This is a genomic window from Bacillus vallismortis (genome assembly GCF_004116955.1).
GTDB classification, from domain to species: Bacteria; Bacillota; Bacilli; order Bacillales; family Bacillaceae; genus Bacillus; species Bacillus vallismortis.
Genome location: NZ_CP026362.1, coordinates 287,203 through 344,873 on the forward strand (window position 1 = coordinate 287,203; position 57,671 = coordinate 344,873).

The window sequence follows — 57,671 nt, forward strand, 5'->3', positions numbered from 1 at the left end:
ATTGTTGTGCATAAACAGGCTGTTGCCAGCTTTAATCAGGAGGGGCACACGTGGGCTCTCTCCCATTTTGCAAACAGCATCGGAGCGCAAGTGGCAGAGTAAGGAAGGGGAAAAACAGTGTTAGAGTATGGATTTAAAGATGACAGCCTGTCATTACATACAGACCTTTATCAAATCAATATGGCCGAAACCTACTGGAGGGACGGCATTCATGAAAAGAAAGCGATTTTTGAGCTTTTTTTCAGAAGGCTTCCGTTTGAAAATGGCTATGCGGTATTTGCGGGCTTAGAAAAAGCTATCGAATACCTGGAAAATTTCAAGTTTACGGATAGCGACCTGAATTATTTACAGGAAGAACTCGGGTATCGTGAAGATTTTATTGAATATTTGCGCGGTTTAACGTTTACAGGTTCACTTTATTCCATGAAAGAAGGAGAGCTCGTATTCAACAATGAGCCGATTATGAGGGTGGAAGCCCCCCTTGTAGAAGCGCAGCTGATTGAAACGGCTTTGCTCAACATTGTGAACTACCAAACATTAATTGCAACAAAGGCTGCCCGGATTAAAGGCGTCATCGGCGATGAAGTCGCGCTTGAATTTGGAACAAGACGGGCGCATGAAATGGATGCGGCCATGTGGGGAGCGAGAGCAGCCTTAATCGGCGGCTTCAGCGCGACGAGCAATGTAAGAGCCGGAAAGCGCTTTAATATCCCGGTCTCCGGCACTCATGCGCATGCGCTTGTTCAGGCCTATCGCGATGAATATACAGCTTTCAAAAAATACGCGGAAACGCATAAGGATTGCGTCTTCTTAGTTGACACGTATGATACGCTTCGTTCAGGCATGCCGAATGCGATTAAGGTTGCCAAGGAATTCGGTGACCGCATCAACTTCATTGGCATCCGCCTGGACAGCGGCGATTTGGCGTACCTGTCAAAAAAAGCCCGGAAAATGCTTGATGAAGCAGGGTTTACAGACGCGAAAGTCATTGCGTCAAGTGACTTGGATGAGCATACCATTATGAATTTAAAGGCTCAAGGAGCGCGCATTGATGTCTGGGGTGTCGGCACGAAGCTGATCACTGCCTATGACCAGCCGGCTCTCGGCGCAGTTTACAAGCTTGTAGCCATTGAAGAAGACGGGAAAATGGTCGACACAATCAAAATTTCGTCCAATCCTGAAAAAGTGACGACGCCGGGCAGAAAGAAAGTGTATCGCATTATCAATCAGTCCAATCATCATTCAGAAGGCGACTATATTGCCCTTTATGATGAGCAAGTGAATGATCAGAAGCGGCTCAGAATGTTCCACCCGGTTCATACATTCATCAGCAAATTTGTCACGAATTTTTATGCGAAAGATCTTCATGAGCTGATTTTTGAAAAGGGTATTCTTTGCTACCAAAACCCTGAGATATCAGACATCCAGCAGTATGTACAGGATAACCTCAGCCTGCTCTGGGAGGAATATAAGAGAATCAGCAAGCCGGAAGAATATCCGGTTGATTTAAGTGAGGACTGCTGGAGCAACAAAATGCAGCGGATTCACGAAGTCAAAAGCCAACTTGATGAAAAGTTTGAGGAAGAATAAAGAAAACTGGCCTTTCGTTCGCGAGGAGGCCAGTTTTCTTTATGAATATTATTTTCATGATTAGACAATTTTCGTCAAATTATTTGATATACTTAGAGTGAATGCCGCGCGTATTGTAAGGAGGATAAATCAATGAGGGTGTTTGTTGCAAGACAGCCTATTTTTAATAGAAAAGAACAGGTTGTTGCTTATGAATTGCTGTATAGAGATAGCGAAGAGAATGTATATAACGCTAAAGACGGCGATCAGGCAACAGCTGATTTGGTAATCAACAGCTTTTTAAACATCGGAATTGAGAAGCTGACGGAAGGAAAACGCTGCTTTGTTAATTTTACGGAAAGCCTGATGTTTTCGAATCTTCCCACCTCCTTTAATCCGAAGCAGCTTGTCATTGAAATCCTTGAAGATATACCGATCACGCCGGCCCTCATCTCAAGATGCAAAGAGCTGAAAAACATGGGGTATATGCTGGCGCTTGATGATTTTTACGCAATAAATTCGCTAAGTGAAGACTTACTGGAAGAGCTCATGAGCTATATTGATATATTGAAAATTGATTTTCTCAAAACAACGCGAATGGAACGAAGAAAAATTTTGCAAACCTACGGCTGCAGAGGTTTGATTTTTTTAGCGGAAAAAGTAGAGACCAGAAAAGAATATAAACAGGCGGCCCAAGACGGCTTTCAATTATTCCAGGGGTACTTTTTCAGCGAACCTCGCATCATCAGTGGGCATGATCTGTCGACGCATTTCTATTCTTACTATGAACTGCTGAGTGAATTGAGCAAAGAGCAGCCAAACATCAAGCGTGTGACAGAATACATAGAGCGGGATTTATCACTGTCCTATCAAATTCTAAAGTTTTTAAACTCATCACACAGCCGTTTGAGCCAGAAGATTGAAAGCATTCAACAGGCCATCATGCTGCTGGGGTTTAATGAAATCAAACGGTGGATATACATTCTTTCCTTTAAGGATTTAAGCAGAAAAGGACATTCCAGCAAGCACGAAATCATTAAGATTTCTTTAATGAGAGCAAAGCTTTGTGAACTGCTGGCGAGAAAAACTGCCCGGCCGCAGCCCGCTTCTTATATGCTGATCGGAATGTTTTCTCTTATAGACACCCTGCTGCATAGAGAAATAGAGGAAATTATTCAAGAATTGCCTTTAAAAGATGAAGTCGGGCAAGCGTTATTAGGCGAACAAAACGACTACTACCACATGCTCGAGCTTGTGAAATGTATTGAAGGCAACAACTGGGACACTCGTTCAGAATTAGGCAAAGAGCTGGATAAAGAAGAAGCGTATGAGTGTTATTTAGAGGCGCTGGAGTGGTGCCATCATCTGATGGACGCAAAATGATTGCGGTCTTCTGACCACCGCAAAGCAAGGATCATTCGGCTTTGCGTCCCGATCAGGCTGATGTAAATGCCGTCGGGATTAAAGATCGCATCCACATCATGCCGGACGCCCATTTGTTTAATCATGCGCTTTACGGATTGTTTATCTGACTGCTCGGCTGCGGTCATGATGCGGCGCGAGAGCTCCCGCGAGCCCGCAATGCGGCTGAGAACGAGCTGGGCATCCGCAAACATTCCCGCGGCCTGCGTCGCTGACCGAACAAAGGTATCTGTATTGCCGGCAGGAGCGGGAGGACGGCGCATCTCATACGGATAGGCGTAAAACCAAGGGCAACGATATCTCATGGGAGCACCTCACAAAAAAGGATGTTTCTATATGTATAGATCTCTGACTGCCGAATATGACAAAGCGAAAAGGCCACAACTTTAGCGTTGCGGTCTTTTCGGTGTTTGTCGGTCAGGATACGCCAAGAATCGCATATTCAATTTTGAAAATGCGGTGCAAAGGACTATAGTCTTGGTTAGTAAAAAGGCGAAACACGTTCAAATCAAGGAAAGTAAGAATCTTTCTCAATTTCAGCGGAAATAAACGCTTTGATACATAGAAAGATAGTCCCGTTCTCATTGCGATTCCTTTGAGTATAAGGGCCTATTGATATTTGCGGTGTCACGCAGGACTTTTTTGCATACTTTTCGGTGAAAAATAACCTGAAAGCAGATACACTATTAGTAACAGATCAAATACCTAGGACTCGTTCACCATACACAATTCATTGATCTTTCAAAAAAAGGAGTGTGGAAACGATGGAACAGAAACTTGAAGAAGTAAAACAATTGTTATTCCGACTCGAACTTGATATTAAAGAAACGACAGATTCATTACGAAACATTAACAAAAGCATTGATCAGCTCGATAAATACAATTATGCTATGAAAATTTCGTGAAAAAGACTTGGAGACAAGTCTTTTTTTTCGTTCTTCATATACAATAAAAGGATAAAGTATTATATGATTGTTAAAAAACGAAAAACCTGCTGTCCTTTAAATGGCCTATTTAGTAAAATAGAATGGGAGGGTGAAGAACATTAGTAAGGAAATGTGTTTAGATGAAAATTCGATTAAAAAAAAGATGCAGGAGATTGTACACGAAAAAATTCGAAATTCGGATTTGAAAAAGTATTTAATCAACTTTATCGATGAAAAAAATCATTTTTCTTTTGGTTCTCTTGCTTTTAAGCATTACGTAGCATTAAGCGGTAATCAGTATTCGCATATTTTAATGTTAGCTGGAGGAATTGAGCTTTTAATCTTAGCTTTCGATATTTTTGATGATTTAGAGGATGAGGACAACATTGAAAAAGAATGGATGGCAATAGATCCTTCTCTATCTCTGAATGCTGCAACTACCATTTATACTTTAGGGTTAGAAACCATTTGTTCTATTAGTGATAGTTCTGAATTTCATCAACTCACCTTAAAATATGCTTTAAATGCTATGCAGGGGCAACATGATGATTTAAGGAACTCTCCTGAGACGGAAGAAGAATGCATTCAAATGATGAAACAAAAGTCAGGTTCTCTTACAGCTATGTCTGCCGTTTTAGCTGCTATGCTTGCAAATGGACAGTTTAATCAAATTATTGAGGATTATGCTTATAAAATAGGAATAATAAAGCAATTGGAAAATGACTATTTTGGTTTAGTTAATGATCAACGTAGCGATATTAGAAAGAAAAGAAAGACGTTAATTTATTTATTTTTAAACCGCAAATTTAATGAGGCTTCTGTAAAGATATTAAGGCAAATGAATTCCCAAACAAGTTATCATAGACTTATTACTGATCGCTCTAAATTTGATGATTTATTATATGAAGCCGGGCTTAATCAATATGTATCTATGTTGATTAAGCTTTATGAGGAAGAAATCAAAGCAAGTATGAATCAATTAAACATAAATATAAAATTATAAAGAGGGGTATACCGATGAAACAAGACATGATTAATTACTTAATGAAAAATCCACAAGTTTTAACTAAATTAGAAAATGGAGAGGCAAGTTTAATAGGGATACCAGATAAACTTATTCCTTCACTTTTGGGTATTTTCAACAGAGAAATGACTCTCTCAAAGAAACAAAAAGGGATTTTCTGGGAGCAATAATTCAGAGAGAAGTGGTCTATTGAAAAACTTTAAAAGAAATTTTTCTATAGTGCTAATATTATTTAGTTTCTTATATTTTGCTTATATCGTTTATTTCACTCAGAATGGGATTTTAGTTGGTACTTATGTTTCTGAAACAGCCAATCATGAGCTGAAAGTTGAAAAGCTGACTAAATCCACATATGGAAAATATATGGGCTTGAAAGAAGGAGACTTAATACTCGAGATAAGTGGGAAGAAACCTACAAACGAAAATATAAAAAGAAATTACTTAGCGAAAGCTGAGCATTTAAAAGTAAAAAGGGATAACCATGAAATTCAATTACATAATATGGAGTATATCTCTTTAAATAATTCCTATAGCTTTTTCATTTATATTATCCCTTGTATATTTTTTGCATTGAGTCTGTTATGTGCATTTTATATTTATAGGGTCAATCGAGTGAAAAATACATACTCAGCTTATATTTTGATTAATTTTTTGCTGTTTATATCAATAGCCTATTTAAGTGCTGGAGGCGTAACTAGAGGATATGAAGTAAATAGATATATTAATCTTTTTACCTTTTTAAATGTACCTGTCTTGTATTTGCATTTTCTGTATCAATATTTTAAAGAATTAAGAATCAAGTTTTCATCACGTTATATCGTGAATATGTTATACATGTTGCCGATTATCAATGTATTATTAGTGTTCACTCAGAAATATCTCCCCTCAGGAATTATGACGAATATAAGCAATATAAATTTAGTAACATTCTTAGTAGAGATTTCGGTTGTTTATTTTTGCATTATTTATTATGGGATCATTTATAGAAAAAGGGATCATTACTATTTGTTGAAAGTATTATTGATTTCAAATACGGTAGCCTTCTTTCCTTTTACGGTCTTATATATCATGCCGGAAGTTTTATTTGGGCAATATATTTATTCAGCAATAGTAACTGCGCCGTTCTTAATAATTATCCCATTAGCATTGGTTTATCAATTCGTTGTAAATAAAATTTATGATATAGACTTTATTCTAGGCAGAATTAGATATTATAGTTTATTGTCCATCATTCCAACAATAGGCATAGTCTGGTTATCAATTATATTTGATAGCAAAAGAGCTGATTTTAATATCATTTTAATTACGTTATGTACGTTCATTATTTTTCTGTCGGTCTTTTATATTAAAGAGTTATTAGATTATAAATTTCGTTTAAAACGATTTTCAGAAAAATATAATTATCAAGACAGTATTTTTAAATATACGCAATTAATTAAAGGCGTATCAGCTTTGGATCAAGTATTTAAGAATTTAAAGACAACAATACTAGAAGTTCTACCCGTAAGTAAAGCCTACATCTTTGAAGTTGGTGCAGATAGAGAAATCATTTACTTTGACAAACAGAGTGTTGAACCCAACTGGAGGCTGTATAAAACCGAATTTGAAAAGGTTACTAAAGAAACAGGAAAGATTATTGAGGTTAATCAAGGCTTTTTGATTAAAGTAGGGGAAAAAGGTACAAGTTCTTATGTATTGCTTTGTTTATCTAGTATCAATACACCAAGATTGACAAGAGATGAAATTTCATGGCTGAAAACATTATCGTTTTATACTAGTGTATCCATGGAAAATGTTGTGCAAATTGAAGAACTTATGGATCACTTACAAGCTTTAAAAAGGGAGGATGCAAACCCCGTTTGGCTAAAAAAACTCATGTACACCATCGAAGAAAAACAACGCTCTGAACTCGCTCGTGATCTCCACGATTCCGTTCTTCAGGATTTGATTTCATTAAAGCGCCAGTGCGAGCTGTTTTTGGCTGATTTTAAGAAGGACGATAATCCGTGCCAGGAAGAGGTGCAGGACAAGCTTGTACAGATGAATGAGCAGATGTCTGATGTGATTTCGATGACGCGGGAGACGTGTCATGAATTGCGGCCGCAGCTTTTGTATGATCTTGGGCTGGTGAAGGCGCTGTCGAAGCTGGTGGCGCAGCAGCAGGAACGGGTTCCGTTTCATATCCGTTTAAATACCGGCAGATTTACGGCATCGCTTGATTTGGATTCGCAGTTGAATTTGTACCGGATCATTCAAGAGTTTCTGTCTAATGCGGTTAAGCACTCACAAGCGACGGATGTGCTGATTATGCTCATCAGTATTCAAAACAAGATCGTTCTTCATTACGAGGACAATGGCGTAGGATTTGATCAGGAAAAACATCATGAGCATTCCATGAGCATGGGGCTTTCTGGAATTAAAGAGAGAGTCAGGGCTTTAGATGGACGCCTTCGGATTGAAACATGTGAAGGAAAGGGCTTTAAGGCTGATATTGAAATCGAATTGTAATGGTTTTATAACGTAAACGACTTGGCACAAGCCAAGTCTTTTTTATAAAATGGAAATGAGTGAGTAAAAGGGAGGAAAACATGAAAAAGATACTAGTGATTGATGACCATCCGGCTGTCATGGAAGGCACCAAGACAATTTTGGAAACGGATTCGAATCTGTCTGTTGATTGTCTCAGTCCTGAACCGAGCGACAAGTTTATTAAGCAGCATGATTTCTCGTCATATGATCTCATCTTAATGGATTTGAATTTAGGCGGCGAGATCAATGGGATGGAGCTTTCTAAACAAATTTTACAAGAGAGTCCTCGTTGTAAGATTATTGTGTATACCGGTTATGAGGTCGAGGATTATTTTGAGGAAGCGATTCGTGCGGGTCTGCACGGTGCCATCAGCAAAACGGAATCTAAAGAAAAGATCACCCAATACATATACCACGTACTCAACGGAGAAATTTTAGTCGATTTTGCTTACTTTAAACAGCTGATGACTCAGCAAAAAACAAAGCCGGCTCCTTCCTCTCAAAAAGAACAAGATGTGCTCACACCTAGAGAATGCCTGATTCTTCAAGAAGTTGAAAAGGGATTTACAAACCAAGAAATCGCAGATGCGCTTCATTTGAGCAAGCGGTCCATTGAATACAGCTTGACATCGATTTTCAATAAGCTGAATGTCGGTTCCCGGACGGAAGCGGTTTTGATTGCGAAATCAGACGGTGTACTTTAAATAAGGGAGTTGGATAGGATGGACACGAAACACACATTGCTTGAAGCGCTTGGAATTAAGATCGTTGAAAACACAGCGGAGCGATGCGTTGCAGTCATGCCGGTGGATCATCGCACGGTGCAGCCGTTCGGCTATTTGCATGGAGGCGCTTCAGTGGCGCTTGCTGAAACCGCGGCGAGCGTGGGTGCGCAGAACCTGATTGCTCACACTGCACAAGCGTGTGTCGGCTTGGAGATCAATGCTAACCATTTAAAATCCGTAAAGAAAGGAACGGTAAAGGCTGTAGCCGAACCCGTTCATATAGGCAGAACGACGATTGTCTATCACATTCACATTTATGACGAGCAAGAGAGGCTGATCTGTATATCCAGATGCACGCTGGCTGTCATCAAGAAATAAAAAAACAGCCGGAACTCTGCCTGTCCGGCTGCTTATTTTTTATAGGTAAGAATCCTCTTTTCGTTTAATCACAAAGTTTCTGATCCCGTTATAGTCATCCTGTACACTTCTCTTATCAAGCTTGACGCCGGAGTTGTACGCTGCACGGCAGATCAAGTGCCCCCCGACAGGAGACGTAATAAAGATAAACAGAATCCCGAGCAGGATTTTAGCGGAAATGTTCCCCGTCACAAACCACAAATAGAAGAAGACACCGAGCAGAATCATATTGACGCCTAATGTGGAGCCTTTAGAAGCAGCATGAGAGCGAGTAAACACATCGGGAAGGCGCAATATCCCAAGTGACGCCACAAGGCATATAAGAGCGCCTAACAAAATGAATACCGCCACAACAACTTTAGCGATTTCGATCATTTTCGATTATCTCTCCTTTCTCCAGGAATTTTGAAAACGCAATCGTTCCAATAAATGCTAAAATGCCGAGCAGCAAAATAATATCCAGAAACGCGTTTGTATTCAGCAAAATGGAGACGAGCGCCGTGATCGCAATCAGGTTGATGCCGATTGCATCCAGAGCCACTACCCGGTCAGTCACAGTCGGCCCTTTAATGACACGAATAACATATAAAAAGGTAGACACTGCCATGATGCCGAGCGCGAGTTGCAGGATCAGCGTAAACATCAGCGGCTCACCTCCTGTATGGCTTTTTCAAATGACTCGCGGATATCAAAAATGGCTTTTTCCGCATCCTCAATATCTAACGCGTGAATATAAAGGATCGTCTTGTCATCCGAAATATCCATCACCAAAGTTCCTGGCGTTAATGTAATGAGCAGGGAAAGTAAGGTGATTTCCCAATCCTTCGTCAGTTCAGTTTTAAAAGCGAAAATGCCCGGTTTAATATTCAGTTTTGGAGATAAAACGGATTTCATCACACTGACATTGGCAAGATACAGTTCCTTTAAAAAAACCAAAAAGAGTCTGATGATGGTAAACATTTTCCATAGATAAAACTGGCGGGTAAAAAAGCGCCGGAAGAAAAAGAGAGAGACCATTCCGAGAATATAGCCTGTGATAAATCCTGCGGCGCTTGAACTATTGCTCAAGAACATCCAGCAAAAAGCGAGAAACACATTTAATAAAATTTGAAATGCCATGCGATCTACTCCTTCAAAACAGCTTCAATATATTTTTCCGGATTCAGCAGCGTCTCGGCCGCTTGATCAACGTAAGGTGACAGCCACTCTGTACCCAACCCGATGAGAAGAGACAGTAAGAGAAAAATAGCTGCCGGATAAAGAAGTCCTTTAGCTGTTCTAGGGTTTTGTTGTTTTGGTGTTTCTTTTTCTTCACCCCAAAACGCATGCATAAAGATCCTCAGCACAGAGTACAGTACAAGCAGGCTTGAAAGCAGGATCAGCATGGAAATCGCAAATTCACCTTCCGCGAAGCCGCCCTCCACAATCTTTAACTTGCCGACAAATCCGCTGAGGGGCGGGATGCCCGCGAGAGAAATCGCTGAAATGAAAAACATCCATCCAAGAAGCGGATACCGTTTGATCAGCCCGCCCATTTTGTGAAGGCTGGCTGTTCCAGTCAACGCAATCAGCGTGCCCGCCAGCATAAATAAAGCGCCTTTAATCAGCATATCGTGAATCAGATAATAAATCGCGCCTTGAATGGATGCGGGGGTATGGACTGCCACACCGAACAAAATGACGCCGACAGCTGTAATAATGTTGTAGATCACAATTTTCATGACGTCCGCATATGCGAGTGAACCGATGACACCGAATATCACAGTCAGCGCCGCCAGCCAAATCATCAGCTGATGGGTAAAGGCTGCATCGTGAATAAAAATCAATGTGAACACTCTAGTAATGGCATATAAACCGACTTTTGTCAGCAAAGCGCCGAACAACGCGGAGATTGCCGCCGGAGGCGCGTAATAAGAGCCCGGAAGCCAAAAGTAGAGGGGGAAGATTCCGCCCTTCATGCCAAATACCAACAGCAGCAGGACACCAATGACAGTCATCAGCCCGGTTTGTCCTGATTCGCTGATTTTTACACTTAAATCCGCCATGTTCAACGTACCGGTGACAGCGTATAAATAACCGACACCAATGACGAACAGGGCAGACGATACGATATTAAACACAATATATTTAAGGGACTCCCGCAGCTGGATTTTTGTGCCGCCCAATACGATCAGCATATAGGAGGCAATAAGCAGAAGCTCAAAAAATACGTACATGTTAAATAAATCGCCTGTTAAAAACGCTCCGCTCACACCAGCGAGCAAAAACTGAACGCCGGAGTAGTAAAAGGAACGCTCCCGTTTTTCACCGACAGAACGGAAGGAATAAAGGACAACCAATAAACCGACGACCGCTGTTGTGAGAACGAGCAGGCTCGCGAACTGGTCTGCGGCCAGCACAATGCCGTACGGCGCTTTCCAGCCGCCCAAACTGAGTGTCTGGATGCCATTTGTAAAGACAGTCTGTACGAGTATGCCACTGATCACAATCCCGATTGCCGATGCCGCAGTGCTGAAGATCCGCATGAGCATAAGATTCTTCGTCATGAAAATCAGCAGAATGGCTGACAGGAGCGGGATCAGGATTGGCAAAATAACAAAATTATTCATGTTGATCATTTCCCCTCATTTGATCCATATCGTCCGTTTTCAATTCCTGATAAGCGCGGAAGGCCATGACGAGAAGGAATGATGTAACGCCAAATGAAATGACAATAGCTGTCAAAATCAGGGCTTGCGGAAGCGGATCGACAAATGATTTGACATGCTTGCTTAAAATCGGAGCGGCGCCTTCCTTTAATCCTCCCATAGTCAAAAGCATCAAATGAACGCCATGGCTCAAAAGTGCTGTTCCGATAATCACGCGAAGCAGGCTTTTCGAAAGCAGTAAATACGTGGCAGCCATAAAGATAATACCGGCTAAAACAGACATCAAGATTTCCATTATTCTTCCTCTCCAATCGTTTGAATAATGGTCATCGTAATGCCTACGACAACAAGATAAACGCCTAAATCAAATATTGTCGCCGTGGCGAGCTCCGTATCTCCAAATATCGGCAGATGAAAGTGCCCGAATGTATGGCTTAAAAATGGAGCCCCGAATACAAAGGAACCAGCGCCGGTTAATACAGCGAGCAGAAGCCCGGCTCCCGCCACGTAAATGAAATTAACCGGCAAAATCGCACGGACGGTTTTTAAATCATACGCCAATAGCAGCAGAACGATGGAAGCGGACGTGATCAGCCCGCCGACAAAGCCGCCTCCAGGCGCGTTATGCCCTGAGAAAAATAAATAGAAAGAGAAAAGCAAAATGATAAAGGATACAAGCTTTGTCACGGTTTGAAGAATTAAGTCATTTGTTTTTTGTTCATTCACCGCTTCTCTCCTCCTCTTTTACTTTTGTTTTAATCATGCTGTATATGCCAAGAGCGGCAACGGCCAGCACCGTTATTTCAAACATTGTATCAAAGCCCCTGAAATCAACGAGGATGACATTGACAACATTATCCCCTCCGCCAAGATCGTGGCTGTTTTTTAAGAAGAAGGATGAAATACTGTCTTTTGTCCGCTGGCTTGACGATGCAATGCCAAGCAGGGTGACAATAATGCCGACTCCTAAAGCAATGATAAAGTTCGTCAATCGGAACGTTCTCGTTTTCGTTTTCATCCTCAACTTCGGCAGATGATAGAAACAAAGCAGGAACAATGCCACAGAAATGGTTTCAATGACAAGCTGAGTCAATGCCAAGTCCGGCGCTCTGAAAATCACAAAAAACAATGCGAGCGTATAACCGACAACACCGAGTGAGATAATCGCCGTCAACCTTGATCTGGCAAAAACAGTCGCCGCTGTGGCGCTGATCATGACAAGTGTCAGAATCATTTCGTATCCGCCGATATCAGCCATGCCTTCTGTTGTAAAGGAAAATCCGCCTTTGATCATCATAACTCCGCCCATCAGTATGATGAAACCAGCGAAGATATACAGCAAATAATCCCTTAAGAACCCGGTCATATATTGTTTTGTGACTCGATAAGAGCCTTTTTCCATGAGAGCCAGAAGCTTATCGTAGAACCGATTGAGTGCCAATTTCGAAGGAAACAGTTTATAGATTCCCTTCCATTTATTCATAGCCAAATATCCAAGAGTGCCGATAACAATGATACCCGCTGTCATCTTCAATTCTGTCGTCGGCCCATGCCATTGTGAAATGTGAACATGAAATTTCTCGTGGCCGTCCAGCAGCGTCGGATAGATAGAGTTCATCGCCGGCTCAATCAAGCTGTACGACAATATATTCGGGAAAAAGAAGAGACTGACAACCAAAGCGGCAAGAATGACAGGTGCTACGAGCATGCCCGCCGGCGCTTCGTGGGCCTGTTTTTTTAGCTGCTCAGGCTGGTAATTTCCTCTGAATGTTTTAAACACCAATTTCATGCTGTAGATAAATGTAAAGACGCTTCCGACCCAGGCGAGAACAGGGAATAGAATGCCCCATGTCTGCACGTTGAACAGATCGAAATGTGCCACGCGAAGCATGCTTGTAAAAAACATTTCTTTACTCAAAAATCCGTTAAACGGAGGAAGTCCGGCCATTGAAAATGTGCCGATTAAGGAAATGGTAAACGTAATCGGCATAATCGCCATCAACCCGCCGAGCTTCCGGATATCCCGTGTGCCTGTTTCGTGATCAATAATCCCGACTGCCATAAACAAGCTTCCTTTAAAGGTAGCGTGGTTAATTAAATGGAAAATGGCAGCCATGGCGGCAACTGTATAATATTCTGTATGGCCGTAATGAAGAGCCGCCGCACTGGCACCGAGCATAGAGATGATCATGCCAAGCTGGCTGACGGTTGAAAACGCCAAAATCGATTTTAAATCGGTTTGTTTCACGGCTTGGAAAGAACTCCAAACCATCGTAATAAGCCCGACGAGGGAAACGATCCAAAACCATTGGGCTGAATAGGCGAAAATAGGACTGAACCTCGCAATGATATAAATGCCGGCTTTCACCATCGTAGCGGAATGGAGATAAGCGCTGACAGGTGTCGGAGCTTCCATTGCGTCAGGCAGCCAGATGTAAAAAGGGAATTGCGCGGATTTCGTAAATGCCCCTAATAAAATCAGAATCATCGCCGGGATAAACAAGTCGTGGCCGGCAATTAATTGAACTTGATGGATCATCTCTCTAATACTGAAGGAATCAGTAATGATATAAAGGAGAATAAATCCCCCGAGCATGCACAGCCCGCCGCTGACCGTAATCAAAAGTGATTTGGCGGCGCCGTATCGCGATTTTTCACGCTTATACCAATAGCCGATCAGCAAAAAGGATGAAAGGCTGGTAAGCTCCCAAAACATATAGAGAACCATCACATTGTCTACAAGAACGACCCCAAGCATCGCGCCCATGAACATCAATAAATAGACATAAAAGGGCCCAAGCTGTTCTGTTTCTTTCGATAAATAAAAAATGCTGTAAAGAGTGACTAAAGAGCCGATGCCAGTGATCAATAAGGCGAATAACAATCCGAGACCGTCGATATAAACGGTGAAATTAATGCCAAGTGAAGGAATCCACTCCAATACCGACCGCAATGTTTCTCCCGATTGTGTCATCCTGATCATTGGGAGAAAGTATATAAACAGCAAGACGGGCAAGATCAATACAAACCAGCCCGTATGCACTCTTTTTGCGTATTTTGCCAAGATGGGAATAAATAGAGCAAATAAAAAAGGCGATAAAATAGCAAAATGTAAGAGCTGCAAAGATAAGACCTCCTTTTTCTCATTATCATTGAAAAATGCGTTATGTATCAATATACGGTCAAACGACCTAGTCCAAATTATATCGCACTTTTCTGCAAGCCGCCATGCTTCGAACTGCACAATGGACTTTTATAAGGTCTTGTGACCTTAAAAATAAGTCTAACAAAAATAAACCGATTTGTATATTTAAAATCATTCCTGATCAACCTGAAGGTAAGGAGCTGGTCATGTTGAAGAGAAAGGTTTTGATATGTTCGGGTTTATTCTGCTCAGTATTTGCAGGGGCATTCATGTTGAATCAATATAATGGGCGCAGCGGTGCGGCTGCTAGTGATGAGTGGGAGCTGTATTTACTGGAGCACCACCTGTCAGCCAGAATGAGTGAGACAGAATCAAAGGATCTGCCGTTTGGCCCCCGAGAGTATATTCGGATTGTGAACAGATAAAAAAAGAGTTCCGCATAGAACGGAACTCTTTCTCTGTTTATGATGTGAAAAAACGAAGCAGAACTGTCGCGCAAATGACTGTGCCTGCACCGCCGAGGCGGGTGGAAATTTGGGCGAACGGCATAAGGCCCATTCTTCCTGACGCTGATAAAATCGCAACATCGCCCGTTCCGCCAAGACCGCTGTGGCAGCAGGTCACGATAGCGGATTCAACCGGGTACATGTTCATCAGCTTGCCCACAAAATATCCAGAAGCAATCATTGCGACAACAACTGAAATACATATGATGACAAACGGAATAGAAATCACAGCCGCCACGTCATCTAACGGGATAAAGAGGATCCCCAGACCGACCATCAGCGGCCATGTAAAGCTGGACGAAACAAATTTATAAAGCTGGTATGCGCCATCCTCCATTTTTTTCGGAAGAATATTCGCATACTTGACAGCCGCCGCTGCTATAATCATTAAGATCGCGCCCGGGATGAAGATAAATTTCTCTAATAACCCGCCAAAAATAAAGAATGTACACGCGAGCAGAACGCCGGCTCCCATCAGTTTAAAATCAATTTTTGCCTCGGCTTCTTTTTGATTGAAAATGTCGTTTGCTTTTTTAGATTTGACGAGCCGTCCGTTTCCATTTAGATCTGGACGTTTTTCGCCAAGCTTTTTCATTAAAGCTGCGCAGATGATCGCAAAAACGTTTCCGATAATAGCGGCAGGGACCAGCTGAGACACATATACATCAGCTGATGAACCGAGTATTTGTGAATAAGCGATCGAAAGCGGCAAAATTCCTTCACCTATTCCCCCGGCAATAATCGGTACAACGACAAAGAAAAAGGAATCATAGGCGCTGTAGCCAAAAATAAATCCGACAAGTATGCCGGCTGTAACCGCCGCGATCGTTCCCGCAACCAGTGGAACGAACATTCTTATAAAACCTTGAATTAAAACAGTTCTGTTCATTCCAAGGATACTTCCCACGACAAGACAAGCGATATAAAAATAAAGGAAGTTAGACGTCTTCATTAAATTCGTTACAGCGTCTAAAGATGTTGAATTTAACACATTGTAAAAAACTAAAAATGAAGGGACAAACAAAGATAAAATGGCAGGGCCGCCAATATCTTTCAATATCGGAATGCGCTGGCCGATATCTCCAAGAAATACACCCAGAATCATGATGATGGAAAACCCGCCAAGCATATTTGCAGGCAGCTCATTGTAATAGGCTGCAAGAATAATAATAATAGCTAATACTATGTATAATGGCAGAGGAATCACACCGATTTCCAAGTTCCAGATTTTTTTAAACAGGTTATTCTCCTTTGTGTCTTTTTGACCAGATGAATTTGTCCCCGTTTTTGGAATTGCTCCCATTGTCATACATCCCCATGTATTGTTTCTTTTACAGTCTACAAGAAAGCGTTAACACATTATATTTTTTAAAGTTAAAAAATCAATAAAAAATTAAATTAACAGGGACTTTTGGATTAGAAAAAATAAAGATCCCTGAGAAGCGCCTTCCCAGGGAGAATGGTTTTCGTTTTTCTTTTATATAAATCTCGCCCGGCATTAGCCAAGCGAGAATCGTAAAGGGTGAAGAGATATGTTCTTAAAGTGAACCGCTGCTTTTTTAACGGGCACTCCAGGGTGAACAATGTGGATATCTATAGATATTGCTTAATTCCATTAAGGTTTCCTGTATTGACGTTGTACTGGAAAACGGGTCTTCCGATTGTTCCGTATGCCATTTCTACATGGAGAACCTGTATATCTTCAAGAAATTTCAAGTATTTCCGTATGGATACTTGAGAGATTTCGGTATGTTTTGCCAAGTCTTCGGTCGTAAAAGATTCATTTTCAAATGATTGGATACTGGACCAAATCAGCTTCAGCGTGCTTTTTGTCAGTCCTTTAGGAAGCTGAACTTTTTCTGTTGCTTCTTTCTTTTGAAATAACTCGGCGTCCAGTTCTTTTTGGCTCATGTTGCGATGGGTTGAATAAACCTTTTGTTTGCGTCTGTAATCAGACAGGGCAGTTTGGAAACGTTCAAATTCAAACGGTTTGATTAAATAATCGACAGCGCCGTAGCGAAGTGTTTTCTTGATCACGTCAAGCTCGCTGGCCGCCGAGATCACAATCACGTCTACCGCTTCATTTTGGGCTCTCAGTTCTGTTAGCAGTTCAAGCCCGTTTTTACCGGGCATATAAATATCGAGCAAAATGAGGTCGATATGATGCTCTCCTAAAATATGCAGAGCGCTTTGAAAGGAAGAGGCGATGCCCTTCAGCTGAAAGCCTTCTATTTGGCTTAAGTAGCGTTTATTTAATTCACCCACCATAGGGTCATCTTCAACTATTAATACATTAATCATGATTTTCCTCCTTCGGTTCGTACGGGACGCGAAGACTGAATGTCGTTCCTTCATTCTTTTCGCTTGTGAGGATCATTTGGCCTTTTAAATTTTCAATGCTTTGCTGTGTAAAATAAAGGCCGAATCCCCGGTTCTTGCCCTTTGTTGAGTAGCCTTGTTCAAACACTTTGGCTTGGTCTTCTTCAGACATGCCTGCTCCTGTATCGGTAATTTCAATGTCCAGTATGCTGTTATGAAAACGCATGGACACGGTAATTTGTTTTTTCGGCATATCGGCAACGGCGTCCAGTCCATTGTTGATCAGGTTTCCGATGATTGTAATGAGTTCATGAATAACTGAAGGGTCTGCCGCGTTCGGGATGACACCGTTGCATTCAATATCAAGATTTGCACCCTGCTCCCGTATGAAGCTCTGTTTTCCGAGCAGAAAACCGGCCAGCACGGAGCTTTTGATATCATTTATAATTTCGCTTGTTTCTGACTTTTGCTGAATGGCAATATCTTTTATATAATCTTCAAGATCGTCATACTCTTTCAGCTGGACGAGACCTAGTATGACATGCAGTTTGTTCATAAATTCATGAGACTGCGCTCTCAGTGCGTTTGCATACATTTTAACACCGGATAGCTGTTCAGCTAAATGTTTTACCTCGGTTTTGTCCCGGAATGTCGCAATTGCTCCGACGGTTTGTCCTTTCAGCTGGATGGGAACTTCGTTAAACACAAGCTCTAATCCGTTAATGCGGACGTCTCTGTCTTGAAGAGGTTTTTTTGTCTCGATGACCTTTTTCAGGCGGCTTTTTGGCAGAATGTCATTGACATCCTGATCGACAGGATTTGTGTTGATGCCCATTTTCACGAATAGTCGCTTCGCTTCCGCGTTGGCCAGTTTAATATTGCCGTGTTCATCGACAGCAAGTATTCCTTCCTTCGTCGATTCCAGCATCGCGCTTCGTTCTTCGAGCAGCGTCGCAATTTCATAAGGTTCAAGACCGTACATGATATTTTTCACCGTGCGGGCAACGATAACAGCTCCGATCACACCGACGAATATGCTGACGCAGATAATAAAGTAGAGCGGCCGTAAGCTGTTGCTGATCACTTCATCAATTTCATTTACGGTGATGCCCACCGCGACTGCACCAACTTGTTTCCCATTCTCGGCGTAGACAGGAACGAATGCCCGCTGTGATTTCCCGAGCGTGCCAGAGGCAGTGCTGATGTGAATATGACCTTTTAATGCTTCGGATTCATCACCGCCCTTGAATTTTTTTCCGATTTTGCTCGGGTCGGGATGGGTTTTGCGAATGCCGTTCATGTTCATGACGACAACAAATTCCGTGTTCGTGATTTTCTGAACACGTTTTGTGTAGCTTTGCAGTTCCTTCTGGTTTTCTCCGCTCTCCAAAGATTCTGCTGTAATCGGCGCTTCGGCCACCATTTCAGCAGTCTGCAGCGCTATGGTTTTCTCCTCATCTCTAATCCGTTGGGTGGTTTGGGCACCGACTGTAAAAAATGTAATGAGCAGTGCGATTAACACAACGATACAAACAAATATAGTAAGTCTGGTTTGCAGTTTTAATGTTTTTTTCATAAAAAACTTCCTAACGTTTTATGATTCCTGCGTACTACTTTACTCTCAAAATGCTGCTTTGTGAAGATTTGGGATCGTATTTCGCAAAAAGGAGAAAAAAATGGAATAATTTATCTTGTCAATGTGTTTTAAGTCCTCCATAATAAATGAGGTAGATTATAGAAAGGGACTTTTTTATATGAAAAATACTTATTTGACAGGATACTTTCCGCTGATTGCGATCCTGCTTTTTAGTTCGTCTCTATCGATTTCCACTTCACTTTACGCGTTGAAGCTGCTGTCTTCATTTGGAATGTATGATGGAATGCTCGATTATTTTTCAGAGAAAGGGATCAGGCTTGCGTTATTTGCTGCCTTTGCACTTTTATATTTTATGGTTCTGTCCGCTCTGAAATTAATTGCGAATACCGTGACTGAGCTGTCATTGCTGTTTTTTGCCAATGATCCGGAAGGGAACAACCTGAAAAAAATCAGAATGGGTTCCATGGTGTATTTAGGCGGCGGGATTTTATCCTTTGTGCTCTTGCAAAATGTCATCTGGATTGTGATTTGGTTTGCGGTCGTTACGCTCGCTTACTTTGTGTTTATCGTATACCGGATTTATCCAACGCTTTCTCTCATGTCATTGGTCGGATTCATTCTATTGGAACTGTTGTTTTGGTTTACCTTTGTTATCGGTATTCTGTTCGTATTTATCAAGCTTTATAATAGCATAATGGCTAGCTTACCTGTGTAAGCTAGCCATTTTTTCGTTTATGGTAAAAATCGTTTTCTAATAGAAGGGGAGGGGAGCATGCATTCATTTTTTTTGCCAAACCACTTATAGCGGTTTTTGGCAATAATAGAATAGATCGTATCTCTGACAGGCTTCGGCACTGCAAAAAACAAGACGAAGAGCCGCCATGGGCCCCGCAGATGCTTGAAAACCTTAATGGCTGCAGTTGACTTTGTGTACACTTGGCCGTCTTCAATAAAGACAAAGCTGTCAAACTGATCAGTCGGGAGCCCGCTTTTTTTCAGCAGGCTCTGTCCTGTTTCCGACTGCAGGGATGTAAAAGAAATCAATCCGTCTGGATCACGTTTAATGATAAATTGCACGGCGCCATTGCATAGATTACACACGCCGTCAAACAGCAAAACGCGATTTGGAATTTGTTCTGATGTCACGCCTGATCCCCTCCGATCTTTTAATAAGCCGCTTGCAGCGTTCCTTTAAAGATGGAAAGCTGAGGGCTGATGCTGTGAAGATATTCAACGCTGCTCGGTGTGTCTTTTCCGACCCAAACGCCCATTGTATACGTATCTGTCAGGCCGACAAACCACATATCGTGATAATCATTTGATGTTCCTGTTTTACCGCCGATGTAAGGCGCTTTAAAATATGCTTTTTTCCCTGTCCCGCTTTTCACAACGGAAGACATTAAGCTTTTCAGCTGCATGTTTGTGCGGACACTGAATATTTGAGTCGGTTTATCATTCCATTTATAAAGCGTTTTTCCTTTAAGGTCTGTCACCTTTGTAATCGCATGGCTCGGCGTATAGCTTCCGCTGTTGCCGAATGTCGTATATGCCTTTGTCATCTCAAGAGGCGTCATGCCGTTTGTAAATCCGCCAAGCGCCGCTGGGAGAAGGTAGTCGCTGTCGACAAGTTTGGCAAAATGATAAGGCTCAATATAACTGAATGCTTTTTGGATGCCGACACGATCCAGCATTCTGATGGCCGGTGTATTATACGAATTCTTAAACGCAGTATCGATCGTCACTGTGCCGTACGTGCGGTTATTGTAGTTTTGCGGACAATAATCTTTGCTGCAAAACTTGCTGGCATCAATGGTGCTGCTTGCTGTCGCGCCGGTCTGTTCAATATAAGGGCCGTAATCAAGCAGCGGCTTAATGGATGAACCCGGCTGCCTGTATGCCTGGTAGGCGCGGTTAAAATCATATTTTTGATAGTTTTTCCCGCCGGATAAAGCGATGATTTGATGCGTCTGGTGATTAATTACAGCCGCTCCGCCCTGAACGTTTGCATACGCAAGTTTGGAATTCATCTGTGCCACCACTTGATTTTGCATGTATGGATCAAGTGCGGTATAAATTTTCACGCCATCTTTCATCAGAGTGCTGACTCTTGCGGAGAGCTCGTTTTCTATCTTTTCTTTTTGTTTTCCTGACGCTTTTTGAAGCCGTTTATCAAAGCCTTCTGATTCAGACACCAGCTGCGTAAATTCATCACTGACGTAGGAAACATAGTCCGGATATTTGTCTTCTCTCTTTTCAACATCCAGTTTGATTTTTTGTTTGACGGCTTTTTTCAGCTCTGTATCCGTAATGACCCCGGCCTCTTTTAATCCTTTAAGCAAACGCTCTTGACGGTTTTTCGTGTAGTCAAAATGCTTGAGAGGATCATATAATGTAGGGTTATTAGGTATAGAGCAGATAAAAGCCATTTCACCCACTGTGAGGGATTTCAGCGGTTTGCTGAAATAGAATTCAGCCGCAGAACCGACGCCGTAAACCCCGTTGTTGAAATAAATGGTATTTAAATAAGCTTCGAGTATTTCATCTTTCGTATACTTTTTCTCCAGCTGGTAGGAATACGCGAGCTCAGTCAGCTTACGGCTGAAGGAGCGTTCGTGGCTCAAATACAAGTTTCTTGAAAGCTGCTGTGTGATGGTGCTGGCACCTTGGTCAATTTTCTTATCTTTTACGTTAGAAGCAGTAGCCCGGACCATTCCCATAAAGTCAAACCCTTTATGCTCATAAAAATGCCGGTCCTCAGATGTTAAGAAAATCTGTTTGACTTCCTCGGGAATCTTGTCAAATGGAACGAGCACGCGGTTTTCATGATCGCTGACGATTTCCGAGACAAGTGAGCCGTCCCTGTCATACATGTAGCTGTTCTGAACAAGGCTGATATCTTGCAGATTAATATTTTTATCAAGCACTTGATCCAGAGACTTCATTTGTTTTACTTCTTTTCCGGAAGCGATAACTGTAAATGCAAACAATGGGATTATGCAAAGGAGCAAAATCCATCCGATTATTTTTCGTAACATGGTCACTCTCTTTTCTCCTAAATTCTAGCCATATCGTACCACTCTTTTGAGTTTACGAGAAGGTTAAATTTAGAAGATTCATCAGTTTTTTCTGAGAATCAGCTTGCTTTGGCATAAGAATCTTTCCGGAATTTCTGCATGATCCAAAGCATGCAAGCGCCGGCGAAAAAGAGAAACGCTGTGACATAAAAGGCGGCCGAAATTGTGAAATGGCTCGAGATGATCCCGCCGATAAGAGGCCCGAGCACGTTTCCTAAAAAGCGAAAGCTGACATTGTAGCCGAGAATTTCTCCTTGAATGCTGCCTGGGGCTTGAACGCGGATCGCTGCGGTAATGCACGGCAGCAAACCGCCCATCGCCATTCCAAATAAAAATCTGAACACAAGGAGCACGCTGAGTGAGGACGCGAGCGCCTGCGGGATAAAAAAGATAGAGGCGGCGAGTAAAAGCCCGATTAAAATGCGGCGGTGGCCGTAGCGGTCGCCCAGATCTCCCCATTTTCTAGCCAGCAGCAAACTTCCGAGTCCCGTTGCTGAAAATGCCATGCCGGAGAAAAAGGCCAGATTGACAGGTCCGTGCAGCTCATTTACATATAGAGCGAGCAGCGGCTGGATACTGAAGTTGCCTGTTTGAACCAGCATGGTTAAGAGCATCATAACCCAAAGCGCCGGCTGGTGAAAAATAAAGGAGAGCACTTCTTTCCTCGTGTAAGGCGTACGTTTGGCTGTCTTCTCTGCAAGAGGCTGTTCTTTAACACCGAATAACACGAGAAGAACAGATGAGAAAATCACAAAGGATGTGATAAAAAAGGTATACGTAAAACCGAAACGATCAGCAAGCATGCCACCCAATAGCGGGCCGAACAAGCTTCCGGACACTTGCCCCATTTGCAGCGTGCCAAGTGTTTTGCCGGCTGAGCCCTTTGGCGTCTGTGCTGAAATCATCGCTAGAGAGGTCGGGATAAATCCGGTTACAAGCCCCATTGCCATACGCAGAAAAAACAATTGGTACACCGATGTAACAAAGCCCATGAATAAAATGCTGAGGGCAATGCCTGTTCCGGTTGCCATAAGAATGACCTTGTATCCGCGTTTGTCTCCGAACCGCCCCCAAAACGGGGACACGAAAAACGCCATGAGAAAGGTAATGCCGAACACATAGCCGCTCCACCTTTGCACAAAGCCGTTTGAAAAAGTGCTGAGTGTCTCAATGTATAAGGAGAGAAAAGGAACAATCATCGTTGTGCTGGCTGAGACAAAAAAGTTCGCCAGCCACACAATAACGAAGTTCTTCTTACGGATAGAAATAACATCACCTTCTTATTATTTCGGGTTCCTTACAATTATAAAGAAACGATTCACGATTTAAAAGAAACAAAGCGGCTGGGGAATTTCATTATTTTTAGAAAATGAAGAAAGGTCGAGAAGGTGAATTGATATACTATAAAGATAGCATTTTTTGATCGGAGGAAAGGCAGGTGTAAAAAAGGTGGCGACAAACAGCTTACTCATTATTGATTTCGAATTTACGATGCCCGAAGGAAAGTACAGCCCGCAAAACTTCTTCCCGGAAATCATTGAAGCGGGAATTGTAAAGTCGGTTGATGATGAAGTAGTTGAGACGTTTTCTAGCTATGTCAGGCCGAAAAAATTTCCTAAACTGACGAAACGCTGCAAATCATTTTTAAAGATCACGCAAAAGCAGGTAGACGAGGGGATGCGGTTCGAGGATTTCATCCGTAAACTAAACGAGCTGGACCCTGAGAAAAACAGCACGATTGTTACGTGGGGAAACATGGATATGAAGGTGCTAAAGCAAAACTGTATGTTTAACCATATTCCATTCCCTTTTAAGGGGGAAATGAGAGATTTATCGCTTGAATACAAAAACTTTTTTGGAGACCGGACACTGACGGGTTTGTGGAAAGCTGCCGAGGAATATGGAGATGCCGGAACGGGAACCCATCATAAAGCGCTTGATGACGCTCTCACAGCACATAAGCTTTTTAAGCTTGTTGAGCAGGATAAACAGTATCTAGAAAAGCCAAAACCGCCGACAATCGGCGAAAGAATCGACTTATCCGAACTGTTCAAGCGCGCAACGTAAAAAACCCAATCTTTTGTCAGACTGGGTTAAGGGCGGTTGAAATATTCTTTTTCCAAAATGTCCAGATTATTCAAGGAGCGCTTTGCCCACTCCGAACCATCCTCATTTAATTTGGCTCTCAGCTGTGCTGCCGCCTCTCGCAGAGACTCGGCATATTCCGGCACTTCACCGTCATAAGGCTTCACCATGTGATGGGGGATGTTGGTCTGTTCACCGTATGCGAGCGCTTTTCTCTCATGAAAGAACGGCACATCCGCCTGTTTTGGATGATGAAGGTCTCCTTGAGCGGGATGGGTGAGAACCGCTTTGATTTTTACTAAGTAATGCTGCGGCCTGCAAGCGGTGATTTCTCCTATGTATACACCTGTTTTGTAAAATCCTTTAACGATAGAGCCTGTCTCAAACGTACTCATTTGTCATCACCTCGCATTTATTCTATTAAAGTTCCACTCAATTTGCTAGTGGGGAAGGTCGGCGGGCAGTGTAATTGTAACGGTGGTGCCCCTTTGGAAACTGCTGTTAAACGAAATGGTCCCGTGATGATGTTCAATAATTGAAAAGGTGACGGAGAGCCCGAGTCCCGTTCCGTTTGATTTTAATGAATAATAAGGTTCGCCGAGCTTTTGCATTTGATGGTCTGTCATGCCGATCCCGTTATCCGATATGTTGACCATAATCGTATGGCCGCTTCTTTTGGCTGATATGCGGATCATCCCCTCCCCATGGTGAACCGCTTCAATACTGTTTTTCATCAGGTTGATGACTGCCTGCTTCAGCTTCGTTGCGTCTCCATATATAAAAAGGCCCGGCTCTGCTTCAGCCTCGACAGTTACAGACTTGAAATTGGCATACGATACCATAAGGGAGCTAGTCTCTTTGATAAGAGCAGATAAATCAAAAATCTCTTTTTCATATAATTGCTGTTTGGCCATATCGAGATAGTTTGTTATAATGCCTTGCGCCCGGTCAAGCTCTGACAGTACAAGCTTTTTGTAATCGGCACTTGATTTGTTCTGAAGGGTTTCGTCATTAAAAAGCAGCTGGACAAAACCGCGGACAACTGTCAGCGGATTTCTGACTTCATGAGCGACGCTCGCTGCCAGTTCACTCACAATCGTCATTTTTTCTGAATGGATCAGCTGTGAACGCAGGGCGATATTCTCGGCGATGCTATCGATAATATAGATGCTTAAAAGAAGAACAATGGAACGGAACAGCCCTGAAACAGCCGCTTCATAAAGGAAAATTCCTGAATTTTGAAAATTTAAAATATTAAAGGCGGAAAAAACCAAGCTGGAGGCGAAAAACAAGAAGATCTCCAAGCCGCCGATCAATAAAGTCAGCAACAGTTTTCTTCTTTTGGACATGAATGGCCATTTTTTTTGAAATAAAATTGGAATGATAATGAGAAAAGGCTGCAAAGTGAAAACAAACATTGCGGAAGGTTCGTAAAACAGCAGTTCAAAACATAAGACAGATGCGGCGACTGTAAGCCCTGAAGCAGTACTAATGTAAAATAAACAAATGATAACGGGAATCATCTGAAGGCCGTATTGTATGTAGTCCATTTCATGAATAGGAAAGATAATGCATAAAACAGAGGCGCCGCAGGCGAATAATGTGACCAATAAACTGTTTATTTTGGGAACGAGGATCGCCGGCTTTCCGAGCCAAAACAATTGGTAAAGAAGAATAGGAAACAAAATAAAACAGATATGCAGGAGATAGTCTTTTAGAACTTCCATTCGTGTGAAATCCTTTCATATAAAATATGAATCTATTATAACACTAAACATTAGAAGGGAAATATAAAATTCCTTTATTAAGAACGCCTTTACAAATGAAGACGTAAAGGCGTTTAACAGTTATATTTACGCTAATGCGGCTTTGATGCGGCCCAGGCCGTCCTGCAAGGTTGCGAGAGTGCATCCCGCGTTCAGACGCATAAATCCTTCTCCGCCAGGCCCGTATTTCGTCCCTGGCTCCAAAATGATTTTCCCCTTTTTCAGCATTCTTTGCTGAAGCTCCGCGTCGGATAAGCCGTAAGCTTTGAAATCGAGCCATATCAGGTAAGATGCGTCCGGCCTCATCATTTTTACTTTTGGGAGCTCGGTGCTGAAAAAGGCTTCAGCTTCGCGCATGTTTTTCTCAAGGTATGAGATCAATTCATCGAGCCATGGCCCGCCTTTTGAATAAGCGGCTTCGATCGCAGTGACGGCAAACGCGTTAAGCCCGCCTAAACCGTTGCGCTGTAGGCTTGCGGAAAACTTGGCGCGCTTCAGCCGATCCGGAATAATGATGGCTGATGCCTGCAATCCGGCGATATTAAATGTTTTGCTTGGCGCAGCACATGTCACGGAAATCTCAGCGAAATCGTCAGAGAGAGAAGCGAACGGCGTGTGTTTGTTTCCGTACAGCATTAAATCGGAATGGATTTCATCTGATACAATTGTGACGCCATGTTCTAAACACAATTCTCCGAGCTTCTGTAAATCTTCCCGTCTCCATGAACGTCCTGAAGGGTTATGAGGGTTGCATAAAATAAACAATTTGACGCTTGGATCACTGAGCTTCGTCTCCAAATCTTCAAAATCCATTTCATAAACGCCATCTATTTCCAACAGCGGATTATGTAAAATATGCCGGCCGTTTTTCTCAATCATATGGTAAAAGGGCGTATAAACAGGAGGCTGGACAACCACTTGATCTTCAGGTTCCGTGAAAGCTTGTACCGCCATGCTCAAAGCGGTGACAACCCCCGGGCTGAATGTGATGCTTTCCGGGTTCACCTTCCAGCCGTGCCTTTTGCGCATCCATCCGCACACAGCATCCTTCGTTTTTTGGTCTGGCGCCGTATAACCGAAAATCCCATGGCTGAGTCGCTCTTTTAATGCTTCAGCTATCGCTTCCGGCGCGCGGAAATCCATATCCGCCACCCACATCGGCAGTGCGTCTTCCACGCCGAATAATTCGCCTGCTTTGTCCCATTTGACCGATTGGGTGCCAAGGCGTTCTTCTCGTATATCAAAGTTCATTCTGTTACCCCCTTAGGAATGTTTATTCTTCTTAGCGTAACTATGATAAAATAATAGTGCAAATTTTATGATAAGCGGTGATCAATATGGAAGAAAGTCAAGCGGTCAGGGAAATGATCAAGATCATTGCCAAATGGGACCCGTTTCAATATGGAGAAGAATTTTACGAAACAGAGGCTGTTGATGTCGTGCAGGCGGTCTATGATGAAGACGATCCCGACGTTCTGGCGAAAAGCATTCAGGATATATTTGAAGCTTCTTTTGAACAAAAGCTGCCGATCGACAGCTGTCGGGAAGTGGCTGGCCAGCTTTTATACATAAAAGACAGCAGCTCTTGCACGCCTTAAAAAACCGGTATCGTCCGGTTTTTTTGTTATGTGATAAATTTTGCGATGTGCTCGGAAACGAATTCTGGCCGTTCCTCTGGCACCAGATGTCCGGTCTGGCCAAGTGAGTATAGGACGGAATCAGGCAAATCCCGGTGCAGCCGTTTACCGATCTCCACAGGGACAATCTGGTCTTCCTCGCCCCAAATCAATAGAGCGGGCTTGTTCATTTTCTTTAATTGCTCGGGTTCTAAATCGCCTTCTCTATGGCGGATAAACTTTGTCATGGCCCTGAAAATCTCCTCATCTTGAAACGGCTTGCCATAGCCGTCAATCATCTCCTCATCAATCAGCGACTTGTCATGCACAACATTCAATAAATTTTTCACCACGCCTTCTTTCGAAAGCCAGCGCTTAATATAAAGATGAAAATACGGAAGGTGGGTCCCAAAAATGATCGTCGGGTGTGAACGTTTCAAATACCCTGAACTGCAAAGCAGCACAATCTTCGAAAAAAGCTCAGGCTTTTGCAGTGCAGCAGCCAGCGATATTTGCCCGCCCATAGAATGTCCGACAAGCGCGGCCTCTTTCACTTGCAAGTGTTCCAAAATCCCAATGACAAGCTTAGCAAGGTTGTGATACGTATAGACAAATGTTCTTGATTTTTCAGATTGGCCGAAAGGAGGCAAATCAAGTGCGATGATGTCGTACTTGTCCCGAAGAAGAGGAATGACTTTTCGGAAGCTAAAAGCAGACGATAAAAAACCGTGCACGCAGACAAGAGTGTGCCTGCCTGGATTTTGATAATGTTCATAATACACATTTACCCCATCTACTGTAAGCCGCCTTATTGGTGAAACCGCCTCCATTTTGTGTCACTCCCTTTCATGTGATGTCTGTATTGTGTCCAGAAAATGTCAATTCTAGCGGAAGTTTCTCTTTGTTTTTTTCTTAGCATTCGTCAAAAAACGTGATATAATGTCATGAAGATTTCTTGACATTGCAAAGGTGTGAATTGAATGAAATTGACAGAAAAAGAAACAGAAATATTAGAAATTTTAGACGAAAACAGCCGCGCCGATTTAGAAACAATCGCGAAGATGGCGGGCATTCCTGTAAATGAAGTAAAAGCAATTATAGACAAACTGGAAAAAGAAAAGGTTATCATCGATTATTCCGCTATGATTGACTGGCGAAAAGTCGACGGACACGAAGGGATCACAGCCATGATTGACGTCAAAGTAACGCCGAAGCGGGGAGTCGGTTTTGATGAAGTGGCGGAACGCATTTATCGATTCCAAGAGGTTGAATCAGTTTACTTGATGTCAGGCGTGTACGATTTGTCGGTCGTGATTCGCGGCAATTCAATGTCTGACATAGCGCGTTTTGTTTCAGATAAACTGTCCACCCTTGATTCAGTTGTATCGACGACGACCCATTTCATCCTGAAAAAATACAAGCATGACGGCAAAGTGTTTGAAACAGGAGACGACGACAAAAGAATCGTGGTGTCACCGTAAATGACTTCGTATTTATCTGACTATGTACAACAAATAAAACCGTCCGGCATCCGCAAATTCTTTGATTTGGCGGCAACGATGGAAGGCGTGATTTCTTTAGGCGTCGGCGAACCTGATTTTGTTACTGCATGGAATGTACGCGAAGCAAGCATTCTCTCCCTTGAACAAGGATATACATCATACACTGCAAATGCCGGTTTATACTCATTGCGTGAGGAAATCAGCCGTTACTTGAGCAGCAGGTTTGGCCTTCGCTATTCGCCAGACAATGAGCTGATTGTGACCGTAGGGGCGAGTCAGGCCTTGGATATTGCGATCCGCGCTATTGTGAATCCAGGTGAGGAAGTCATCATTCCTGAACCGTGTTTTGTGGCGTACGATGCGCTCGTTTCTTTGGCAGGCGGCATTCCGGTTCATGTCCATACAACGGCAGACAAAGGGTTTAAAGCGACGGCTGCCGATTTTGAAGCGGCTGTCACTGAAAAAACAAAAGCGATTCTCATCTGCTCGCCATCGAATCCGACAGGTTCGGTTTATTCGAAGGAAGAGCTGAATGAAATTGCGGAGTTTGCCAAAAAACACGACATCATTGTTTTAGCAGATGAGATCTACGCAGAGCTGACATATGATGAGGAATTTACAAGCATAGCGGCATTGCCGGAAATGAAGGAACGGACGGTTGTCATCTCGGGCTTTTCAAAAGCGTTTGCGATGACGGGCTGGAGACTCGGTTTTGCCGCAGCGCCGCCTGTGCTCCGGGATGCAATGCTGAAAATTCACCAGTATGCCATGATGTGCGCGCCGGCCATGGCACAGTTTGCCGCCTTGGAGGGCTTGAAGAACGGAATGGAAGATGTAGAAAAAATGAAAAAAAGCTATCGGAGAAGACGGAATTTATTTGTGGAAACGCTCAATGAAATCGGCCTCAACTGTCATCATCCGGGCGGCGCTTTCTATGCTTTTCCATCCATCAAAAGCACGGGAATGAGCTCAGAGCAGTTTGCAGAAGAGCTTCTGACACAGGAAAAAGTGGCTGTTGTCCCGGGAAGTGTGTTTGGCCCGAGCGGTGAAGGCTATATCCGCTGTTCATACGCAACCTCGATCGAGCAGCTACAAGAAGCATTAGTCAGAATGAAACGCTTCCTGAACAAAACGACATAAAAAAAGATACGAACCTTTTGTTCGCATCCAATAAAAGGGGGGAATACTAGAAAGCCTTTGGTATTTTCAGTTTACCCCTTTTCGCTATGCTTAAACCTGATTTTTATAAAAAAAGTTTTCTTTGCGGAAATAAAACATCTGTGATATAATTTTAAATTGCGTATAAACAGATATTTAATTTAACTTAGGAGTTGTTATGAATGGCAGCAAAATTTGAAGTGGGCAGTGTTTACACTGGTAAAGTTACAGGATTACAAGCGTATGGTGCGTTTGTTGCATTAGATGAAGAAACTCAAGGTTTAGTACACATTTCTGAAGTGACTCACGGTTTCGTAAAAGATATCAACGAGCACCTTTCAGTTGGCGACGAAGTACAAGTAAAAGTACTTGCTGTTGACGAAGAAAAAGGAAAAATCAGCCTTTCAATTCGTGCGACACAAGCTGCGCCTGAGAAAAAAGAGAGCAAACCAAGAAAACCTAAAGCTGCGCAAGTAAGCGAAGAAGCTTCTACACCACAAGGTTTCAACACATTAAAAGATAAGCTTGAAGAATGGATCGAAATGTCCAACCGCAAAGACCTTATCAAAAAATAAGCATGAAAAAAAGGCACCGGACGGGAATGTCCGGTGCTTTTCATGTCATGCAAAATCCCAAAACACTTTGTTTTGGGATTTTGTCTTTTGTAAGTGCAGATACGCAGATCTGACAGCAAAAGCGAGGGTTTGTCACCCCGCTGAAGCGCCGGACAGAAAGGCCCGGTGCTTTTTTATTTATCGCATCTCAGGATTTGCTGCCTCTTCACGAGATGTTTGCTCGTTTGGCTTAAACAGCAGACCTAGGTTGATTAAGCCGGCGATTCCGACAAGTCCGTAAATGATACGAGAAAGGGCCGACCCTTGGCCGCCGAAGATGGCCGCTACTAAGTCAAATTGGAAAAATCCGATCAGTCCCCAGTTAATGGCGCCAATGATAGTTAAAACTAGACAAATTCTCTGGATCGTACTCATGTTTTGCAACCTCCTCCATGAATTATTAAAACAGTTATAGATTGTGACATATTGGAGAATCTATACATGCATTCTCCATATTGAGGGAAACTGTTTTGCCCTCGCCTATATCAGTTTCTTTCCCAGCGTCTTGCCATACCAAACCATACGATATGCCGCCCGGTGAGAGCTGATTGCTTTACAGGTCATGAGGACATTCTGCATAATAAAAATCTAAGGAGGAGATGTCATGCAAAACTTTACATACTGGAATCCGACCAAATTAATTTTCGGGCGCGGGGAAGTGGAAAAACTTCCGGAGGAACTCAAACCTTACGGGAAAAACGTATTGCTGGTTTACGGAGGCGGAAGCATCAAACGCAGCGGCCTGTATGATCAAGTGATGGAACAGCTGAATAAAGCCGGAGTGACCGTGCATGAATTAGCAGGTGTAGAACCGAATCCGCGTGTGTCGACTGTTAATAAGGGTGTTGACCTCTGTAAAGAACACAACATCGATTTCTTGCTGGCTGTCGGCGGAGGAAGTGTCATCGACTGTACAAAAGCGATTGCCGCAGGAGCGAAGTATGATGGTGATGCGTGGGATATCGTCACGAAAAAACATCAGCCAAAGGATGCTTTGCCATTCGGAACCGTATTGACTCTCGCAGCGACTGGTTCTGAAATGAACTCAGGCTCGGTTATTACAAACTGGGAAACAAAAGAAAAATACGGCTGGGGCAGCCCGCTCGTATTCCCTAAATTCTCGATTCTCGATCCGGTGAATACGTTCACCGTTCCTAAAGATCACACGATCTACGGTATGGTTGACATGATGAGCCACGTATTCGAACAATATTTCCATCATGTATCAAACACGCCGTATCAGGATCGTATGTGTGAATCGCTTCTGCGCACCGTCATTGAAACAGCGCCTAAACTGATCAACGATCTCGAAAATTACGAATTGCGTGAGACGATTCTGTACACAGGGACAATTGCATTAAACGGCATGCTTTCTATGGGGGCACGAGGCGATTGGGCAACTCATAATATTGAACATGCAGTTTCAGCCGTTTATGATATTCCGCATGCAGGCGGACTGGCGATTCTGTTCCCGAACTGGATGAGACATACATTGTCAGAAAACCCTGCCCGCATGAAACAGCTTGCAGTGCGCGTGTTTGGTGTTGAAGAAGCTGGTAAATCAGATGAGGAAATCGCGCTTGAAGGTATCGATAAGCTGTCTGCGTTCTGGACTAGCCTAGGCGCTCCAAACCGTCTTGCTGATTATGATATCAATGATGAGCAGATTGACACAATTGCTGATAAGGCGATGGCTAACGGAACTTTCGGCCAGTTTAAATCACTCAACAAAGAAGATGTTCTGGCCATTTTAAAGGCATCTCTATAAAACAAGGGGGGAAGCAGCTGTTTGGCTGCTTCTCTTTTTCTTTATGTAAATTTATGCTACAATGTAAAATCTGTTTTTTTAATCAGCGTCTTTTGGAGGTTTTACCATGGAAAATTTCACTTATTACAATCCGACAAAACTGATCTTCGGTAAAGGTCAGATTGAACAATTAAAAAAAGAATTAAAACAATACGGCAAGAATGTGCTGCTTGTCTACGGAGGCGGAAGCATTAAACGCAACGGCCTGTACGATCAAGTCGCAGGTATTCTAAAAGAAGAATGTGCTGTTGTTCATGAGCTGTCAGGTGTAGAGCCGAACCCGCGTCTTGCGACTGTGGAAAAAGGCATTGCTCTATGCAGAGAACATGACATTGATTTTCTGCTCGCTGTCGGCGGAGGAAGCGTTATTGACTGCACAAAAGCGATTGCTGCAGGTGTCAAATATGACGGCGACGCTTGGGATATTTTCAGCAAAAAAGTCACAGCAAAGGATGCGCTGCCGTTCGGCACTGTTTTAACTCTTGCTGCGACAGGCTCTGAAATGAATCCGGATTCCGTGATTACAAACTGGGAAACAAACGAGAAATATGTATGGGGCAGCAATGTGACTCATCCGCGTTTCTCTATTTTAGACCCGGAAAATACATTCACTGTCCCGGAAAATCAAACTGTGTACGGTATGGTTGATATGATGAGCCACGTATTTGAGCAATACTTTCATAATGTCGAAAACACACCGCTTCAAGACAGAATGTGTTTTGCGGTTCTGCAGACAGTCATCGAAACAGCCCCTAAGCTTCTAGAAGATCTGGAAAACTATGAGCTTCGCGAAACGATTTTGTATGCAGGCACAATCGCTCTAAACGGCACGCTTCAAATGGGCTACTTCGGCGACTGGGCTTCTCATACAATGGAACACGCTGTTTCAGCTGTGTATGATATTCCGCATGCGGGCGGACTTGCGATTCTGTTCCCAAACTGGATGAGATACACGCTTGATACAAATGTCGGCCGTTTTAAAAACCTCATGCTCAACATGTTTGACATCGATGCTGAAGGCAAAACAGATAAAGAAATTGCGCTTGAAGGCATCGACAAGCTGTCTGCATTCTGGAGAAGCCTCGGTGCGCCTTCCCGACTTGCCGATTACAATATCGGAGAAGAAAAGCTTGAGCTGATTGCTGATATCGCAGCCAAAGAAATGGAACACGGCGGCTTCGGCAACTTCCAAAAACTGAACAAAGATGACGTGCTCGCCATCCTTCGCGCGTCTCTATAAACCCAGAGGGCGGAATCCAGTCATTCCGCCCTTTCTTCTTGACTTGATTTCACAGATGAGTTCATATAAAGTGAAAGATGAAAACATTATACCGTTATGGAGGGACAAGCAATGACGCATGTACGCTTTGACTACTCAAAAGCGTTGACTTTCTTCAACGAACATGAACTTACATATTTGCGGGACTTTGTAAAAACAGCACACCATAATATTCATGAAAAAACAGGCGCTGGCAGTGATTTTCTAGGCTGGGTGGACCTCCCTGAGCATTATGATAAAGAAGAATTTGCGCGCATCAAAAAAAGCGCGGAAAAAATCAAATCTGACTCTGATGTATTGCTTGTTGTCGGCATCGGCGGTTCTTACCTAGGCGCGCGGGCAGCGATTGAAGCGCTTAATCACGCGTTTTATAATACATTGCCAAAAGCAAAGCGCGGGAATCCGCAAGTTATTTTCATCGGAAATAACATCAGTTCTTCCTATATGAGAGATGTCATGGATCTTCTTGAAGATGTGGATTTCTCTATTAATGTGATTTCTAAATCAGGTACGACAACTGAACCTGCAATCGCTTTCCGTATTTTCCGCAAGCTTCTTGAAGAGAAATACGGCAAAGAAGAAGCGAAAGCGCGGATTTACGCGACAACTGATAAAGAGCGTGGCGCATTAAAAACGCTTTCTAACGAAGAAGGCTTCGAGTCGTTTGTCATTCCTGATGATGTCGGCGGCCGTTATTCTGTATTAACAGCTGTTGGCCTTTTGCCGATTGCTGTCAGCGGTGTCAACATTGACGACATGATGAAAGGCGCACTGGATGCGAGCAAAGATTTTGCAACATCCGAACTAGAAGAAAACCCTGCATACCAATATGCGGTTGTTCGCAATGTGCTTTATAATAAAGGCAAAACAATCGAAATGCTCATCAACTACGAACCGGCGCTTCAGTATTTTGCGGAATGGTGGAAGCAGCTGTTCGGAGAAAGTGAAGGGAAAGATGAGAAGGGCATTTATCCTTCTTCAGCTAACTATTCAACAGACCTTCATTCATTAGGCCAGTATGTGCAGGAAGGCCGCAGAGATTTATTCGAAACGGTGCTGAATGTAGAGAAACCGAAACATGAGCTGACAATCGAAGAAGCGGATAACGATCTTGACGGCTTAAACTATTTAGCTGGAAAAACGATCGATTTCGTTAACAAGAAAGCATTCCAGGGCACGATGCTTGCCCATACAGACGGAAATGTGCCGAACTTAATCGTGAACATTCCTGAGCTGAACGCATATACTTTTGGATACCTTGTATATTTCTTCGAAAAAGCCTGCGCGATGAGCGGATATCTCCTCGGCGTCAATCCATTTGACCAGCCTGGAGTAGAAGCGTATAAAGTCAATATGTTTGCTTTGCTGGGCAAACCTGACTTTGAAGAGAAAAAAGCAGAGCTAGAAAAACGTCTGGAAGATTAATGTGAGAAAGCTGACTGGCATTTGCCGGTCGGCTTTTTATAAAATCAGAAAGGGGCTGATGTTCATGAAACAAATGGTTAAACATCTCATTATTGCCGGTTGTTCTGCAGCTGTTCTAAGTATCCTTATCTCTTTCAATACGGTGAATACTGTGTTTTCTTCAAGTTATGGCGGTACGTTATTCCACTTTTTCATCCATGCCTTTCTTCTTATTGGTTTACCGCTTGCTCTTTTTACCGATGCGGTTCACCGGCTGCTGCATTTAAAGCGATCCCATACTCTTTTCACTAAATTAGGGCTCTATGCCGCAGTTGTTTATCTTTCATGGGAATCAGCTGCAGGGCTTGCAGCGGCAATGGCTGTTTACCTTTTAATTGAATGCGCTTTCTTTTCTGTTGGCCGCACGAAAGAAACAACGATTTCCATGTAGTAAGCCTCTGAATGAAGTCTTGTTCGGCAGGACAGGATAAGTAAAAAAAGGGGCATTTCGATGATTACAATACCTTCCGTGATAGATGGGCAGTCTTTTCTGCTTCAAGAACTGGAACAAATCATGAAGCCGCTTGGTTATGTGATAAACGGCGGCTGGGAATACGACCACGGTTATTTTGATTATAAAATTGACGATCAAGACGGCTATTTGTTTTTAAGGATTCCTGTCCACGCAGTGCGAGGCAGTCTCGATCAACGAGGAGCGACCGTCCGGATCGGAACGCCATTTATGCTGAGGCAGGTGTTTCAGGCGGATCTTGACGACTATGCCGAGGGAGGCCCGTTCCAATCACTGTTTAATCAATTTTCCGAGCCGGAGAGGCGAGACGCGGAAATTGACCCTGCGTATTTGGACATTGGCGCCTCCCTAGTGAAAGAATTAGAGGATGTTTTGCTGCATTAGATCGCCAGAAATTTGTCTGTCTCAAGCATCTTATACGTAAGAGGAGGGGAGATCACCGGCCCCTCCTCTTTTTGCACACCGATAATTGTCGTGTTGTGATCAAGGAAATAGAGGACACACGTTTTGTAAGCGGCTCCCTTTAAATCATCAGGAACAGGCAGAAGCTTCACTTGCTGATCAAATTTCAGATTGATGCCGCTCTTAGACGGCTGTAAATTGGCTTGGTAATGCTGCAGCATCGCTTGGCTGATGAATTTTGAGGTACCGATGATTTGATTAGCGCCAGCCCGCTCCGCATTTGTGACAAAACGGTCAGTCAAAATCTCGACGATGCAAAAAGCAAGAGGGTTAAGCCCTTTAACAGATAAAAGAATCAACACTGACAGCATATCTGCTTCAGTTTCACTTTTATACTGATCGGCTGTCACCATCACTGATTCCGCTTCCGTAATATTGGCACGTTTCAGTGTTTCATCATCGGCAGCGTGGCCTCGTATAAAATGAACGTTTTCGATAAGCGGGCCTTCATTCAAAGTCTCATCGATCAGCACAACCGTCTTGGATGGGGCCGCAAGCTGAAGCTGCTTCAGCAGCCGGTTTGTTTTTTCATTCCACCCAATCAAAATAATATGGCCCCGCCCTTTGTAAGCAACTTTCCCTTCAATGTAGCGGTGCTGCCTGCTGAATGCGGCCGCTGATAATGTGGCGAAATAGGCGGTGACAAAGCTTGCTCCGGTCAAAATCAGCAGTATTCCGGCTGCCTGTCCCATCGGCGTGTGGGGCACATAGTCTCCATAACCGACTGTCGAAACGGTAACAACCGCCCACCAGATCCCTTCAAATACCGATGTGAATTGTTTCGGCTCAAGTATATAAATGATTTGGCCGAACAAAAGAATCAGAAATAAAATAATGACCGCGATTCGGATAAATAACGGCCACCTCAGCCAAGAAATAAATATCCGATTTGATTTCATTCTGTTTCTCCTTCTTCAGATAATGAGATGGATAAAATCTGTTTAATAATCGTATTTAATTTCTCGTTTAGCTTCTCTTGGCCGTACATATCTCGGGCCTGCTTCATTAAATCGGCTGTATCATCTTCAAGCTGAATAAGCGGCTCATCGATTTCCGAGTCATTATAAAGCTGGATAAATGCGTCCAGCCCTTCATTCATTCGGTCGATTGCTGTGCTCAGCTGTTCCTTTTCCTCACTCGTCACTTTCATGGCTTCCATCACACCCGCGCTTTTTTCTAACAGTATGTCCCACTTCCGGTGATGTTTTTCAAAAAATGAACAAAACATATAAAAACGGATTACTCCATAAACTAAAGCAAAAAGGATGAAAAAGATGACGATCATTCAAAGAACGATCGTGGTTTTGATCGGAACCCAGCTGGCGGCATCCGCGGTGATTTTGTTTATTTTTGAGTTGAATTCATATAATCACTTTTCCGGCGGCTTCTCCTGGCTTCACTTTCTGAAAAAGAATGTCGGCGGCTTTGCCTTTTATTTATTTTTAGGAGGACTCTTCTTTCTGCTGATCGGAATGTGTGCTCCGAGCCGGAAGAAAAAGCGCATTTCTGTACACGAGAAAGAAAACTCATTAAAATAATCGTAATAAAGAAAGATTTGATCACAGATAAAGGATGATGAAAAATGCTGTTTATATTTTTGACAATAGCCGCATTGGGATTATCGTTTTGGGCACAATTTAAAGTGAAGAGCAATTTTGAAAAATATTCAAAAGTGGAAGCCTCAAGCGGACGTACAGGGGCAGAAACGGCAAGACGGATTTTAGATATAAACGGTCTTTACGACGTGCCGGTCGAACCGGTAAGAGGCACTTTAACAGACCATTACGACCCGACAAGACGGGTGGTGCGGTTATCTGAGCCGGTCTATTACGGCCGCTCAATTTCCGCCATCTCCGTAGCTTCCCATGAAGTCGGACACGCCTTGCAGCATCAGGAAGCATATGGTGCGCTTGTGCTGAGACATAAAATCTTCCCAGTCGTGAATTTTGCATCCGGTGTAGCTCCTTTTCTTTTCTTAGGAGGCATGCTTCTCGGCAGCCTGAATCTGATCGGGCTTGGCATCATTCTGTTTTCAGCCGCTGTCTTTTTCCAGCTGATTACACTGCCTGTCGAATTTAATGCAAGTTCACGCGCGAAGCAAATTATTGTGTCTGAAGGATTCATCCGAAACACTGAAGAGAATGGGGTAAATAAAGTGCTGAGCGCCGCCGCCTTAACATATGTGGCCGCCGCCCTGGTTTCCCTGTTTGAGCTTCTTCGCTTTGTGATGATCTTCTTAAACGGTCGTAATGAGAATTAACGTTAAGGAGGTGGCCCCTTACCATTTATGGTAAGGGCTTTTTTTGCTTATTTTACAATTGGTCGCCATTTTTGTATTGGTTGGCATTACGGCTTTTTTCGTCGCAGCAGAATTTGCAATCGTCAAAATCAGAGGGTCAAAAATCAATCAGTTGATCGAAAGCGGTGATAGCCGGGCGCTTGCCGCACACAAAATCATCTCCAATCTGGACGAGTATTTATCAGCCTGCCAGCTCGGGATTACCATTACAGCTCTCGGCCTTGGATGGCTTGGTGAACCGACATTTGAACGCATTCTTCATCCTTTGTTTGAGATGACAGGCATCCCGGAACCGATGAACCACATTGTCACATTTATCATTGCATTTATCATCGTCACTTTTTTGCATGTGGTGCTGGGGGAGCTTGCCCCGAAAACGGTTTCCATTCAAAAGGCTGAGGCTGTCAGCTTATGGGTTGCAAAGCCTTTGATTTGGTTTTATAAAATCATGTTTCCGTTTATTAAAGCATTGAACGGCTCCGCAAGTTTTTTTGTGAAATTATTTGGCTTTCATTCTGTGAAGGAGCATGAGGTTGTCGTCAGCGAGGAGGAACTGAGGCTGATCCTTTCAGAAAGCTATGAAAAAGGAGAAATCAATCATTCTGAATTCCGCTATGTGAATAAGATTTTTGAATTCGACAACCGGGTAGCGAGAGAGATCATGATCCCGCGGACAGAAATTGCGGTCATCTCGTTGGAGCAGTCGCTTGAAGAAGCGATTCATCACATTATTAATGAACGGTATACACGCTACCCTGTCATCAAAGAAGACAAGGATCATATTTTAGGGATCATCAACAGCAAAGACATGTTTAAAGCTTATTTTCTCGGCCAGCCGATAAAGTTAAAACAGATCATGAGGCCCGTCATCAGGGTCATTGAAAGCATCCCTGTTCAACAGCTTTTGATCCGCATGCAGAAGGAGCGGATTCACATGGCCATTCTCGTAGATGAATATGGTGGAACGGCGGGGCTTGTCACTGTCGAAGATATTATTGAGGAAATTGTCGGGGACATCCGCGATGAATATGACCAGGATGAAACACCGCACATTTTGAAAAAAGGCGAGCACCATTATGTGATGGATGGAAAAGCGCTAATAGACGAAGTGAACGATCTGCTCGACACTGCCATTGAAAATGAAGAAATTGATACGATCGCGGGCTGGCTTCTGACACAAAAAATGGAGCTGAAAGCAGGGGATGTGATACACGCGGAGGGCTGTGAATTTAAAATCCTCGATGCTGAAGATCATCACATCCGTTTTGTAGAAATAAAAAAAACTGACTTTTTATAAAAGAGCAGCCGAAGCTATTGAGCGGCTGTTTTTTGATGCGGCAGGCGGTTTCCTGAAAAAGCAATGCTGTACATCCTTTTTTCTACATAAGATATATAGACTGTGATACTGAGGAAGGGAGTGGCTGTATGAAAAAGGCTTGGTGGAAGGAAGCTGTTGTCTACCACATTTATCCTCGCAGTTTTAAAGATTCCAATGGCGACGGAATCGGGGATATTCAAGGAATCAGATCCAAGCTTCCCTACATAAAGGAGCTGGGTGCCGACGTCATTTGGATTTGTCCTTTGTACGATTCGCCTAATGCGGATAACGGCTATGATATCAAGGATTACAAAAACATATTAAGCGATTTCGGCACCATGGCTGATTTCGACCAGCTGCTTGGAGATATGCATGAACTGGACATGAAGCTGATAATGGATCTTGTCGTGAACCATACAAGTGATGAACACCCCTGGTTCATTGAATCCCGTTCCTCTGTACACTCGGAGAAACGCGACTGGTATATTTGGAAGGACGGCCAAAATGGCAAAGCGCCAAATAACTGGGAAAGTATTTTCGGCGGATCGGCTTGGCAGTATGATCAAAAGACTAGCCAGTATTATCTTCACCTTTTTGATCAAAAACAGCCTGATTTGAATTGGGAAAATGAAAAGGTGAGAAATGCGGTTTATGACATGGTGAAATGGTGGCTTGACAAAGGCATTGATGGATTTCGGGTGGATGCGATTACGCATATTAAGAAAAAAAAGGGGCTTCCCGATATGCCGAATCCCAAAGGGTTGGATGTCGTTCCCTCCTTCCCCTATCACATGAATGTCGACGGCATAATGGATTTTTTAACAGAGCTCAAAGAAAACACATTTTCCCGTTATCCGATAATGACAGTGGGTGAGGCAAACGGGGTTTCTGCAAAGGAAGCGGCTGATTGGGCTGGAGAAAAAAACGGCATCTTCAGCATGATTTTTCAATTTGAGCATCTCGGCCTGTGGGATGTAGAAGTCAATGAGAGCATTGATATCGTTTCCTTTAAACGAATTTTAACAGACTGGCAAGACAGTCTTGAAGGGATCGGCTGGAATGCGTTGTTTATGGAGAATCACGACCAGCCCCGTTCAGTTTCTGTATGGGGAGACGACGGAGTGTACTTGAAAGAAAGTGCAAAAGCGCTTGCTGCTGTTTATTTTCTCATGAAGGGCACGCCCTTTATTTATCAGGGACAGGAACTTGGCATGACGAACGTGGCTTTTCCGTCTATTGCTGATTATGATGATATCGCAATGAAACGCCTGTATGAAATAGAAAGGGCGAAAGGCGCTTCACACGAGGACGTGATGAAGATTGTCTGGAAAAAAGGGCGGGACAATTCGCGAACGCCGATGCAATGGAATGCTGATCCATACGCCGGATTTTCTGATGCCAAACCGTGGGTCGGAATCAATGAAAATTACAAATGGCTAAATGCCGAGGCGCAAAAAAACGACCCAACATCCGTATACCACTTCTACAAGAGCTTGATCAAGCTGCGCCAAACATACGATGTTTTTATCAACGGAATATACGAGCTCATTTTGCCCGAAGATCAGCAAATCTTTGCGTATCTTCGGAAAAACGAGAACCATACTGCGCTGATTGCGGCCAATCTGTCGGCAACACCGGCCTTTTTCAAGCGCGCCGGATTGCCATTGTCATCAGACGCACTCGTATTGTCAAATGTCGAAATAAAGCCTCACAAGCACATGACATCAGTCCAGTTGCAGCCGTATGAAGCAAGAGTATATGTATGGCGCTAAACTCCAGCCATAGACTGGAGTTTTTTGTTTTGATCACGTTTATGTGAGCAGGTTAACAGGAAAAAGAGAACACAGAACGAATTAGCAAATAGAACGGACAGAAAGGAGATCCAAATGCTGAAAACACTGCAAATCAAAACGAGTAAGCGAGATGAAATGATTGAGATCACACGAGAGGCGGAAGCCTTTCTTCAAGAAACAGGGGTGACGAGCGGCGCTGCGCTGATTTACTGTCCACATACGACCGCGGGCATTACAATTAACGAAAACGCCGATCCGGACGTCAAAAAAGATATGCTCAGAAGATTTGATGAAGTGTATCCGTGGGAGCACGAGTTGGACCGCCATATGGAAGGCAATACAGCTGCGCACATGAAGTCGAGTACGGTGGGAGCTTCCCAACACGTCATTATTGAAAATGGCCGATTGATTCTTGGAACGTGGCAGGGCATCTATTTCTGCGAATTCGACGGCCCCCGCACCCGGACATGTTATATCAAAATCATGGGGGAATAGGAGGATTTTTATGACGGATTGGCTGAAAACATTATCGCTGACCATACCTGTCATCCAGGCGCCGATGGCCGGCGGGCTGGTCACGCCTGACTTGGCAGCCACAGTATCGAATGAAGGCGCGCTTGGCAGCTTAGCGTCCGGATATCTTAGTCCCGACATGCTCGAAAAGCAAGTCGTTGACATGCAGCAGCTGACTGATCGAGCATTTCAGGTGAATGTCTTTGTTCCGGAAAGCAGAAAAGAACCGGACGAAGACAGCGTTGAAACTTGGAAAAACAGAATTCCATTTGCCGAACAGGCCCCTCCATTTTCTTCAGAAGAAGAGGAATGGGAGGACTTCCATAAAAAAATAAGCATCATTATGAAATACAATGTCAAAGCCTGTTCGTTTACGTTCGGCATTCCGCCGGATGAAGCCATTCAAGCTTTAAAGAAAAATGGCTGTTGTCTCATTGGTACGGCTACGGTTCCGCAGGAAGCCATCATGCTTGAAGAACGAGGAATGGACATCATTGTACTGCAAGGAAGCGAAGCGGGCGGCCATCGCGGTTCCTTTCTGCCGGTGAGCGGGGAATCCGCACTTGGCCTTATGTCGCTGATTCCCCAGGCGGCAGATGCAGTGACCATTCCGGTAATCGCGGCAGGCGGAATTGCCGACCGCCGCGGCGTCCAAGCCGCTCATTGTCTCGGAGCCCAGGGCGTACAGGTCGGGACGCCATTTCTCATGTGTGAGGAATGCGACGTATCAGAAACGTACCGGCGCGAATTAAAAAGAGCGCGGGGAACAGACACGCGCCTCACCTCATTGTTTTCAGGTAAGCCTGCAAGGGGTATAGTCAATCAATGGATGAAAGAGCAGCAAGCTGAGGAGGCAAACGCACTTCCTTATCCATTGCAAAACACGTTAACAAAGCCGATGAGAAAACACGCAGCCAGAGAAAAAGATTCCGGGTACATGTCTCTGTGGGCCGGGCAATCTGTCGGCATGCTGAACCGGCCCGCTAATGTGAAGTCACTGTTAGCCGAGCTTTGCAGCACGTAACTTGTGAAACAGGGGTGGCAGATGATGAACATTCTTCAATATTCTTATAAAAAAAGAGGGAAAATTGAGTTTATATTTGAAGGCTGGCCTCACTCAAAAGTTACAATGGCCCCTATCAATGGCTATTATTTTGTCCGCTTTATCAAATGGAGCAGCCTTGATCCAATCGTGACAAGAAATGACCTTGAAAAAATGGAATGGGCTGCGAACCAGTATTTCGGCACAGCCCCTTTTTATCGAAAACGAAAAGCGTTTGAAACCCCATCGCCTCCGAAATAGGCGTTGGGGCTTTTTTAGCGGACGATGCGGTAAAGAGACGGAACATCCAGTCTGGTCGCCTGAGGCAGAAGATAAGCTGGCTGTACGGCTCCTTTTTTTCGAAAAGAATTCAGCTTCTCGATAATTTGCTGCCCGCTTAAGATTCCCAGGCCGTGGGCAAAAAATTTATCTTCTTCCAGCATAATCACATTTTCGCCTCTCCATTGCGCTTTTTGCGGATCAAACTCAGGGTTTTTAAAATACAGGCAATCTCCAAGGAAATAGTGATGCCCTGTTTCCGTGTATATCGGCAATTTCTCATAGTGCCAGTCATATAAAATAATGCTGTCAAAGCTGGCGTCAAATGCTTCCTCCCCGATTGTATCGATCAAGGCCAAATAAAAAATGACAACAATGGCGGTGGCGCATTCAAACGCGTAAAACGGGCCGTTTTCTGCAATATCCCGAATCGCTTTTGAGGGCGGCATTCTGTATTTCAGCTCCAAGGCGCCTTCCGGTGAAACCCTCCAATACGCTGTATTCCCGTATGTTTTGAGAAAAGTGGCGAATTTCGCTCCGCTTTTGTGCAACGTTTTTGCCGCTGCTACGATATTCATCCGCAGGTTCAGCTCAAACATCAGTTCGGCAATGGAATGATAATCAAACTGGACAGGCGTCTCAAGCATCTCTTTTAACAGCGGATTCAACTTCTCATCTATCTGCCAGTTTTCAATATCTTGGGGACGGAGCAATTGTCGGGATATAATAATCATCTTTAGCCCCCCTTGTTTTTAATAAGATATGCACAGGGCTTGGGCAATGAAAGCTGTAAACTGAAGATAGTTGAAAAAGAACGTCTTCCATTTTTTATTTTAAAACTTTTTTAAGCAGCCGATATATACTGTATCAAACCCGAAGGAGAAACTCGACATGAAGACTTTTATCAACTGGCTGAAAAAACCGTCTATCTCAAGAAAATTAATCGTGTCATTTATTGCGATTCTTATTATCCCTATTCTGATATTGGAATTCAGTTCTTACCGAAGCGCCAGCAGTAAGCTGGAACAGCAAATTATGGGAAGCGCGAAAACCAGTGTCGATACTTTTAATACAACTGTTACAAATGACCTGGGAGCAAAAGCGAAAGGAGTCACTTTTTTCAGTGAATCTCTTAAAAGCTCCGTATTTAAAGGAAAGACTAATCAAGAAGAACTCAAAGCGAAATTTTCACAATATGTCTCTATCAATGAAGGGGTAGCCAGAATTTATGGAGGCGTGGAAAACGGCACCTACATACAAGCGCCCAATGAAAAATTGCCGGAAGGATACGATCCAAGACAACGCCCTTGGTACCAAGATGCGATGAAGGCCGGCGGTGAAATTGTCGTGACAGACCCTTACGTGGCAGCGAGTGACGGAAGCATGGTTATTACCATTGCCCAGGAGTTGAAGGACGGATCCGGCGTTGTCGCCATGGATATCACCATTGACAAATTGTTAGAACAGATGAAACAAATCAAGGTCGGCAAAGAAGGCTATGTGTTCATTGCCACGAAAAACAAAACCTATGTCGCCCATCAGAACCATAAGGCGGGGGAAAAGCTCTCAGGCGATTGGGTTGCCAAAATGTACGCCGATAACAGCGGTGATTTCAAGTACACTCTGAATAACGAAGGGAAAAAGATGTCATATACAACAAATGAACTGACTGGGTGGAAAATAGCCGGCACAATGTATATGGATGAAATCAAGGATGCCTCTAAATCTGTGCTGATCACAGGCATGATCGTGCTGATTGCTTCCATTGCGATAGGCGGGTTTTTAATTCTGTTTATCGTTCGATCGATTACAAAACCATTAAAACGCCTTGTGCAATCATCGAAAACGATCAGCAGCGGGGATCTGACAGAAACGATCGACATCCGTTCGAAGGATGAGCTTGGAGAGCTCGGGGAAAGTTTCAATGAAATGGGACAATCTCTCCGCTCACTGATCAGTGCGATTCAAGACTCGGTGAACAATGTGGCCGCATCGTCTGAACAGCTTACCGCATCTGCTGGACAGACAAGCAAAGCCACCGAGCATATCACGATGGCGATTGAGCAGTTCTCAAACGGTAACGAGGAGCAAAGCGAAAAGGTTGAATCCAGCTCTCATCAGCTGAACTTAATGAATGGAGACCTTCAGCATGTCTCAGAAACATCAAAAGACATTACAAAGGCATCTATCCAATCAACGGAAATCGCCGGAACGGGTGAAAAGTTTGTCCAGCAGACAGTCGGACAAATGAACTCGATTAATCAATCGGTTCAGCAAGCTGAGGCTGTAGTCAAAGGGTTAGAAGGAAAATCAAAAGACATCACAAGCATTTTGAGAGTCATCAACGGCATCGCTGACCAAACAAACCTGTTGGCCTTAAACGCAGCCATTGAAGCGGCGCGTGCCGGAGAATCGGGCCGCGGCTTCTCTGTCGTAGCGGAAGAAGTACGCAAACTGGCTGTTCAATCAGCCGATTCAGCAAAAGAAATCGAAAAGCTGATCCAAGAAATCGTAGGAGAAATCGAAACCTCTCTTCATATGTTTAAAGAGGTTAATCAGGAAGTGCAGTCCGGGCTTGTTGTCACAGACAATACAAAAGAAAGCTTCCAGAGCATTTTCAGCATGACAAATGAAATCGCGGGCAAATTGCAGACGATGAATTCCACCGTCGAACAGCTGTCGGACCGTTCACAGCATGTTTCAGCAGCAGTCGGCGGCATTGCCGATGTGTCGAAAGAAAGCTCGGCGAGCATTCAAGACATTGCCGCATCAGCTGAGGAGCAGCTTGCCTCAATGGAAGAAATCAGTTCATCAGCAACCACTCTCTCGCAGATGGCAGAAGAGCTTCGTGATCTGACAAAACAATTTAAAATCGAATAAAGGCAAAAAACAGCGCTCCTCAAGGCGCTGTTTTTTGTGTAGTAAATAATAAAAATGTCATGCTTCACTAGGTGAATTTAGAACTATTTTTCACTTTTTCCTTCATTTTCAATGTAATATAAAGGAATTTCAACCGATATAATTTGTAAATAATTGAAAGAAGGTTCGGAAGGATATGAAAAAAACACTTACTACGATTCGAAGGTCATCAATAGCCAGGAGGCTTATTATTTCTTTTCTGCTGATCTTAATTGTCCCTATTGCCGTCCTTTCGGTAAGCGCTTATCAATCAGCAATTGCCTCTCTTGATCTCCAGATGACGCAAAGCGCAAAGGAAAATGTTCAAATATTGGATCATATCATTGATGATAAAATCAGGACGACTGAAAAAAGCCTCGTGTTTTTCAGCGATTGGGCGACAGCAGATAAATTTAAAGATAAAAAGAAAACAGAGCTAAAAAAGGAATTTAAACAATTTATCCAAATGAATGACAATGTCGCTGCGGTGTTTTCGAGCAGCAAAGACGGGGATTTCACACGTTATCCATACGCAGATATGCCGAGTGACTTTCATGCTTTGGAACGAGACTGGTACAAAGAAGCGATAGCCAATAAAGGCAAAACAATCATTACTGAACCTTATGAATCGATTTCGTCAGGAAAAATGGTCGTCACCATCGCCCGCCAGACAGAGGATGGGTCAGGCGTTGTCGCCGTTGATATGAAAATTGACGACCTGGTCACAACAGCAAAAGAAATCAATATCGGAAAAGAAGGCTATGCTTTTATCCTCAGCCAAAACAAGAAAGTCATCGCCTTCTCCGGAGAAAAAGCAGGAACAGCATTAAAAGGGGACTGGGTTGATAAACTCTACAATAATAAAAGCGGCGACTTTGAGTATACGTACAAAGGCGAAGAGAAGAAAATGACATTTGTCACAAGCGAAACAACAGGCTGGAAAATCAGCGGCACGATGTATTCGGACGAGATCCATGATGCTGCAAGCAAAGTTTTGACCGTGGCATCAATCGTTTTGGCCATTGCCATCGCAGCCGGAATGACGGCGATTTACTTTGTGATTCGGTCCATCACAAAGCCTTTGAGACACATTGTCGCATCAGCTGAAAAAATCAGCAAAGGCGATCTAACCGAAACAATAGAAATCAAATCAAAAGATGAACTTGGCGTTCTGAGCCAGAGCTTCAATCATATGGCACACTCGCTCCGCTCTCTCATTCAAGGAATCAAAGACTCAGTAGATCATGTTGCTTCAGCATCAGAGGAACTGACTGCATCCGCCGACCAGACAAGCAAGGCAACTGAGAATATTACCATGGCCATTGAGCAATTTTCAAACGGCAGCGAGAGCCAAAGCGAAAGAATTGAGACGACAACCGAACAAATTAATGAAATGAACGATGGGTTAGCTGAACTGGCGCAGGCTGCCGTGGTGATTACAGAAACATCCGCAGACTCGACAGAACTATCAAACAAGGGTGAGACACTCGTCCGGAAAACGGCCGGCCAAATGAATACGATTGACCACTCTGTGAAAGAAGCGGAACTAGTGGTGAAAGGGCTGGAAATCAAATCAAAGGATATCACGAATATTTTGCGTGTCATTAACGGCATTGCGGATCAAACCAACCTTTTGGCTTTAAATGCCGCCATTGAAGCCGCAAGAGCGGGGGAATACGGACGAGGCTTCTCGGTCGTCGCTGAAGAAGTGAGGAAACTTGCGGTACAGTCAGCTGACTCGGCAAAAGAAATTGAAACACTGATCATCGATATTGTGAAAGAAATTCATACATCATTGAACGTACTCCAGTCTGTAAATAAAGAAGTTGAAACAGGGCTTGTCATGACGGATGAAACACAACAAAGCTTCAAAGATATTTCGCACATGACCAAAGAAATTGCTTCAACTCTGCAAAACATGAATGCGACGGTTGAAGAGCTTTCAGCGGGAGCTCAAGAAATTTCTGCTGCTTCAAATGATATCACTGCTATTTCTAAAGAAAGCTCTGACGGCATCCAAGATATCGCCGCTTCAGCTGAGGAACAGATGGCATCCATGGAGGAGATCAGTTCATCAGCACAGACGCTTGAAAGGATGTCTGAGGAACTCCGTGACCTGACAAAACGATTTAAGGTGGATGAAAATGAGTCTAAATAACTATATAATAATGGGAAATTAGTTACCTTTGTTAAATTTCTTCTTTTTTACTGTATATATTTACCCATTTCTGCCGATATGAAGGGTAGCATAAAAAAGGAGAAATGAATGATGAAAAAAATACTCCAACTCATAAAACAAAGATCAATTACACGGAAGCTTCTTGTTTCCTTCCTGTCGATCCTTATCATACCAGTTGTGATATTGGCAGCTTTTGCATATCAATCGGCAAGCAGCTCACTCGACAAACAGATGATGGGGAGCGCATTAGAAAATGTACAGCAATTAAACGAAATTATTAACACCAGTATCGGTGAAAAAGAAAACAGCGCCGCTTACTTCAGCGAATGGCTGACAAAAAAGAAATACGATGCAAAAAGCAATGCAAACATTAAAGAGAAATTCTCACAGTATATCAAAATCAATAAAGATGTAGAATCTATTTATACTAGTGACATAGACGGTCACTTTACCCGTTATCCAGACCTGCAGATGCCGAGCGATTATAATCCGGTTGAACGTGACTGGTACAAAAAAGCGGTTGCAAATAAAGGGAAAGTTGTCGTGACTGATCCTTATAAAACCGCGTCTACGAACACAATGGTTGTGACAATCGCCCAGCAGACAAAAGATGGTTCAGGCGTTATCGCAATCAACATGACGATTGAACATCTGTTGAAAACAACCAAAAAAGTCAACATCGGCACACAAGGCTACGCATTTATCATGACAAAGGACAAAACGGTTGTCGCCCATCCTGATGAAACCTCAGGAACTGAATTAAAAGGCGACTGGATTGATCAGGTGTTACATGCGGATAAAGGCGATTTTCAATACAGCATGGATGGCGATAAGAAAAAAATGGCCTTTGATACAAATAAGTTAACGGGATGGAAAATCGCCGGCACCATGTATTTGGATGAAATTCATGAGGCGGCCCAGCCTGTCCTTCACCTTGCGTTAATTGTCTTAGCCGCGGCTATTATCATAGGCATTATCGTTATGACATTTGTCATTCGGTCGATTACAACGCCGCTGAAACAGCTTGTGGGCTCCTCTAAGCGGATCAGCGAGGGAGATTTGACGGAAACCATTGATATCCGTTCAAAAGATGAATTGGGCGAACTCGGCAAAAGCTTTAACAATATGGCGTCGTCACTGCGTTCTCTCATACACGCCATCCAAGATTCAGTAGAAAACGTTGCCGCTTCCTCTGAGGAGCTGACTGCATCAGCCGGACAAACGAGCAAGGCAACAGAGCATATTACATTGGCGATTGAACAATTTTCTAACGGCAATGAAAAACAAAACGAAAACATTGAAACGGCAGCAGAGCACATTTATCAAATGAATGACGGTTTGGCAAATATGGCTCAAGCTTCCGAGGTCATCACAGATTCATCTGTTCAATCGACAGAAATCGCAAGCGAAGGCGGCAAGCTCGTTCATCAAACTGTCGGCCAAATGAACGTTATTGATAAGTCCGTTAAAGAAGCAGAACAAGTCGTACGCGGATTGGAAACGAAATCGAAAGACATCACCAATATTTTGCGTGTGATTAACGGCATCGCTGACCAGACGAACCTGCTGGCATTAAACGCAGCGATTGAAGCGGCGCGCGCAGGCGAGTACGGTCGCGGCTTCTCCGTTGTAGCGGAAGAAGTGAGAAAACTGGCAGTTCAGTCTGCAGATTCAGCAAAAGAGATTGAAGGATTAATCATCGAAATTGTGAAGGAAATCAATACATCTCTCGGCATGTTCCAATCTGTCAATCAAGAGGTGCAGACAGGTCTGGATATTACAGATAAAACAGAAATGAGCTTTACTCGCATTTCTGAAATGACGAACCAAATCGCCGGAGAACTGCAAAACATGAGTGCGACGGTACAACAGCTTTCCGCCAGCTCCGAGGAAGTTTCGGGAGCGTCCGAACACATTGCATCGATTTCAAAAGAAAGCTCGGCTCATATCCAAGATATCGCGGCGTCAGCCGAAGAGCAGCTTGCCTCGATGGAAGAAATCAGCTCGTCAGCAGAAACCCTTTCGTCTATGGCAGAAGAGCTTCGCGACATGACCAAACGTTTCAAAATTGAATAGTAAGCCAAAACACCCAGGCCTGTACGCTTGGGTGTTTTTTTTAGTTTTTTTATTAAACCTTTTATCCTAGTTTGTCGATATTAGATTTAGCTTAAAGGAGGAGTCGAAAGAATGGGGAAACTTACAAAATGGATCAAACAGCCATCAATCAGCAAACCGCTTATCGCTGCGTTTCTGGCAGTGCTTATTTTGCCGGTTGGGGTATTAGCATATTTCAGTTATCAATCAGCTTGGAACGCACTGGACAAGGAACTCGCGAATAGTGCAATGGGAAACGTTGAAGAACTCAACAGTACCCTGCAAAACAAATTGAATCATAAAGTAAAAGCGCTTGATTATTATAGTGAGACAATCAATAAAGACTTATTACAAGAAAAAAACAAAGCCTCACTGAATGAGAAATTTAAGCAGTATACAACATTGAATACCGATGTAGGAGCCATCTACGCGGCTTCAGAAAATAAAAAGCTCTACAAATATCCTGAAGGCGGTGTGCCAAAGGGCTTTGATCCGACAGAGCGCGACTGGTACAAACAAGCCGTTGCGAAAAAAGGACAGGCTGTTTTCTCTGAGCCGTACACTGACGAAGCGACAGGGGATACCGTTATTACCATCTCAAAGCAAACAAAAGATGGTTCAGGAGTCATCGCGCTTGATTTAAATTTGGATGAAGTGTTATCCGCTTCAAAGAGAATCAAAATCGGAACAAATGGCTTCGCATTTATTACAACAGGCAACAAAAAATATATCGCTCATCCGACGATTAAACCTGGGACAACCGGATCAGGCAATTGGACAAATCAAGTTTTCTCGAAAGAAGAAGGCTCGTTTGAATATACCTTCCAAGGCAAAGAAAAGAAAATGGCCTTTACGACAAATAAGCTGACAGGCTGGAAAATTGCGGGCACATACTTTGTCAGTGAATTGGAAGATGCTTCAAGCCCGGTTCTGAACACAGCGATCATCGTCCTATGCGTATCACTTGTGATCGGAGGCATACTGATTCTCTTTATTATCAGCGCTATCACCAAGCCATTAAGAAAATTGGTTTCTACATCCGCGAAAATCAGCAGCGGAGATCTGACAGAAGTCATTGACATTCACTCGAAAAACGAGTTTGGCCAGCTTGGTGAAAGCTTTAACGAAATGTCTGCCTCACTGCGCTCTGTGATTGGTGTCATTCAAACGTCTGTAGAAAACGTGGCATCCTCTTCTGAAGAGCTGACGGCAAGCGCGGCCCAAACGAGCAAAGCAACTGAACATATTACACTTGCCATCGAACAGTTCTCAGATGGCAACGAGGCGCAAAGCGAGAAGCTGGAAACAAGCTCAGACCATCTTTCTCAAATGAACCACGGGATTTCCAAAGTGGTTCAGGCCTCTTCAACTATCACAAAGTCATCGTTACAGTCCTCTGAGGCGGCTGGCAGCGGAGAAAAACTGGTCGAGCATACAGTCGGCCAAATGAAAACAATCGACCAATCCGTTCAAAAAGCGGAATCGGTTGTGAAGGGTCTTGAAACAAAATCGAAGGACATCACAAGCATCTTGAATGTGATTAACGGTATTGCTGATCAAACGAATCTGCTGGCGCTAAATGCTGCGATTGAAGCGGCAAGAGCAGGGGAGTACGGAAGAGGCTTCTCAGTAGTAGCGGAAGAGGTCAGAAAACTTGCCGTACAATCAGCAGACTCTGCTAAGGAAATTGAAGGGTTAATTCAAGAGATTGTCAGAGAAATCAGTACTTCACTTTCAATGTTCCAATCTGTGAATCATGAAGTGAAGGAAGGTTTGCAGATAACTGACCAAACAGCGGAAAGCTTTAAACAAATTTACGAGATGACAACCCAAATTTCTGGCGAATTGCAAAACCTAAACGCGACGGTTGAACAGCTGTCAGCTGGATCACAGGAAGTGTCAAGTGCGGTTGAAGACATTTCTGCAGTGTCGAAAGAAAGCTCAGCAGGCATTCAAGACATTGCAGCTTCAGCGGAAGAACAGCTTGCGTCCATGGAAGAAATCAGCTCATCAGCTGAAACGTTGGCAAACATGGCGGAAGAACTTCAGGACATTACAAAGAAATTTAAAATTGAATCCTAATAGGAAAAGAAAGCGGCATATCTGCTGCTTTCTTTTTTTGTTAAAACAAAAATAAACAAAACAATTCAAAAACAAACCGATATCATATATAATGAAAGCGGATACAAATAAAAGGGGATGGAGGAATATCAAGATGGTGAAACATGTATGGGATGCAAAGCAAGCTGCACAGCTGCCAAAAGGTGTAGAGGAATTGGTGTACAGATCCAATCTGATCGGGTCAGATCGGACTGTCTGCAACTGGGGCGGCGGGAATACATCTATGAAAACAACGGAAAAGGATTTCAGAGGCCGTGAAACAGAAGTCATGTGGGTGAAAGGAAGCGGTTCGGATTTGGCAACAATGAAAGCGCATAACTTTACCGGTTTATCATTAGATGACATCCGCCCGCTGATTGAAAGGGAACAAATGTCAGATGAAGAAATGGTAGACTACTTGTCTCATTGTATGATAGACAGCAAACATCCCCGCCCTTCAATTGAAACGCTGTTACACGCTTTTCTGCCATTCAATCATGTTGACCATACCCACCCCGATGCGATTATCAGCATATGCTGCGCTGATAATGGAAAACAAATCGCCAAAGACATATACGGAAACCGGTTTGTATGGGTGCCATACGTACGCCCCGGATTTACATTATCTAAAATGATCGCTGAAGGCGTAGCGAACAATCCCAACGCCGAGCTTGTGTTAATGGAAAAACACGGCTTAGTCACCTGGGGAGAGACGTCTGAAGCATGTTATGAAAAAACGATATCTATCATTCAAGAAGCCGAGCAGTATATTAATGACCGTATCAATCCAAATGAGATATTTGGAGGCAAAAGGTATCAGCCGTTGCCGGAAGATCAAAGAAAACAAATCTTGGCAGACATCATGCCTGTAATCAGAGGCGCTGTAAGTGAAGAGAAGAAAATGATCCTTTCCTATGATGATCATGACAATGTCTTGGAATTTGTAAATAGTGTTCAAGCATCGGCACTCTCGCAAATCGGTGCGGCATGCCCGGATCACCTTGTTCATACAAAGCGGGTTCCGCTGTACATTGAGTGGAATCCCGAAACCCACGATGTGCATAAGCTGGCGGATCTGATCAAGTCAGGGGTCGAGCGTTTTTCATCAGATTATCATGCTTACTTTACCCGCAATCAGCAGGAAGGAGACCAAATCTTCGAATCAGCTCCGCGGGTGATCTTGATTCCCGGCATCGGAATGGTGAACACGGGGAAAAGTTACGCCATGTCTAAAGTGAGCGGCGCTTTATACCGAAGGGCTATTGCTGTTATGAAAGGATCAACAGCTCTGGGGCAATTTGTTTCTTTAAATGAAAATGAATCTTATCATGTCGAATATTGGCCGCTCGAATTATATAAGCTCACGCTCGCTCCGCCGGAAGCGGAATTTTCCCGTAAAGTAGCGTTGGTAACAGGAGGAGCCGGCGGCATCGGAAGTGCAGCGTGCCGGCGCTTTGCAGCTGAAGGAGGACACGTGATTGCCGCTGACCTAAATATAGAAGGTGCGAAGAAAATTGCCGGGGAAATAAACGAGGCATACGGAGAAGGAAGGGCAATGGCTGTCAAAATGGACGTGACAAAGGAAGAGGAAGTAAAGTCAGCCTTTGAACAAGCGGCACTTGCTTACGGCGGGATTGATATTGTCGTCAATAATGCCGGACTGGCCACTTCAAGCCCGTTTGACGAAACAAGTCTAAAAGAATGGAATCTTAATATGAATGTATTAGGAACAGGCTATTTTCTTGTGGCGCGTGAAGCGTTTAAACAAATGAAACAGCAAAACAGAGGCGGAAGCATGGTATTTGTCGGATCGAAAAATTCAGTTTATGCGGGGAAAAACGCCGCTGCCTACAGCTCGGTAAAAGCGCTTGAAACCCATTTGGCAAGATGTATCGCAGCAGAAGGCGGAGAATATGGCATTCGGGTCAATTCTGTTTTGCCTGATGCGGTTCTTCAAGGTTCGGCAATCTGGGGATCAAGCTGGCGGGAGGAACGGGCCGCAGCGTACGGAATTGAACCAGAAGAGCTTGAGGAACATTATCGGAAACGCACCGCTCTGCTCGTCAATATTTACCCGCGGGATATTGCCGAAGCCATCGCATTCTTCGCTTCTTCTAAAACCGAAAAAACCACGGGCTGCATGATCACGGTAGACGGCGGTGTTCCTGCTGCTTTCACGCGTTAGACGTATGCTATGATAGAAAAACAATAAGACGGATTACGATATGAGGAAGGACGTTACCGATGCTAGTAGCAGAACGGCAGCAAAAAATAGTGGAAATAGTGAATATGCGTTCAAGCATCCGCGTATCCGAATTAAGTGACATGTTTTCTGTCACAGAAGAAACCATTCGGCGCGACCTTGAGAAGCTTGAGAAAGAACATAAACTGAGCCGGAGCCACGGAGGAGCGGTCAGTATTCAGCAGCAAGAATCAGAAATTCATTTTTCTGAACGGGAAATCACAAATGTCACAGAAAAAAAAGCCATCGCTCACGAAGCGGCCAAATACGTAAAGAGCGGAGACCGAATCATTCTTGACGCAAGCACCACCGCCTGGCACATGGCGAAAATACTTCCTGATATTGAGCTCACCGTTATTACAAACTCAATGAAGGCTGCTATTGAACTTAGCAATAAAGAAAACATCTCAGTTATTTCAACAGGCGGCATTTTGCTGGCAAAATCATTATCGTTTGCAGGACCGTTAGCAGAGCGTTCGCTTGAGACCTATCATGTCAACAAAACCTTTCTCTCATGTAAAGGATTTGACATAAATAACGGAATGAGTGACTCAAATGAGTGGCAGGCATTGCTAAAAAAACGGATGATCGAAAGGTCTGACCAAACCATTTTAATGGCCGATTCAAGCAAATGGGGGAACCGCGAGTTTTCACATATCGCCTCGCTCAAGGATATCAGCCGCCTAATTACTGATGCCGGACTTGATCCATTATCGGTAAAAGCGCTAGAGGAAAAAAAGGTGATAGTGACAGCTGTTCCCCTTCCGAAGAGAGGGTGAAAGAATGATTTATACTGCCATTGATGTAGGCGCGTCAAGCGGGAGAGTCATGGTAGGAGAGCTGAAGGAAGGGAAGCTTGACATACAAGAGGTTCACAGATTCGCTAACGGTTTCATTCAAAGAGAAGGACATTGTTTTTGGGATATAGATCATTTGCTAAAACAAATTCTGCAAGGGCTGCAAAAGGTGAAAGCGCTTGGGCATGAACGATGCACCGTCGGCATTGATACATGGGCTGTCGATTATGTCTTGCTGGACGAAAAAGGAAATCGTTTGCGGGAAGTGATATCCTACCGGGATGGAAGAACAGATCACACAATAGGCAAACTGGAACGAACCCTGTCAAGAGACATCATCTATCAAAAAACAGGAATACAATTTCAGCCGTTTAACACGATGTATCAGTTGTATGAGGAAGACCGTGAGCTGTTGAAAGCAACAGATAAAATCATGATGGTTCCAGATTATTTAGGCTATTGTTTAACCGGAAAAGCTGTAACAGAAATCACAAATGCGTCGACAACACAGCTTTTAAACGTCTCAACCGGAAAGTTTGACCCTGAGTTGCTTGAAGCTGTGTCTGTTCACGAACAGCAATTTGCGCCACTGACTGAACCGGGGTGTGAGCTCGGAATGCTGAGAAATGATTGGTTTCCGGATTATGACCTGCCGGTTTGCAAGGTGATGACAGTCGCAACGCATGATACGGCCTCGGCGGTCATCGCGGCGCCGGGCATAAACGATAGCTGGGCGTATATCAGCAGTGGAACATGGTCGCTAATTGGGGTTGAAAACCAAACGCCGATATTAACCGATCTGGCTTTAAAAAACAACTATACAAATGAACGCGGGGCAAACAGCACCATTCGCTTTCTCAAAAACATTATCGGCATGTGGGTGATACAACAAGTCAGACAGCAATTACAAGCAGATTATTCTTTTCAGCAGCTTGCAGAAGAAGCCCGAAAAACAGAACCATTTCAGCAGTTTGTCAACTTAAATGATGAACGTTTTTTGAATCCAGACAGCATGATAGAGGAAATAGAACATTATTGCAGAGAAACCCGCCAAAAGCTTCCCCGCACTGCAGGTGACCTTGCCTGCTGCATCTACAGCAATTTAGCCATCATCTATGCGATAGCCATCAAAGAGCTGGAAACGATCACAGAAAAACCGATTGAGCAGCTTCATATCATCGGCGGCGGAGCCCGAAACGATTTCTTAAATCAATTAACAGCAGACATGAGCGGAAAAGCGGTATACGCAGGGCCTATAGAGGCAACCGCCATCGGAAATCTGCTGATGCAAATGATTGCTGCCAAAGAAGTCAAAGACATAAAAGAGGCCCGGCAAGCCGTCAGACATTCCTATCCGATCAAAGTATTTACACCTAACGACATTGACAGAGGCACGATCATTCAGTCATTTCAGCAAACTGTTTTGAAAGCGCTATCTAAAAGATGAAGAGGTGATCAGATTTGAAAAGAAAAGCCAGTATCATGTTTGTCCACAAAGACAAGTACGAGGAATACAAACAGCGGCATGATGACATTTGGCCGGAAATGGCAGAAGTACTCAAAGCCCACGGAGCGCACCATTATTCCATTTTTTTAGACGAGGAAACAGGCCGGTTATTTGCTTATCTAGAAATCGAAGATGAAGAAAGATGGAGAAAGATGGCGGACACAGAAGTTTGCCGGAGATGGTGGAAATCGATGTCGCCGTTCATGAAAACAAATCCAGATTTCAGTCCTGTTTCGATAGATCTTAAGGAAGTTTTTTATTTGGATTAAAAAACTGAAAAAGGGAGAGAGCCGCATGACCATAAAAGCCAATTATGATAGTGCAAAACAGGCGTATGAAAAATGGGGAATTGATGTTGAAGAGGCGCTTCGGCAATTAGAGCACGTGTCCATTTCAATCCACTGCTGGCAGGGGGATGACATAGAGGGCTTTGAAATAAATAAGGGCGAGCTTTCAGGCGGGATTGACGTGACCGGCAATTATC

General features: G+C 43.6%; 60 protein-coding genes and 2 pseudogenes (2 of these 62 only partly in view). 39 read left to right on the plus strand and 23 right to left on the minus strand.

Going from position 1 to position 57,671, the window contains the following annotated elements; genetic code table 11:
- From BV11031_RS01465 to pdeH, 3 genes are all read left to right on the plus strand, one after another.
- Positions 1-102, plus strand: the end of a protein-coding gene (locus BV11031_RS01465) for a cysteine hydrolase family protein (protein ID WP_010329914.1). Its footprint begins 450 nt before the window's first position; the window shows 102 of its 552 coding nt (coding positions 451-552); its start codon lies beyond the left edge, outside the window; the stop codon is at positions 100-102.
- A gap of 15 nt (positions 103-117) precedes the next feature.
- Complete coding sequence (locus BV11031_RS01470) at positions 118-1,590, plus strand: nicotinate phosphoribosyltransferase (protein ID WP_010329913.1); 1,473 nt, start codon at positions 118-120, stop codon at positions 1,588-1,590.
- Between the two features lie 132 nt (positions 1,591-1,722).
- On the plus strand, positions 1,723-2,952 hold the full coding sequence (pdeH, locus tag BV11031_RS01475) for a cyclic di-GMP phosphodiesterase (RefSeq protein WP_010329912.1): 1,230 nt from the start codon (positions 1,723-1,725) through the stop codon (positions 2,950-2,952).
- On the opposite strand, the gene BV11031_RS01480 is transcribed toward pdeH, so the two are convergent.
- A complete protein-coding gene (locus BV11031_RS01480) occupies positions 2,931-3,296 on the minus strand; it encodes a YuzC family spore coat inner layer protein (RefSeq protein ID WP_010329911.1) in 366 nt (121 codons plus the stop codon). The genes pdeH and BV11031_RS01480 overlap by 22 nt on opposite strands.
- Positions 3,297-3,408: 112 nt before the next feature.
- Positions 3,409-3,576 carry a hypothetical protein gene (locus tag BV11031_RS01485; protein WP_128568229.1) on the minus strand — a complete coding sequence of 56 codons (168 nt, stop codon included), beginning with the start codon at positions 3,574-3,576 and terminating at the stop codon, positions 3,409-3,411.
- Between the two features lie 179 nt (positions 3,577-3,755).
- Between BV11031_RS01485 and degQ the strand changes: the two genes are divergently transcribed.
- The 6 genes from degQ (at position 3,756) to BV11031_RS01515 (ending at position 8,573) form a co-directional block, all read left to right on the plus strand.
- Positions 3,756-3,896, plus strand: coding sequence for a degradation enzyme regulation protein DegQ (degQ, locus tag BV11031_RS01490; protein ID WP_010329910.1), 141 nt, complete (start codon positions 3,756-3,758; stop codon positions 3,894-3,896).
- Positions 3,897-4,026: 130 nt separating this feature from the next.
- Positions 4,027-4,920 (plus strand): polyprenyl synthetase family protein, encoded by an 894-nt coding sequence (locus BV11031_RS01495; protein WP_240467595.1) that lies wholly within the window; start codon positions 4,027-4,029, stop codon positions 4,918-4,920.
- Positions 4,921-4,934: 14 nt separating this feature from the next.
- Positions 4,935-5,111 carry a competence pheromone ComX gene (gene comX, locus BV11031_RS01500; protein WP_010329908.1) on the plus strand — a complete coding sequence of 59 codons (177 nt, stop codon included), beginning with the start codon at positions 4,935-4,937 and terminating at the stop codon, positions 5,109-5,111.
- A 19-nt stretch (positions 5,112-5,130) separates the two neighbouring features.
- A complete protein-coding gene (locus BV11031_RS01505; protein ID WP_010329907.1) occupies positions 5,131-7,449 on the plus strand; it encodes a sensor histidine kinase in 2,319 nt (772 codons plus the stop codon).
- 80 nt (positions 7,450-7,529) lie between these two features.
- Positions 7,530-8,174 carry a two-component system response regulator ComA gene (gene comA, locus BV11031_RS01510; RefSeq protein ID WP_010329906.1) on the plus strand — a complete coding sequence of 215 codons (645 nt, stop codon included), beginning with the start codon at positions 7,530-7,532 and terminating at the stop codon, positions 8,172-8,174.
- 18 nt (positions 8,175-8,192) lie between these two features.
- A complete protein-coding gene (locus BV11031_RS01515; protein ID WP_010329905.1) occupies positions 8,193-8,573 on the plus strand; it encodes a hotdog fold thioesterase in 381 nt (126 codons plus the stop codon).
- 39 nt (positions 8,574-8,612) lie between these two features.
- On the opposite strand, the gene mnhG is transcribed toward BV11031_RS01515, so the two are convergent.
- From mnhG to BV11031_RS01550, 7 genes are read right to left on the minus strand one after another with little or no spacing between them, the layout of a single operon-like run.
- Entirely contained in the window at positions 8,613-8,987 is a 375-nt protein-coding gene (gene mnhG, locus BV11031_RS01520; RefSeq protein ID WP_010329904.1) for a monovalent cation/H(+) antiporter subunit G, read from the minus strand.
- Complete coding sequence (locus tag BV11031_RS01525; protein ID WP_010329903.1) at positions 8,971-9,255, minus strand: Na(+)/H(+) antiporter subunit F1; 285 nt, start codon at positions 9,253-9,255, stop codon at positions 8,971-8,973. The genes mnhG and BV11031_RS01525 overlap by 17 nt, the downstream gene beginning before the upstream one ends.
- Positions 9,255-9,731 carry a Na+/H+ antiporter subunit E gene (locus tag BV11031_RS01530; RefSeq protein WP_010329902.1) on the minus strand — a complete coding sequence of 159 codons (477 nt, stop codon included), beginning with the start codon at positions 9,729-9,731 and terminating at the stop codon, positions 9,255-9,257. The genes BV11031_RS01525 and BV11031_RS01530 overlap by 1 nt, the downstream gene beginning before the upstream one ends.
- A gap of 5 nt (positions 9,732-9,736) precedes the next feature.
- Positions 9,737-11,221, minus strand: coding sequence for a Na+/H+ antiporter subunit D (locus BV11031_RS01535; protein ID WP_010329901.1), 1,485 nt, complete (start codon positions 11,219-11,221; stop codon positions 9,737-9,739).
- Positions 11,214-11,555 carry a Na(+)/H(+) antiporter subunit C gene (locus BV11031_RS01540; RefSeq protein ID WP_010329900.1) on the minus strand — a complete coding sequence of 114 codons (342 nt, stop codon included), beginning with the start codon at positions 11,553-11,555 and terminating at the stop codon, positions 11,214-11,216. Before BV11031_RS01540 ends, BV11031_RS01535 begins: the two co-directional genes overlap by 8 nt.
- Positions 11,555-11,986 carry a Na(+)/H(+) antiporter subunit B gene (locus tag BV11031_RS01545; protein WP_010329899.1) on the minus strand — a complete coding sequence of 144 codons (432 nt, stop codon included), beginning with the start codon at positions 11,984-11,986 and terminating at the stop codon, positions 11,555-11,557. Before BV11031_RS01545 ends, BV11031_RS01540 begins: the two co-directional genes overlap by 1 nt.
- Positions 11,979-14,384, minus strand: a complete 2,406-nt coding sequence (locus BV11031_RS01550; protein ID WP_010329898.1) for a Na+/H+ antiporter subunit A — start codon at positions 14,382-14,384, stop codon at positions 11,979-11,981. The genes BV11031_RS01545 and BV11031_RS01550 overlap by 8 nt, the downstream gene beginning before the upstream one ends.
- Positions 14,385-14,614: 230 nt before the next feature.
- Between BV11031_RS01550 and BV11031_RS01555 the strand changes: the two genes are divergently transcribed.
- The gene (locus BV11031_RS01555; RefSeq protein ID WP_010329897.1) at positions 14,615-14,830 is read left to right on the plus strand and encodes a hypothetical protein; all 216 of its coding nucleotides are present in this window, start codon (positions 14,615-14,617) and stop codon (positions 14,828-14,830) included.
- Between the two features lie 37 nt (positions 14,831-14,867).
- Here BV11031_RS01555 and maeN read toward each other — a convergent pair whose 3' ends face one another.
- The 3 genes from maeN to maeL all read right to left on the minus strand — a co-directional run bounded on the left by maeN (position 14,868) and on the right by maeL (position 18,806).
- The gene (gene maeN / locus BV11031_RS01560) at positions 14,868-16,214 is read right to left on the minus strand and encodes a sodium/malate symporter MaeN (protein ID WP_010329896.1); all 1,347 of its coding nucleotides are present in this window, start codon (positions 16,212-16,214) and stop codon (positions 14,868-14,870) included.
- A 290-nt stretch (positions 16,215-16,504) separates the two neighbouring features.
- On the minus strand, positions 16,505-17,212 hold the full coding sequence (maeM, locus tag BV11031_RS01565) for a two-component system response regulator MaeM (protein WP_010329895.1): 708 nt from the start codon (positions 17,210-17,212) through the stop codon (positions 16,505-16,507).
- Positions 17,205-18,806: a two-component system sensor histidine kinase MaeL gene (maeL, locus tag BV11031_RS01570; RefSeq protein WP_010329894.1), complete on the minus strand. Its 1,602-nt coding sequence runs from the start codon at positions 18,804-18,806 to the stop codon at positions 17,205-17,207. Before maeL ends, maeM begins: the two co-directional genes overlap by 8 nt.
- 178 nt (positions 18,807-18,984) lie before the next feature.
- Here maeL and BV11031_RS01575 point away from each other — a divergent pair, with 178 nt between their 5' ends.
- On the plus strand, positions 18,985-19,542 hold the full coding sequence (locus BV11031_RS01575) for a YufK family protein (RefSeq protein ID WP_010329893.1): 558 nt from the start codon (positions 18,985-18,987) through the stop codon (positions 19,540-19,542).
- 17 nt (positions 19,543-19,559) lie between these two features.
- Here the strand turns inward: BV11031_RS01575 and BV11031_RS01580 are convergent, their stop codons facing one another.
- The 3 genes from BV11031_RS01580 to BV11031_RS01590 all read right to left on the minus strand — a co-directional run bounded on the left by BV11031_RS01580 (position 19,560) and on the right by BV11031_RS01590 (position 23,169).
- Entirely contained in the window at positions 19,560-19,973 is a 414-nt protein-coding gene (locus BV11031_RS01580; protein ID WP_121643180.1) for a thiol-disulfide oxidoreductase DCC family protein, read from the minus strand.
- Positions 19,974-19,993: 20 nt separating this feature from the next.
- Entirely contained in the window at positions 19,994-21,868 is a 1,875-nt protein-coding gene (locus BV11031_RS01585) for a transglycosylase domain-containing protein (protein WP_082246353.1), read from the minus strand.
- 92 nt (positions 21,869-21,960) lie between these two features.
- Positions 21,961-23,169, minus strand: coding sequence for a multidrug efflux MFS transporter (locus BV11031_RS01590; protein WP_411813423.1), 1,209 nt, complete (start codon positions 23,167-23,169; stop codon positions 21,961-21,963).
- Here BV11031_RS01590 and BV11031_RS22845 point away from each other — a divergent pair.
- Together BV11031_RS22845 and kapD are read left to right on the plus strand one after the other, a co-directional pair.
- Positions 23,072-23,274, plus strand: a pseudogene (locus BV11031_RS22845) (hypothetical protein). The gene BV11031_RS01590 and the pseudogene BV11031_RS22845 sit on opposite strands and share 98 nt — an antisense overlap.
- 76 nt (positions 23,275-23,350) lie before the next feature.
- On the plus strand, positions 23,351-23,968 hold the full coding sequence (gene kapD / locus BV11031_RS01600) for a 3'-5' exonuclease KapD (RefSeq protein ID WP_010329889.1): 618 nt from the start codon (positions 23,351-23,353) through the stop codon (positions 23,966-23,968).
- Between the two features lie 26 nt (positions 23,969-23,994).
- Here the strand turns inward: kapD and kapB are convergent, their stop codons facing one another.
- The 3 genes from kapB to BV11031_RS01615 all read right to left on the minus strand — a co-directional run bounded on the left by kapB (position 23,995) and on the right by BV11031_RS01615 (position 27,003).
- Positions 23,995-24,381 carry a kinase-associated lipoprotein KapB gene (kapB, locus tag BV11031_RS01605; RefSeq protein WP_010329888.1) on the minus strand — a complete coding sequence of 129 codons (387 nt, stop codon included), beginning with the start codon at positions 24,379-24,381 and terminating at the stop codon, positions 23,995-23,997.
- 45 nt (positions 24,382-24,426) lie between these two features.
- A complete protein-coding gene (locus BV11031_RS01610) occupies positions 24,427-25,713 on the minus strand; it encodes a sensor histidine kinase (protein WP_010329887.1) in 1,287 nt (428 codons plus the stop codon).
- A 126-nt stretch (positions 25,714-25,839) separates the two neighbouring features.
- Entirely contained in the window at positions 25,840-27,003 is a 1,164-nt protein-coding gene (locus BV11031_RS01615; protein WP_010329886.1) for a MalY/PatB family protein, read from the minus strand.
- A gap of 86 nt (positions 27,004-27,089) precedes the next feature.
- On the opposite strand from BV11031_RS01615, the gene BV11031_RS01620 reads away from it, so the two are divergent.
- On the plus strand, positions 27,090-27,350 hold the full coding sequence (locus BV11031_RS01620) for a DUF1871 family protein (RefSeq protein WP_010329885.1): 261 nt from the start codon (positions 27,090-27,092) through the stop codon (positions 27,348-27,350).
- Positions 27,351-27,376: 26 nt separating this feature from the next.
- Here the strand turns inward: BV11031_RS01620 and BV11031_RS01625 are convergent, their stop codons facing one another.
- On the minus strand, positions 27,377-28,198 hold the full coding sequence (locus BV11031_RS01625) for an alpha/beta fold hydrolase (protein WP_010329884.1): 822 nt from the start codon (positions 28,196-28,198) through the stop codon (positions 27,377-27,379).
- A 150-nt stretch (positions 28,199-28,348) separates the two neighbouring features.
- On the opposite strand from BV11031_RS01625, the gene BV11031_RS01630 reads away from it, so the two are divergent.
- The 3 genes from BV11031_RS01630 to yugI all read left to right on the plus strand — a co-directional run bounded on the left by BV11031_RS01630 (position 28,349) and on the right by yugI (position 30,603).
- Positions 28,349-28,849: an Lrp/AsnC family transcriptional regulator gene (locus BV11031_RS01630; RefSeq protein WP_010329883.1), complete on the plus strand. Its 501-nt coding sequence runs from the start codon at positions 28,349-28,351 to the stop codon at positions 28,847-28,849.
- A complete protein-coding gene (locus BV11031_RS01635; protein WP_010329882.1) occupies positions 28,850-30,010 on the plus strand; it encodes an aminotransferase in 1,161 nt (386 codons plus the stop codon). It begins immediately after the preceding gene.
- A gap of 200 nt (positions 30,011-30,210) precedes the next feature.
- Positions 30,211-30,603, plus strand: a complete 393-nt coding sequence (yugI, locus tag BV11031_RS01640; RefSeq protein WP_003228864.1) for a S1 domain-containing post-transcriptional regulator GSP13 — start codon at positions 30,211-30,213, stop codon at positions 30,601-30,603.
- 177 nt (positions 30,604-30,780) lie between these two features.
- Here the strand turns inward: yugI and BV11031_RS01645 are convergent, their stop codons facing one another.
- Positions 30,781-31,017, minus strand: coding sequence for a DUF378 domain-containing protein (locus tag BV11031_RS01645; protein ID WP_010329881.1), 237 nt, complete (start codon positions 31,015-31,017; stop codon positions 30,781-30,783).
- 229 nt (positions 31,018-31,246) lie between these two features.
- Between BV11031_RS01645 and BV11031_RS01650 the strand changes: the two genes are divergently transcribed.
- The 5 genes from BV11031_RS01650 (at position 31,247) to BV11031_RS01670 (ending at position 36,048) form a co-directional block, all read left to right on the plus strand.
- Positions 31,247-32,410, plus strand: coding sequence for an iron-containing alcohol dehydrogenase (locus tag BV11031_RS01650; RefSeq protein WP_010329880.1), 1,164 nt, complete (start codon positions 31,247-31,249; stop codon positions 32,408-32,410).
- A gap of 106 nt (positions 32,411-32,516) precedes the next feature.
- Complete coding sequence (locus tag BV11031_RS01655; protein WP_010329879.1) at positions 32,517-33,689, plus strand: iron-containing alcohol dehydrogenase; 1,173 nt, start codon at positions 32,517-32,519, stop codon at positions 33,687-33,689.
- A 111-nt stretch (positions 33,690-33,800) separates the two neighbouring features.
- On the plus strand, positions 33,801-35,153 hold the full coding sequence (locus tag BV11031_RS01660; RefSeq protein ID WP_010329878.1) for a glucose-6-phosphate isomerase: 1,353 nt from the start codon (positions 33,801-33,803) through the stop codon (positions 35,151-35,153).
- A 58-nt stretch (positions 35,154-35,211) separates the two neighbouring features.
- Positions 35,212-35,583, plus strand: a complete 372-nt coding sequence (locus tag BV11031_RS01665) for a hypothetical protein (RefSeq protein ID WP_082246357.1) — start codon at positions 35,212-35,214, stop codon at positions 35,581-35,583.
- Positions 35,584-35,643: 60 nt separating this feature from the next.
- A complete protein-coding gene (locus BV11031_RS01670) occupies positions 35,644-36,048 on the plus strand; it encodes a YugN-like family protein (RefSeq protein WP_010329876.1) in 405 nt (134 codons plus the stop codon).
- On the opposite strand, the gene BV11031_RS01675 is transcribed toward BV11031_RS01670, so the two are convergent.
- Entirely contained in the window at positions 36,045-37,025 is a 981-nt protein-coding gene (locus BV11031_RS01675; protein WP_010329875.1) for a potassium channel family protein, read from the minus strand. The genes BV11031_RS01670 and BV11031_RS01675 overlap by 4 nt on opposite strands.
- Positions 37,022-37,354 carry a biofilm formation protein MstX gene (gene mstX, locus BV11031_RS01680; protein ID WP_010329874.1) on the minus strand — a complete coding sequence of 111 codons (333 nt, stop codon included), beginning with the start codon at positions 37,352-37,354 and terminating at the stop codon, positions 37,022-37,024. The genes BV11031_RS01675 and mstX overlap by 4 nt, the downstream gene beginning before the upstream one ends.
- A 46-nt stretch (positions 37,355-37,400) precedes the next feature.
- Between mstX and BV11031_RS01685 the strand changes: the two genes are divergently transcribed.
- The 7 genes from BV11031_RS01685 to BV11031_RS01715 all read left to right on the plus strand — a co-directional run bounded on the left by BV11031_RS01685 (position 37,401) and on the right by BV11031_RS01715 (position 43,352).
- Positions 37,401-37,664 (plus strand): YuzI family membrane protein, encoded by a 264-nt coding sequence (locus BV11031_RS01685; protein ID WP_010329873.1) that lies wholly within the window; start codon positions 37,401-37,403, stop codon positions 37,662-37,664.
- Positions 37,665-37,708: 44 nt separating this feature from the next.
- Positions 37,709-38,386 carry a zinc metallopeptidase gene (locus tag BV11031_RS01690; protein WP_010329872.1) on the plus strand — a complete coding sequence of 226 codons (678 nt, stop codon included), beginning with the start codon at positions 37,709-37,711 and terminating at the stop codon, positions 38,384-38,386.
- Between the two features lie 43 nt (positions 38,387-38,429).
- The gene (locus BV11031_RS01695; RefSeq protein WP_010329871.1) at positions 38,430-39,722 is read left to right on the plus strand and encodes a hemolysin family protein; all 1,293 of its coding nucleotides are present in this window, start codon (positions 38,430-38,432) and stop codon (positions 39,720-39,722) included.
- A 128-nt stretch (positions 39,723-39,850) separates the two neighbouring features.
- On the plus strand, positions 39,851-41,515 hold the full coding sequence (locus BV11031_RS01700; protein WP_010329870.1) for a glycoside hydrolase family 13 protein: 1,665 nt from the start codon (positions 39,851-39,853) through the stop codon (positions 41,513-41,515).
- A 114-nt stretch (positions 41,516-41,629) separates the two neighbouring features.
- Positions 41,630-42,031, plus strand: a complete 402-nt coding sequence (locus BV11031_RS01705; protein ID WP_010329869.1) for a secondary thiamine-phosphate synthase enzyme YjbQ — start codon at positions 41,630-41,632, stop codon at positions 42,029-42,031.
- A 10-nt stretch (positions 42,032-42,041) separates the two neighbouring features.
- A complete protein-coding gene (locus tag BV11031_RS01710) occupies positions 42,042-43,073 on the plus strand; it encodes a nitronate monooxygenase (protein WP_010329868.1) in 1,032 nt (343 codons plus the stop codon).
- Positions 43,074-43,097: 24 nt separating this feature from the next.
- Complete coding sequence (locus BV11031_RS01715; protein ID WP_010329867.1) at positions 43,098-43,352, plus strand: hypothetical protein; 255 nt, start codon at positions 43,098-43,100, stop codon at positions 43,350-43,352.
- A gap of 14 nt (positions 43,353-43,366) precedes the next feature.
- Here the strand turns inward: BV11031_RS01715 and BV11031_RS01720 are convergent, their stop codons facing one another.
- The gene (locus BV11031_RS01720; protein ID WP_010329866.1) at positions 43,367-44,104 is read right to left on the minus strand and encodes a protein-glutamine gamma-glutamyltransferase; all 738 of its coding nucleotides are present in this window, start codon (positions 44,102-44,104) and stop codon (positions 43,367-43,369) included.
- A 157-nt stretch (positions 44,105-44,261) separates the two neighbouring features.
- On the opposite strand from BV11031_RS01720, the gene BV11031_RS01725 reads away from it, so the two are divergent.
- The 10 genes and pseudogenes from BV11031_RS01725 to rhaA form a co-directional block, all read left to right on the plus strand.
- Positions 44,262-46,250 (plus strand): HAMP domain-containing methyl-accepting chemotaxis protein, encoded by a 1,989-nt coding sequence (locus tag BV11031_RS01725; RefSeq protein WP_010329865.1) that lies wholly within the window; start codon positions 44,262-44,264, stop codon positions 46,248-46,250.
- A gap of 175 nt (positions 46,251-46,425) precedes the next feature.
- On the plus strand, positions 46,426-48,426 hold the full coding sequence (locus BV11031_RS01730) for a methyl-accepting chemotaxis protein (RefSeq protein ID WP_010329864.1): 2,001 nt from the start codon (positions 46,426-46,428) through the stop codon (positions 48,424-48,426).
- A gap of 255 nt (positions 48,427-48,681) precedes the next feature.
- Positions 48,682-49,578: pseudogene (locus BV11031_RS23325) on the plus strand (cache domain-containing protein); the annotation flags it as partial.
- Positions 49,573-50,523: a methyl-accepting chemotaxis protein gene (locus BV11031_RS23330; RefSeq protein WP_411813183.1), complete on the plus strand. Its 951-nt coding sequence runs from the start codon at positions 49,573-49,575 to the stop codon at positions 50,521-50,523. The pseudogene BV11031_RS23325 and the gene BV11031_RS23330, both read left to right, overlap by 6 nt.
- Before the next feature lie 111 nt (positions 50,524-50,634).
- A complete protein-coding gene (locus tag BV11031_RS01740) occupies positions 50,635-52,623 on the plus strand; it encodes a methyl-accepting chemotaxis protein (RefSeq protein WP_010329862.1) in 1,989 nt (662 codons plus the stop codon).
- Between the two features lie 133 nt (positions 52,624-52,756).
- The gene (locus tag BV11031_RS01745) at positions 52,757-54,826 is read left to right on the plus strand and encodes a bifunctional rhamnulose-1-phosphate aldolase/short-chain dehydrogenase (protein WP_010329861.1); all 2,070 of its coding nucleotides are present in this window, start codon (positions 52,757-52,759) and stop codon (positions 54,824-54,826) included.
- A 59-nt stretch (positions 54,827-54,885) separates the two neighbouring features.
- Positions 54,886-55,662, plus strand: a complete 777-nt coding sequence (rhaR, locus tag BV11031_RS01750; RefSeq protein WP_010329860.1) for a rhamnose catabolism operon transcriptional regulator RhaR — start codon at positions 54,886-54,888, stop codon at positions 55,660-55,662.
- 4 nt (positions 55,663-55,666) lie between these two features.
- The gene (gene rhaB, locus BV11031_RS01755) at positions 55,667-57,127 is read left to right on the plus strand and encodes a rhamnulokinase (RefSeq protein WP_010329859.1); all 1,461 of its coding nucleotides are present in this window, start codon (positions 55,667-55,669) and stop codon (positions 57,125-57,127) included.
- Between the two features lie 14 nt (positions 57,128-57,141).
- Entirely contained in the window at positions 57,142-57,456 is a 315-nt protein-coding gene (rhaM, locus tag BV11031_RS01760; RefSeq protein ID WP_010329858.1) for an L-rhamnose mutarotase, read from the plus strand.
- Between the two features lie 25 nt (positions 57,457-57,481).
- Positions 57,482-57,671: the 5' portion of an L-rhamnose isomerase gene (gene rhaA / locus BV11031_RS01765; RefSeq protein WP_010329857.1), read on the plus strand. 1,085 nt of this gene lie beyond the right edge of the window; only the first 190 of its 1,275 coding nucleotides appear in the window; it begins with the start codon at positions 57,482-57,484; its stop codon lies beyond the right edge, outside the window.

Coding starts and splice junctions, on each gene's coding strand:
- mstX (WP_010329874.1), bottom strand. CDS start 37,354: ATGTTTTGTTCATTTTTTGAAAAACATCACCGGAAGTGGGACATACTG.
- rhaB (WP_010329859.1), top strand. CDS start 55,667: ATGATTTATACTGCCATTGATGTAGGCGCGTCAAGCGGGAGAGTCATG.
- BV11031_RS01710 (WP_010329868.1), top strand. CDS start 42,042: ATGACGGATTGGCTGAAAACATTATCGCTGACCATACCTGTCATCCAG.
- BV11031_RS01630 (WP_010329883.1), top strand. CDS start 28,349: ATGAAATTGACAGAAAAAGAAACAGAAATATTAGAAATTTTAGACGAA.
- BV11031_RS01515 (WP_010329905.1), top strand. CDS start 8,193: ATGGACACGAAACACACATTGCTTGAAGCGCTTGGAATTAAGATCGTT.
- BV11031_RS01645 (WP_010329881.1), bottom strand. CDS start 31,017: ATGAGTACGATCCAGAGAATTTGTCTAGTTTTAACTATCATTGGCGCC.
- BV11031_RS01575 (WP_010329893.1), top strand. CDS start 18,985: ATGAAAAATACTTATTTGACAGGATACTTTCCGCTGATTGCGATCCTG.
- BV11031_RS01720 (WP_010329866.1), bottom strand. CDS start 44,104: ATGATTATTATATCCCGACAATTGCTCCGTCCCCAAGATATTGAAAAC.
- BV11031_RS01730 (WP_010329864.1), top strand. CDS start 46,426: ATGAAAAAAACACTTACTACGATTCGAAGGTCATCAATAGCCAGGAGG.
- rhaR (WP_010329860.1), top strand. CDS start 54,886: ATGCTAGTAGCAGAACGGCAGCAAAAAATAGTGGAAATAGTGAATATG.
- comA (WP_010329906.1), top strand. CDS start 7,530: ATGAAAAAGATACTAGTGATTGATGACCATCCGGCTGTCATGGAAGGC.
- BV11031_RS01610 (WP_010329887.1), bottom strand. CDS start 25,713: ATGGAAGTTCTAAAAGACTATCTCCTGCATATCTGTTTTATTTTGTTT.
- maeM (WP_010329895.1), bottom strand. CDS start 17,212: ATGATTAATGTATTAATAGTTGAAGATGACCCTATGGTGGGTGAATTA.
- BV11031_RS01675 (WP_010329875.1), bottom strand. CDS start 37,025: ATGAAATCAAATCGGATATTTATTTCTTGGCTGAGGTGGCCGTTATTT.
- BV11031_RS01700 (WP_010329870.1), top strand. CDS start 39,851: ATGAAAAAGGCTTGGTGGAAGGAAGCTGTTGTCTACCACATTTATCCT.
- BV11031_RS01625 (WP_010329884.1), bottom strand. CDS start 28,198: ATGGAGGCGGTTTCACCAATAAGGCGGCTTACAGTAGATGGGGTAAAT.
- kapB (WP_010329888.1), bottom strand. CDS start 24,381: ATGAGTACGTTTGAGACAGGCTCTATCGTTAAAGGATTTTACAAAACA.
- BV11031_RS23330 (WP_411813183.1), top strand. CDS start 49,573: ATGGCGTCGTCACTGCGTTCTCTCATACACGCCATCCAAGATTCAGTA.
- BV11031_RS01540 (WP_010329900.1), bottom strand. CDS start 11,555: ATGGAAATCTTGATGTCTGTTTTAGCCGGTATTATCTTTATGGCTGCC.
- BV11031_RS01685 (WP_010329873.1), top strand. CDS start 37,401: ATGACGATCATTCAAAGAACGATCGTGGTTTTGATCGGAACCCAGCTG.
- BV11031_RS01725 (WP_010329865.1), top strand. CDS start 44,262: ATGAAGACTTTTATCAACTGGCTGAAAAAACCGTCTATCTCAAGAAAA.
- BV11031_RS01530 (WP_010329902.1), bottom strand. CDS start 9,731: ATGGCATTTCAAATTTTATTAAATGTGTTTCTCGCTTTTTGCTGGATG.
- BV11031_RS01620 (WP_010329885.1), top strand. CDS start 27,090: ATGGAAGAAAGTCAAGCGGTCAGGGAAATGATCAAGATCATTGCCAAA.
- BV11031_RS01665 (WP_082246357.1), top strand. CDS start 35,212: ATGTTCATGAAACAAATGGTTAAACATCTCATTATTGCCGGTTGTTCT.
- BV11031_RS01525 (WP_010329903.1), bottom strand. CDS start 9,255: ATGTTTACGCTGATCCTGCAACTCGCGCTCGGCATCATGGCAGTGTCT.
- BV11031_RS01655 (WP_010329879.1), top strand. CDS start 32,517: ATGGAAAATTTCACTTATTACAATCCGACAAAACTGATCTTCGGTAAA.
- maeL (WP_010329894.1), bottom strand. CDS start 18,806: ATGAAAAAAACATTAAAACTGCAAACCAGACTTACTATATTTGTTTGT.
- BV11031_RS01660 (WP_010329878.1), top strand. CDS start 33,801: ATGACGCATGTACGCTTTGACTACTCAAAAGCGTTGACTTTCTTCAAC.
- yugI (WP_003228864.1), top strand. CDS start 30,211: ATGGCAGCAAAATTTGAAGTGGGCAGTGTTTACACTGGTAAAGTTACA.
- BV11031_RS01670 (WP_010329876.1), top strand. CDS start 35,644: ATGATTACAATACCTTCCGTGATAGATGGGCAGTCTTTTCTGCTTCAA.
- BV11031_RS01635 (WP_010329882.1), top strand. CDS start 28,850: ATGACTTCGTATTTATCTGACTATGTACAACAAATAAAACCGTCCGGC.
- comX (WP_010329908.1), top strand. CDS start 4,935: ATGAAACAAGACATGATTAATTACTTAATGAAAAATCCACAAGTTTTA.
- BV11031_RS01480 (WP_010329911.1), bottom strand. CDS start 3,296: ATGAGATATCGTTGCCCTTGGTTTTACGCCTATCCGTATGAGATGCGC.
- maeN (WP_010329896.1), bottom strand. CDS start 16,214: ATGGGAGCAATTCCAAAAACGGGGACAAATTCATCTGGTCAAAAAGAC.
- BV11031_RS01650 (WP_010329880.1), top strand. CDS start 31,247: ATGCAAAACTTTACATACTGGAATCCGACCAAATTAATTTTCGGGCGC.
- BV11031_RS01485 (WP_128568229.1), bottom strand. CDS start 3,576: ATGAGAACGGGACTATCTTTCTATGTATCAAAGCGTTTATTTCCGCTG.
- BV11031_RS01705 (WP_010329869.1), top strand. CDS start 41,630: ATGCTGAAAACACTGCAAATCAAAACGAGTAAGCGAGATGAAATGATT.
- BV11031_RS01740 (WP_010329862.1), top strand. CDS start 50,635: ATGGGGAAACTTACAAAATGGATCAAACAGCCATCAATCAGCAAACCG.
- BV11031_RS01615 (WP_010329886.1), bottom strand. CDS start 27,003: ATGAACTTTGATATACGAGAAGAACGCCTTGGCACCCAATCGGTCAAA.
- BV11031_RS01715 (WP_010329867.1), top strand. CDS start 43,098: ATGAACATTCTTCAATATTCTTATAAAAAAAGAGGGAAAATTGAGTTT.
- pdeH (WP_010329912.1), top strand. CDS start 1,723: ATGAGGGTGTTTGTTGCAAGACAGCCTATTTTTAATAGAAAAGAACAG.
- degQ (WP_010329910.1), top strand. CDS start 3,756: ATGGAACAGAAACTTGAAGAAGTAAAACAATTGTTATTCCGACTCGAA.
- BV11031_RS01745 (WP_010329861.1), top strand. CDS start 52,757: ATGGTGAAACATGTATGGGATGCAAAGCAAGCTGCACAGCTGCCAAAA.
- BV11031_RS01535 (WP_010329901.1), bottom strand. CDS start 11,221: ATGAATAATTTTGTTATTTTGCCAATCCTGATCCCGCTCCTGTCAGCC.
- mnhG (WP_010329904.1), bottom strand. CDS start 8,987: ATGATCGAAATCGCTAAAGTTGTTGTGGCGGTATTCATTTTGTTAGGC.
- BV11031_RS01690 (WP_010329872.1), top strand. CDS start 37,709: ATGCTGTTTATATTTTTGACAATAGCCGCATTGGGATTATCGTTTTGG.